The sequence below is a fragment of the Rhodococcus sp. PAMC28707 genome (genome assembly GCF_004795915.1).
Classification (GTDB): Bacteria; Actinomycetota; Actinomycetes; order Mycobacteriales; family Mycobacteriaceae; genus Rhodococcoides.
This window is the reverse complement of record NZ_CP039253.1, coordinates 864215-921885: the sequence shown is the minus strand read 5'-3', so window position 1 is coordinate 921885 and position 57671 is coordinate 864215. Positions and strand designations below refer to the sequence as shown.

Below are 57671 nucleotides of genomic sequence, written 5' to 3'. Positions count from 1 at the left end.
TCCAATTGGCGCGCGGCTACACCTCACGAACGGCACTGACCGCGGAGCGTTTCGTTGCCGATCCGTTCGGACCGAACGGGTCTCGAATGTACCGAACCGGTGATCTCGCCCGATGGAATCGCGATGGTGAGCTCGAGTACCTCGGTCGATCGGACGAGCAGGTGAAGGTGCACGGCTACCGCATCGAGCTGGGCGAGATCGAATCGGTTCTTCGCACTCACCCGGACGTGACCGACGCCGCCGTCGTCGCACGTGAGGACGGAAACTCGGGTCACCGGCTGGTGGCATACGTCGTTGAGCGTCCAGATCGGTCGATCGATCGAGATTCGCTGCAGGCGCTGGCAGCCGAAGAGTTGCCGTCGTACATGAAGCCCGCAGCCATTGTGGTTCTCGATCGACTTCCGTTGAATCCGAGCGGCAAGGTGGATCGTCGGGCCCTTCCCGATCCCGTATTCGACAAGGTGCACTACAAGGCACCGAGCAGTGAGACCGAAGCTCTGGTTGCACGGGTGTTCGCCGATACTCTGGGCACCGAGGACGTCGGCGTGGACGACGACTTCTTCGATCTCGGTGGCAACTCGATGGTGGCCGTCCGAATGGTGGGCGCGCTGAGTTCGGCGGTCGGTCGCGATGTACCTCTTCCCTGGGTTTTCGGAAGTTCGACACCCGCAGAGCTGGCCGCACGCATCGACCGCGAACCGGCGACGTCGAGTGCTGGAGGCGTTACCGGTGGACCACTCGACATTCTCGTCACACTCCGTGAGGGAAGCGCGGACCACGCGCTCTTCTGTTTCCATCCGATCACCGGTACCGCGTGGGCGTTCGCAGGATTGGCACCGCATCTCGATGCCGATCGGCCGGTCTTTGGTCTGCAATCTCCCGCGCTGTCCGGTGCCGCACTCCCGACCTCGATCGAGGACTGGGCCGAGCTGTACGTGCACGAGATTCGCGCCGTTCAGCCGGTCGGGCCCTACCACCTGCTCGGATGGTCGATGGGTGGTGTGATCGCGCACGCAGTTGCGGTTCGGCTTCGTACTCTGGGGGAGAGCGTCGAGACGCTCGCCGTGATGGATGCGACCCTCGGTACGGCCGAGGGTCGTACGACGGCGATGCCGACAATGGTCGATCTCGTCGGTGAGTTCGGTGGCGATACAGACCGCGATGTCTCCGATTTCGACGTACAGGACGCAGTCGATCTGGTTGCGACCCTGCCGCCGCCTTTCGACTCGTTGACCAGAGAACGGATCGAGATCATTTTCGACGGGATTCGGCACTCCGCCGGACTCCTGGAGGAGTATCGACCGAGGAGGTTCGACGGGGATCTGCTGTACTTCACCGCCGAGCTCGACGACCCCTCGGGCGAGTCGGGCGCGTCTACCTGGAAATCGGCTGTCGACCCCGAACGCACGGTCAACTATCCAGTGGAGACGACACACTGGAAGATGGCCTCGCCCGCATCGTTGGGATTGATCGGACCGATTCTGAACAAGTGGATCCTCGGCGGTCGCTGATCGAACAGGTGACGTTATCCACGACCTCGTGGAGACAGCACGCACCTCGGCGAATCATCCGAGTGAATGATTTACCCGGCCATAACGGTCCTCGCGCCCGGTACGACCCTCGGTAACATCTGCCTGCCGTGAACGATGGGGTATACATGGACGACAATTTGTCGTTATATACCTGTTCGAGGCGACTGCAGGAACTCGGTCTTTTCGAGTACTCGGCCTGTCCTCGGATCGAGATCAAAGGGTGAGTCTTGTTCAAGTCTGAGTTGTCGGTTTCCGTGCACGTCGAAGTCGAGCTTCGATGAGTGGCGACGGCCAGAACAGCTCGGCCAGTACTACCGCTCCAGGAACATCCCGCGCGACGGCACGACCACGGCGAACTCCGCGCGTCCGACGACCGCGCATCCCACTTCTGCCCGACATCTTGCTCGCTGCGGTCGAGTCCGATCCATCAGCTTCGGCACTGTCTTTCGAAGGAACAGACCTCTCGTATGCCGAAGTGGACGCGTGGTCGAGCCGACTGGCACGTTCTCTGATCGGGCGCGGCCTCGGCGCCGACGACGTCGTTGCAGTTGCGATGACGAGGTCGGCATCGTCCGTTCGATCCGTGTGGGGTATCGCCAAATCGGGCGCCACCTTCCTGCCCGTGGATCCGAACTATCCTGCTGATCGCATCGAACACATGCTGACCGATTCGGGCGCTCGCTTCGGTGTGACCGTGTCCGAATTCGTCGATGCTCTGCCAACGACGGTGGATTGGCTTGTCCTCGACGACCAGGCTTCCGTGGTCGAGTTGGCCGGCAACGACGACTCGCCAGTGATGGCAGCCGACCGCGTGCGGCCACTGCACGCGAGACATGGCTGCTACATGATCTACACCTCGGGCTCGACCGGAGTACCGAAGGGGGTGGTCGTGACCCATGCGGGCCTGAGCGATCTCGCCGTCGAGTTGCGCGAACTGTATTCCCTCACGAGCGCGTCGCGAACCCTGCACTTCGCCTCACCCAGTTTCGACGCATCGGTATTCGAACTGCTCATGGCAGTGACCGCATCGTCGACGATGGTTGTCGCGCCTCCTTCGGTGTACGGAGGAATGGAGCTTGCCGAGCTGCTGCGAGAGGAGCGAGTAACTCACGCGGTCATCACGCCCGCAGCCCTGGCGTCGGTCGATCCTGCAGGCTTGGTCGATCTCGAGATGGTTCTCTCGGCGGGTGAGGCGTGTCCGCCGGAACTCGTGAGCAAGTGGGCCGTGGATCGGCCGGCCGGCCGGCGAAGGTTCTTCAACGGCTACGGTCCGACCGAAGCCACAATCATGGCCACGTGCAGCAGTGCATTGGACCCAGGTGCGACAGTGTCGATCGGTGGCCCCATCCGTGGAATGTCGGCGGCTGTTCTCGACGACCGGTTACGACCGGCGATTGCAGGTTCCAAGGGTGAGCTGTATCTGTGGGGTGCAGCACTCGCCCGCGGTTACCACGGCAAGGAAGCGCTGACAGCCGACCGCTTCGTCGCAAACCCGTTCGCAACCGATGGTTCGCGGATGTATCGCACCGGAGACATCGTCAGATGGCGTCACTCTTCCAACGTCCTCGAATACTCCGGACGCAGTGACTTTCAGGTCAAGATCCGCGGATTCCGTATCGAACTCGGGGAGATCGATTCTGCACTGACGGCACACAGCGGAGTCGATTTCGCGGTAACCGTGGCACGCGAGGGCGTCGGCGGTGCAGCAGGCGCAGGAACAGAGTCCGGCGGCGGTGCGGGTTCGGCGATGCTCGTGTCCTACGTCCTCGCGGTAGAGGGAGTGGCGTTGAGCACGGCGGACCTGACGCAGTTCGTCGCCGACAAACTCCCGCGGCATATGGTCCCGAAGGCGATAGTGTTGATCGACGAGCTTCCGCTGACACCGGTGGGCAAGCTGGACCGAGCTGCATTGCCGGACCCGGTTCTCCTCGCACGCGAGTTCCGCGCACCCGAGAGTCCGACACAACGCGTAGTAGCCGGCGTCTTCTCCGAGTTGCTGGACCTACCCCGTGTCGGTCTGGACGACGACTTCTTCGAGCTCGGTGGAAACTCGCTGATCGCGACCCAAGTTGTCGCGCGTATCGGCGCGGCTCTCGACACCAACGTCTCGGTTCGCTCGCTGTTCGACCATTCGTCGGTAGTTCGCTTCGCCGAATCGGTCGATGCGCAGAACAATGTCGGACACCGAATCCCCTTGACCGCACGCTCACGACCGGAGCCCATCCCTCTCTCACTTGCGCAACGGCGAATGTGGTTCATGAACCGGTTGGAGCCGGAATCGGCGATCAACAACCTCCCCCTCGCGGTGAGATTGACGGGCGAGCTGAACGCGGCGGCCATGTCGCAGGCGGTGTTCGACGTCGTGGACCGACACGAGACACTGCGAACGTACTACCCAGAGAACAACGGTGACGGCCATCAGGTCGTACTCGATGCCGAGGATGTAGCTCCCCGTCTCATGCCTGTTCCTGTGGCAGACTCCGAGATCGTCGGTGTACTGCAGGCCATGACCCTGTCTCCGTTCGACCTCACCACCGAAGTTCCCTTGCGTGCGCGGTTGCTGGAAATCGGCCACGGGGATTACGTGCTAGCGCTCGTCACCCATCACATCACCGCCGACGGTGCGTCGTTGGCTCCGCTGACACGAGACCTGATGACGGCGTACGTCTCTCGTGCTGCAGGCATCGAACCCGCGTGGGTGCCGCTGCCGGTTCAGTACGTGGACTACACGCTGTGGCAGCACGAAGTCCTCGGGGCCTCCGACGATCCGGCGTCGCAGATCGCCGTACAAGAGTCGTTCTGGAAGTCCGAGCTGGAAGGAATCCCGTCACAGCTGGACCTACCGACCGACCGACCGCGCCCGTCGGTGCAATCCAGCGCAGGTGGCACCGTAGATTTCGAGATTTCCGGTACCACTCATCGAGCACTTCTCGAACTTGCCAAGTCCAAGAACGCCACGTTCTTCATGGTTGCCCACGCGGCGCTGGCTGTTCTGCTTGCTCGGTTGTCCAACGTCGACGACGTCGTCATCGGGGCGCCGATCGCGGGTCGCGGGGACGAGCAACTCGACGATCTCGTCGGAATGTTCGTCAACACCCTTCCGCTGCGAACTCGATTGGATCCGACCGAGTCCTTCGTGGATCTATTGGGGCGGGTGCAGGAGTCGGATCTGCAAGCATTCGGCCACGACGCGGTTCCTTTCGAACGGCTCGTGGAGGTGCTCGACCCTGAGCGCTCGCCTTCCCGACATCCGATCTTCCAGGTCGCGATCTTCCTGCAGAACATGGCACAAGAAGGTCTTGAACTTCCGTCCCTCGCGGTCACCCCGGTGCCCGTGAACGGCGCCTTGGCGAAATTCGATCTGCAGTTCACTCTCGCCGGTGCCGATACCAGGCACGGTGAAGTCGGTCCTATCGCTGCCCAGATCACCTACGCCACAGCGCTTTTCGACAAGAACACGATACAGTCCCTTGCTCGTCGGTACGGTCGGATTCTGGACTCCATCGCAACCGATCCGGTCGAACTGGTCGGTGAACTCGATCTCCTCGGCGACGCTGAACGCCGAATGTTGCTGCGCGACTGGAACGACACCCACCATGAACTCACCGGCGAGTCGAACTTGCTGTCGGAGTTCGACGATCGGGTAGTCAGCCACCCAGGCCAAGTTGCGGTCATCTTCGAAGGTCGATCCCTGACCTACCGGGAGTTCGACAGTCGTGTCGATTCGCTGGCACGAGCGCTGATCGCTCGCGGAATCGGACCCGAGGCGCGCGTGGCTGTCGCGATCCGGCGATCGCTGGATCTGGTCGTCGGTATCTACGCTGTACTGCGCGCCGGGGCAGCGTTCGTTCCGGTCGATCCGGACCACCCCGAAAGTCGCGTTCGGTACATCGTGAAGGCGGCCGGTCCCGCCTGTGTGCTCGTGTCCGGCGACCACGATCGTGAACTCTTCGGCGATGTCGCGATCCTCGACGTCACCGAAGGCGACATTTTTTCCGGAGAGCACAGCGCGACTGTCACCGACTCGGACCGCGTCGCCACATCGACGCCCGACAACACTGCCTATGTCATTTTCACCTCGGGATCGACCGGCAAGCCCAAGGGTGTTGCCGTCTCGCACCGTGCCGTCGTCAACCAAATGGCATGGATGCGAGCGGAATACGGCCTCACCGAGGCGGATGTGTACCTGCAGAAGACCGCAACCACATTCGACGTGTCGCTATGGGGATTCTTCCTCCCCCTCCAGGTAGGTGCGTCGCTCGTGCTCGCGACCCCGGACGGACACCGCGACCCCGCATACATCGCAGATACCATCGCGGAGCATTCCGTCACGCTCACCGACTTCGTGCCCTCCATGCTGACAACGTTCACGGCACATGCCTCGGTACTTTCTTGCAGGAGCCTCAGACACGTCTTCGTCATCGGCGAGGCATTCCCGCTCGAAACTGCGAACGCATTCCGTGCGATCTCCTCGGCCGGTCTACACAACTTGTACGGCCCGACCGAGGCTGCAGTATCGGTGACGTACTGGGAGTCGACCACGTCCGACATCGGCACCGTTCCTATCGGCCGACCCGAGTGGAACACGGCAGCACTCGTTCTCGACTCCCGGTTGCGCATCGTTCCGGCGGGCACGGCAGGCGAACTGTATCTCTCCGGAGTTCAACTGGCCCGTGGGTACCTAGGTCGACCCGATCTGACATTCGACCGATTCGTCGCAGACCCAACCGGAACTCCGGGGACGCGTATGTATCGGACGGGGGACCTTGCTCGGTGGCGCCTGAGCAAGAATGGTGAGCCGGGAATTTTGGAATACATCGGACGCACCGACTTCCAGGTGAAATTTCGCGGCCAAAGAATAGAACTCGGCGAAATCGAAACGGCACTGCTCGCGCATCCCGCCATCAACCAAGCCGTCGTACTCGTCGCCACCGTGGCCTCGAGCGATCACCTCGTCGCACACGTCGTTCCGAGACCGGGTATGTCGGTGGACATCGTCGAGGTTCGGAGCGATCTCGGCAGACTCCTCCCCACCTACATGATCCCGGCGGCAGTCGTCGTCCTGGATGCGTTCCCGCTGAACTCGAGTGGAAAACTCGACCGGAGGGCGCTTCCCGCGCCCACCTTCGAGACTCGGGAATTTCGGGCGCCGACCACGCCGGTCGAAGAGATCGTCGCCTCGACCTTCGCGGAAGTACTCCGTATCGATCGTGTCGGGCTCGACGACGACTTCTTCAGCCTCGGTGGCAACTCACTGATCGCTACCCGGGTAGTTGCCAGACTCGGCGAGGCTCTCGACTCCCGAGTGCCGGTGCGATCGCTGTTCGAGGCGTCGGGGGTCGAGACACTGGCTGCACGCTTGGAAAGTTCGGTCGGTAGCGGCGCCCGCGCCCAGCTCGCACGACAGGTGCGGCCTGAACGCATTCCATTGTCGCTTGCGCAGCAACGCATGTGGTTTCTCAATCAGCTCGACTCCTCCTCTGCCGCCTACAATTTGCCGGTTGCCATTCGGCTACGAGGCGATCTCGATGTGATGGCGTTGTGCATGGCCCTCGAAGATGTGGTCGATCGCCATGAAGCGCTGCGCACCGTCTATCCGTCGATAGACGGACACCCGTACCAGAACATTCTTTCGGGTGCAGACTCGACCGTAGGACTCGCGCCGGAGACCGTGTCGGAATCCGACCTCGGTGACCGCTTGATCGGGCTCTTCGGACGAGGTTTCGACGTGTCGATCGAGATACCGCTCCGCGCAAAACTTTTCGTGGTAGGTGAAGGCGACCACGTACTCGCTGTGGTGGTTCACCACATCAGTTCCGATGGATACTCGATGGGGCCACTCGCCCGCGACGTGATGTCCGCTTATGTTGCGCGAGCATCAGGGGAGTCACCGAACTGGGCACCGCTTGCGGTTCAGTATGCCGACTATGCGCTGTGGCAGCGTGCGTCATTGGGGACAGAGACAGATCCCGGGTCCCTCGCCGAAGTCCAACTGTCGTACTGGGCCGAAAAGCTTTCCGGCATCGCGACCGAAATCGAATTGCCGAAGGATCGGGCACGCCCGACAGTGGCAAGCAATACCGGTCGGACCGTGACCACCACCATCGACGCCCAGAGTATCGAAGCTCTCGACGTGCTTGCCCGAGAGAATAATTCGTCGCGCTTCATGGCAGTGCACACGATTCTCGCTGTCCTTCTCGCACGATTGTCGGGAACCGACGACATCGCAATCGGTACACCGGTTGCAGGCCGGGGCGACGCGTCTCTCGACAATGTGATCGGCATGTTCGTCAACACCCTGGTGCTTCGTACCGAGCTCGATCTCGGAGCGGACTTTCCGACGCTGCTCGCTGCGACTCGCGAGGTCGACCTCGAAGCGTTCGCCCACGCAGACATACCGTTCGAGCGTGTGGTCGACGTGGTGGCCCCGGAGCGCTCGCAGGCGCGTCATCCGCTTTTCCAAGTGATGTTGGCGTTCCAGAACATGGAGCGTCGAACATTCGAGCTACCCCAACTAGAGGTCAGTCCTGTCGATCTCGATTTCGAAATCGCCAAATTCGATCTTCAGGTAACGGTGCTCGAGGCAGGTGGCGCGGGCGACTCCCCACAGGGGATGACTGTGCAGTTCGCCTATGCCGTGGACTTGTTCGACCATCAGACCGTCGTCTCCTTCGCAGATCGGTTTCTGCGCCTGCTGAGCGGCATCCTCGCTCAGCCGAAGAGTGCAGTCGGAGACGTCGACGTGTTCGGTCCAGGAGAACGAGATCTGGTGCTGCGGCAGTGGTCCGGTTCCTCGGTTGCGCCGATTCCCCAGCCCGAGCACCGGACCCTGGCTGCTCGATTCGACGATCAGGTAGCGGCAGCTCCGAGAGCTCGGGCACTCGTGTACGAGAACGAGCGACTGAGCTATGAGGAACTCGCAATGCGAGCAAATCGGCTGGCTCGACTTCTGATCGCTCACGGGGTCGGCCCGGAAACTCTAGTAGCGATAGTCATGCCTCGGTCGGTCGATCTCGTAGTCGCCGTTCTCGCCGTCATTGCCTCGGGCGCTGGCTACGTGCCGATCGACCCTTCGTACCCACAGGAGAGAATCGATTACGTCCTCGAGGACTCCGCGCCGGCCGTTGTTCTCACCTGGTCCGGTCGTGAGGCACGGCTCGGAGATTGCGCTGCTGTTCTCGATGTCGACACCCTGGATCTGAATGCGATGTCGGGTAGACCGGTCGATGACCACGACCGCACGGCAACGCTTCGGCCTTCGGATGTGGCATACGTGATCTACACGTCCGGATCGACTGGCCTGCCGAAGGGCGTTGCTGTACCACATGACGCCGTCGGTCGGCTGCTCGATGGAACAGATAGCTTGTTCTCTTTCGATTCCGCCGACACCTGGACGCTGTTTCACTCATACGCCTTCGACTTCTCGGTGTGGGAACTGTGGGGTCCATTGTTACACGGTGGAACTCTCGTCGTGGTCGACTACTTCACCTCGCGCTCTCCGGATCTCTTCCGCCAGATGCTCATCCGGGAAAACGTGACGGTTCTGAATCAGACACCCTCGGCATTCCACCAATTGGCGGAGATCGACCGTATGGAAGGCGGGACGGCACTCTCCGCTTTGCGCTACATCGTATTCGGCGGCGAGCCCCTGGAACTCCGTCGTCTGACACCATGGTTCGACCGCTACGGTGATCGCGCGCCGCGCCTGGTGAACATGTACGGCATCACCGAGACGACAGTTCACGTCTCGCACCGTGAACTGGACTCGGCACTGGTCGCGTCGGCATCGGGTTCCGTTGTCGGCGGGGCTATTCCAGGATTGCGAATCCACATCCTCGACACCCGTCTTGCCCCGGTTCCACCCGGGGTCGCAGGCGAGTTGTACATCGGTGGCGATCAGGTGGCGCGGGGCTATCTCGGAAGGCACTCGCTCACGGCGACACGTTTCATCGCAGACCCGTTCTCCGCCAGTGGAGTGCGCCTGTACCGATCTGGCGATGTTGCCAGATGGAACGGTGCCGGCGAACTGGAGTTCGTCGGCCGTGCCGACGACCAAGTGAAGATTCGTGGCTTTCGGATCGAACTCGGCGAAATCGAATCGGTGATTCTCGAACTGGATCGAGTCGCACAGGTCGCGGTCGTGGCACGCGAGGACATTCCGGGCACCACTCGACTGGTGGCGTACGTAGTGCCCGGGAACGGAGTGGTGATCGACGACGAAGATCTGCGTAGTCACGTCTCCGCCGCAGTGCCCGAATACATGGTGCCTGCTGCATTCGTGATACTCGAGTCGATTCCGTTGACTGTCAACGGCAAGCTCGATCGTCGTGCTTTGCCGGCTCCGATGGTGCGCCGCAACGACTTTCAGGCGCCTCGGACCGATGCCGAGCGAATCGTCGGTGAAGTCTTCGCGGATGTTCTCGGCGTCGAGCGAGCGGGAGTCGACGACTCGTTCTTCGCACTCGGTGGCGACAGCATCATGTCGATTCAAGTCGTGTCACGGGTGAAGAGTCGTGGACTGTCGATAACCGCCCGAAACATATTCGAACACAAGACAGTAGCTGCGATCGCGGAGAACGCCACGGCCGTGGACGGGGTGGACACACCCGGGGTTCTCGACGAGATGCCGGGCGGTGGAGTCGGTCCGATCCCGGCCACTCCGATTGTGGCGCAGATGCTCGAGCGCGGCACAGACCTAGGTCGATACACCCAAAATCTAGTCCTCGAGCTCCCGTTGGGCATAGACACAGATGGGGTGACAGCCACGATTCAGGCCGTCGTCGATCATCATGACGTCCTGCGATCCTCACTGGTCGCGACTGCTGAGCTCGGATCGGTCCATTACGTCGCAGAACGTGGCTCAGTCGACGCGGCCACCTTGCTCCACCGGGTCGAAGTCGATGAGGCAGTGGGTCCGGACGACCTACGAGAATTGGCGCTGATCGAGACGAATCGGGCCATGGACAGGCTGGATCCGTGGAACGGTGCCGTACTGCAGTTCGTGTGGCTCGATCCGGTATCCGTCGAATGCCGAGCTTCCAGAACGGGTCGGCTCGTGGTCGTCGCACATCACCTCGTGGTCGACGGAGTCTCGTGGCGAATTTTCGTCCCCGACCTGGTAAAGGCGTGGATCGCAGTGTCTAGTGGTCAGGCCCCAGCCTTGGAGCCGGTCGGAACATCATTCCGTCGTTGGGCACATGGGCTACGTGACGCGGCGGCATCGGACAAGCGTCGGAACGAACTCGACTACTGGGAATCGGTACTGTCCGGACCTGATGCAATGCTCGGATCCCGGCCGTTCGATTCCACGGTGGATGTCGCCTCGAGCGTCGACCGGGTCGAATTCGAGGTACCGGCCAGCGTCACCGATGCAGTGCTCACGACAATCCCCAGACTGTTCCACGGAAGCGTGAACGACGGGCTGCTCGCCACGTTCATGGTGGCTTTGAATCAGTGGCGGCGGGAGCGCGGTGGAGCAGAGGATCGATCTGCGCTGATTCGGTTCGAGGGACATGGCCGTGAAGAAGAAGCTGTGCCCGGCGCCGATCTCTCGCGCACCGTGGGATGGTTCACGAGCATCTATCCCGTGCGATTCGATCTCGACGAGATCGACCTCGACGATGCATTGGCCGGTGGACCACACCTCGGCAGAGCTATCAAGCTCGTCAAGGAGGCTTTGCGCGCAGTACCCGATCGCGGAATCGGTTTCGGTCAACTTCGATATCTGAATCCCGAGTCGGCCGCGCGATTGGCATCCCAGAGTGTGGGCCAGATCGTCTTCAACTATCTGGGACGGGTCGGACAGGAAACCGTACCGACCGAGTTCAATGGAATCGGGTGGCTCCCGGCCGGTGACCTCGGCGATCTCGCGGGGGATCCGGAGCCGACTATGCCCGCGATGGCGACGCTGGACATCAACTCGGTCGTGATCGGGGATCGTCTCAGTGGATCGATCGCCTTCCCCTCCGGATTGCTCGCTGCCGACGATGTTCGACACCTCACTGATCTATGGGTCGGCGCACTCGGATTGCTCGACGACTACTCCCGGTCGGACGCCGTCGGTGGACATACCCCATCCGACTTCGACCTCGTCCGAACTTCGAGTGCAGACATTGCGCGCTGGGAGGCGGGGTACAGAACGGTCACCGACGTCTGGCCGTTGACCCCGCTGCAGGCCGGGATGTACTTCCTCGGGGGGCTCGACGACAGCATCAGTGCAGACGCCTACACGGTCCAGATCTCGCTGGATCTAGGTGGACACGTCGACGCCGAGCGCCTTCATTCGGCCGCACGGACCCTACTCGAGCGACATCCGAACCTGCGAACCGCTTTCGTCGACGACGAATCAGGGACCCCGGTTCAGATCGTCGTCGACGGGCTCGCTCCGGAATGGACAGAGATCGACCTCACCGCCGAGCCGCTGGACGCGGTAGCCGCGCGTGCGGACCGCATCATGGCGGATGACAAGCTCCGACGTTTCGACCTGGCCGCCCCGCCGCTACTGCGATTCACTCTGATACGCCGCCACAGTGAGCCGGAGGGCACCACCGCAACGCTTGTTGTGACCAATCATCATGTACTGCTGGATGGTTGGTCTATGCCACTACTCATGCAGGAGTTGATCGTTCTTTACGCCATGGGCGCCGAGTCCGAACACCTTCCGCGAGCCAGGCCATACCGAAACTACCTCTCATGGCTGGTTCAGCGTGATCGTGCGGCGTCTGTCGAAGCCTGGAAGCAGGCACTTGTCGGAGTCTCGGAACCGACTCTGTTGTTTGCCGGTGCAAGTGAAGGCGACGGCGTCGGTATGGGCGAGTATGCGTTGACCCTCTCGGAGGAGAGCACGACGCGCTTGTCGAGTGCTGCGTCCGAAATCGGTGTCACGTTGAATACTATGGTTCAAGCATCTTGGGGACTTGTCTCAAGCCGCTTGCTTGCTCGTCGTGACGTCGTGTTCGGCGCAACCGTGTCGGGTCGACCCGCGGAGTTGCCCGGAGTCGAAACGATGGTCGGCTTGTTCATCAACACCGTCCCGGCGCGGGTGTCTGTCGATCCGAAAACCACTGTACTGCAGCATTTGTCGACGTTGCAGGCTGAGCAGGCAGACCTACTCGATCATCACTACACAGGTCTGACCGAGATCGTGGAGGCTGCAGGTGACGGCGCCAAGTTCGACACGCTGGTCGTATTCGAGTCGTACCCGATCGACCGCGAGGCAATTGCCGAGAGCGGCTCCATCGATGGGCTCCGCTTACGCGGAGTACACACTTCCGATGGAAGTCACTACCCGTTGACACTGGTGACGACCGTGGACACTCAGATGCAGGTGCGATTCAAATATCGACGTGACGTAATCGACGAAGAGTCCGTGGAGGCTCTGGCGCAACGCTTCTCGCGGGTCATGGAACGAATGGACGAAGTCGACACGAAGATAGGTTCGATCGATATTCTGGAGACATCCGAACGAGCCCGCTTGACGACCATGTCGAGTGGGCCGGGTGTGTCACCGATTCTGCTACCGGATTTGTTGGCGGCGGCGGTGGAGCGGAGTCCTGATTCGTCTGCGTTGGTGTGTGGGTCTGCTGATGTGTCGTATCGGGTGTTGGATTCGTTGTCTTCGCGGTTGGCTCGGGTGTTGGTGGGTTCGGGTGTGGTGGTGGATGGGTTTGTGGGGGTGGCGTTGCCGCGGTCGGTGGATTCGGTGGTGTCGGTGTGGGGTGTGGCGAAGTCCGGTGGTGCTGTGGTGCCGTTCGATCCGGGGTATCCGGTGGAGCGGTTGGAGCGGATGGTGGTGGATTCGGGTGTGCGGGTGGGTGTGACGGTGCGGGAGTTCGTGGGGTTGTTGCCGTCGAGTGTGGAGTGGATCGTGTTGGATGATCCGGCGGTGGAGGCGGTGTTGGCGTCGGTGTCGGATGAGCCGGTGTCGGCGGTGGATCGGGTGGGTCGTTTGCGGGCGGAGTCGGCGGCGTATGTGGTGTATACGTCGGGGTCTACGGGTGTGCCGAAGGGTGTGGTGGTGACGCAGGCGGGGTTGGCGAATTTTGCGGTGGAGCAGCGTGATCGGTATGGGTTGACGGGGGAGTCTCGGACGTTGCATTTTGCGTCGCCGAGTTTCGATGCGTCGATGTTGGAGTTGTTGTTGGCGGTGGGTGCGTCGTCGACGATGGTGGTGGCGGGGGCGTCGGTGTTCGGTGGGGTGGAGTTGTGGGAGTTGTTGGTTTCGGAGCGGGTGTCGCATGCGTTTGTGACTCCGGCTGCGTTGGCGTCGGTGGATCCGGTGGGGTTGGTCGATCTTCGGGTTGTGGTGGTCGGTGGTGAGGCGTGGTCGTCTGAGTTGTTGGGTCGGTGGGCGGTCGAGCGTGGTGTCGGTGGTGGTGTTCGTGAGTTTTTCAATGGGTATGGTCCGACGGAGACGACGATCATGTCCAATATTTCGGGTGCGTTGGTGGCGGGGGATGTGGTGTCGATCGGTGCTCCGATCCGAGGGATGTCAGCCTTGGTGTTGGACGGTGGACTCCAGCCGGTTCCGATCGGCGTCTCCGGTGAATTGTATTTGGCCGGTATGCAATTGGCGCGCGGTTACCACCGCCGATACGGCCTCACTTCGGAGCGATTCGTGGCGAATCCCTTCGGTGTCGATGGTTCCCGGATGTATCGCACCGGCGACGTGGTGAGGTGGATCGGTGACGACCGCGGTGCGCCCACCTCGATCGAGTATGTGGGGCGCAGTGATTTTCAGGTGAAGGTGCGTGGTTTCCGGATCGAGTTGGGTGAGATCGATGCTGTGGTGACCTCGTATCCGGGGGTCGAGTTCGCGGTGACGGTTGCGCGTTCGGGGGAGCAGGGTGTGGCGGGTGCGACGGTGTTGGTGTCGTATGTGTTGCCTGCTGCGGGTTCTGATCTGGATGTGTTGGAGATTCGGGGGTGGGTGAAGGAGCGGTTGCCGCGTCACATGGTGCCCTCGCAGGTGGTTGTTCTCGATGAGTTGCCGTTGACTCCGGTGGGTAAGTTGGATCGTGCTGCTTTGCCGGAGCCTGCGGTTGTGGTGCGTCGGTTCCGGGCGCCGGTGTCGGAGTCGGAGCGGGTGGTGGCGGGTGTGTTCGAGGATGTGCTCGAGGTGGATCGGGTGGGGCTCGATGACGATTTCTTCGAGTTGGGTGGCAACTCACTCATCGCAACGCAAGCGGTCGCTCGGCTTCGTCGGGTAGCTACGTCCGATGTTCGAGTGCAGTGGTTCTTCACCGATCGGACAGTCGAGGACTTGGCCAGGAGGATCGACGAATTCGATAGCGAAGCAATACGTTCCGCTGGCGATGCCCTCGATGTCCTTCTTCCGATTCGCGACCACGGAGATGCTGCACCTTTATTCTGCGTTCATCCGATGCTCGGATTCGCATGGCCGTACGCGGGGCTGATGGCCTTCGTGGACGAAGACCGCCCCCTCTACGGACTTCAATCTCCAGGGCTGTCGATGTCGGAGGAGGTGCCGACGTCGATTCACGAGTACGCGGCCCGATACGTCGTCGAAGTCCGCCGTGTGCGTCCGTCGGGGCCTTATCACCTTCTTGGATGGTCGCTCGGCGGTGTCATCGCGCATGCGATGGCAGCGCAGTTGCGTGCAGCAGGGGACACGGTGACGTTGACGATGATGGATTCGGTGTTGCACATCGAACGAAGCGAGTTCGAGGCGGAGCTGAAGTCCTTACTCGTTCCAGTGGGCGTGATCGAGGAAGGTGAGTCGATACCGACCGTACTGTCCACCGAACAGGCCACTCGGGCCGCCGCTGCCATCGTTCAAGGCCCGGTGGAACTATCTGTGGGACAAGTGCATTCGGTTTACAAGAGTGCAGTCGCGTCTCCCGGCCAGATAAACGACTACGAGCCTGCGCGTCTCGATGTGCCACTGCTCTACTTCACTGCGGGTAGAACGCATCCCAAAGATGTCGAGGTGGCCGCACAATGGACCGATCATGTAGTCGAGGTCAGGGAGGTCGTTGTCGATGCGGCTCACGAGGATATGACCGGCGCGGAGGCCCTCGCGCTGCTCGGGCCAATCCTGAACGAGTACTTGAATGCGACCGACGGGCGTAACGCGTGATGAGACAGGCACGATAAACTCTGCGGCTAGTGCAGTGCGCGGGGGGGATCGACTTGGATTCTGCGCGTCAGCAGATTGCACGACCGACAGCATTCCCACACGAGGGTATGTCCGACAAGTTAGGTGATCGATTTTATGCGGAGAGTCAATTCACGTCCCTCGGTGAGGGGTGCCAAGTTAGCAGCGGCAGCCGCGGCAATGGCTCTGCTGCCGCTCGCCGCAAGTGGTTTCACGGCTTCGGCCGATCCAGTCACCGACAACGGAGACCTCTACGCTTACCCGAGCGCACCCGACGGCTCGAAGATCACCCACACCAAGGTCATGGACGATCAGCATTTGATTGTCTATGTCTATTCCGCTGCGATGGACAAAGAAGTGCCGCTCGACGTATGGCGACCGGCCGACACGAGCGTTCCTCGCCCGACGCTCTACCTACTCAATGGAGCGGGCGGCGGTGAAGACAGTGCAACCTGGCGCTACCGCACGGATGCGATCGACTTCTTCGCCGATAAGAACGTCAACGTGGTCTCGCCAGTCGGTGGCAAGTGGAGCTACTACACCGATTGGAAGCAGGCCGACCCAGTTCTCGGTGTCAACAAGTGGACAACGTTCCTCACCGAAGAACTACCCCCGCTGATCGATGCAGGTCTCGGCACGAACGGCGTGAATTCGATTGCCGGTGTGTCCTCGTCGGGCACCTCGGTAATGCAATTGGCGATCAATGCGCCAGGGCTCTACAAGGGCGTAGCCGCTTACAGTGGTTGCGCTCAGACCAGCGATCCGATCGGCCAGCAGTTCGTGAAGCTCACCACCGAAACGTGGGGTGGAGGCGACACACTGAACATGTGGGGGCCGCCCACCGATCCGATGTGGGCCGACAACGATCCTTACGTACACGCGGAAGGCCTTCGCGGCCTCGAACTCTACATTTCCAATGGCAACGGGTTGCCCGGGCAATACGACAACTTGAATGGTCCCGAGATCAATGGAAAGCCTGGCACGCTGGCTAACCAGGTCATCGTCGGTGGAGTCATCGAAGCTGCCACGAACTACTGCACCCACAACATGGCCAACCGTTTGGGTGAACTCGGCATCCCGGCCACGTTCAATTTCCGTGATTCCGGTAGCCACTCGTGGGGTTACTGGCAGGACGACCTGAAGAACTCGTGGCCCGTCCTCGCACGATCGCTTGGAGTCTGAAGGTAGAGATTCAGAGAACGAGCAAGGCCCCATCCGCGAAAGCTACGGATGGGGCCTTCTTCATGTCGACGGGAAATGTATCGCTACGGTCCTGTCAGGAACACGGGGCGGCGTTCTTGGTCGAAAAGGTCGGATCGAGCGCGGATTGGACGATATAGGTAACGCGGTCATCGAAGGTCAACCCCTGATGCGGAACCACGTTGGACTCACAGCCGTCCTGAACCCACATATTCCGGACCTCGGCTGAACCGCTCGGATCGAGAAAAGTTCTCTCCGGAGGTGTGACGACTTTGTCGAACTTGGTGCCCACTACCGTGTACCGCACGCCAGGCTCGACTTCGCCGCCTGCATTGAGTCGTTGCAGGGTGGGGGATCCGATCAATTGCTGACGACCGGCAGTACCAAGCCCGGTCAGGCCGAAAAGTATTTCCGAGATGATCGTCTGATCCAGTCCAGCGGCGGCGAGGACCAGGTACATCTGCTCGATACCACCGAAGTTGGTCCCATGATTGGTGCCACCCAGCGTCACGAGGTTCTCCACCTTGCTGCTGGAAGGATCGACGTCGTCGACGCCGCCGTTGAACTTCAGATACTGGCGGGCGACTGTTCCACCCTGCGAATGACCGACGATGTCAACCTTCGGCGCGCCGGTTCGAGCAAGAACCGCATCGATGAACGTAGCCAATCGCGCTGCCGAAGTCGGAATGTCTCCGAGACCCCAAATTACTTTGTCAGGGTCGAGTAGCGTCCGAACGGCACCGTAGTCGAGTGCGTACACGCAGTACCCTTCCCCGGCCAGCGCAGGCGCCATCGTCTGCCACGTCGTAGCCATGTCGGAACCGGTGCCATGTACGAGAACCACCGGGCGAGGGTGAGCTTCGGATGGCACACACGACCAATCGTTCGCACCGGCCGGAGCCGGCCCCATGTCGGAGAACTCGGGTGGCAACGGAGATCCCGAGGTATCTGCGATTGCAGACGGAGTCGCCACTGCTGTACTGCCCAACGAGATCAAAGCCGCGGACGCGAGAGCTATGGCGACCCTGCCTCTGTGTTTCGGCACGTACAAACGACCCTTCTTTCGGTTCCACCACTCGGAAGTAGCGCTCAAAGCAAAAACCAGAGGCGAGGTTCGTCTCCGGTTCGTCTCTCACGATAACAGCGCCGGGTGCAGGTAAAACAACCCGAAAGCGCAGATAAGTGAACTTTTACCTACTATCCAGTCTCGGCGGCACGCTTGTATCCCCGGATTGCAGGGTACAAAAATACTGCCACCATGCCGACCGACCACGCGAGTGTCTGCAACACCGGGACCAGGACCGGCCCCCCCAACGACAGGCCACGCATGGCGTCGACCGCGCACGACATGGGCTGAGCGGCGACGACGGGCTGAAGCCACGGCGGGTAGGCGGCGACCGGGACGAATCCGGAATTGAAGAACATCAGCAATGTGCAGGCGATGGACACGACTTCCACGAGTGGTGATTCGCCGGCGACAGTAGCGAGGAAGGTCACCATGACCGCGAAGCCGATGCCGAACGCAATCGGTAGCAACAGAAGGGCAATTGCAGACGGAATGCCCTGATTGAAGCGGAAGCCGAGAATCATCCCCACCGCCACGATCACAATTGTCGTTGCCAACACCCGAATGGCCTCCGCCATCATTCGCCCGACCAGGCCGGATGCTCGGTGGGTAGGGGTGGTAGCGAACCGGCTGAGTAGCCCGCTCTTCCTTTCGCCCTTCAAACCCACAGCGCTGACGATCGATCCGAACATTGCGCCGACCAGCGCGATCATAGGAACCGTCCCGTACACGCTCGGTGAACCCGTCGCGGCGGAGATCGAGTTCCCGAGCACGATCCTGAACATGAGGAGCGTCAAGGCAGGGTAGAGCAGTGCCTGGATCATCGTCGAGGGATCGCGAGTCCATCGGATGAGAAGACGTTTGCACTGGATCAGACTGTGCGCCCACAGTGCGCGGGCAGAATTCTCGGCGTAATCGAGGGTCGGTTCCGGGAATGTCAGTCCGCTTACCGGCGGTGGACTACCAGCCGTAACGGGCAAGGCAGTCATGAGCGCCTCGAACTGGCCCACAGGGCCAACGGAATGAATACCGCCAGCAGGCTGAATATCCAGATGAGCGAGGGAAACAGCACATGAAAACTGACGCCGCCCTCGGCCATGTCACGCATCGAGAACGAGAATTGGGAAATCGGCTGATTTCGCACCCACGGTCGGATCCATTCAGGGAACCCCGACTCTGGAACGAATCCACACGAGGCCATTCCGAGGATCAACTGGGGGAGCGTCAGCATCTGGCTGGTCGACTCCGGGCTCTTCGAAAGAGTGCCGATAGCGTCCGCGCCGACGGAGAGCATCGTGCTGATCGCCAACGCGAACGCGCAGAACAGAACGGCCTGTCCCAGTCCCGCGCTGAACCGAAAGCCGATGACGTAACCGAATGAGAGGGCGGCCGTCAGCGACACCACGGATCGCACGACTCCGGAGGATATTCGTGACACCAGGGGCACTGCGCCGACCACCGGCATGGTCTGCAATCGTGTATTGAGCCCACTCAAGGATTCGGAAGAAGCACGTTGCGACGCTGAGATTGCAGTGAACGCCATCGCCTGCAGCACGATGATCGGCATCAAGAACTGGGCGTAATCGATACCTTGCAGTTGCATGACGAACTTGAGTGGCAGATAGAAGCCAACGGTGAAGATGAGCGGTGCAATGACCGCCACCACGAGCTCGCCGTGACGCACCATTGTCCAGATGGACCGAGCCGTCAGGACCTGCCACTGCACGAAGCCGGACGGCCGACCCTGTCTTCGGACCGAGGTAGATGACACCGACGAATCGCTGGTGAGTTCCGACCCGGATGCATGTGTGCGCGTACTAGTGGCTGTCATCGGTACTCGACTTCGGACTCGGTCCGGGCAGCCGGGGTCGTCGGCGGCCCGACCTCGGCTGTGACCGGTACCTCCTCATCGCTCGAATGCGAGTGTCCGGTCAGCGTGAGGAACACGTCGTCGAGCGAGGGGCGGCGAAGCGCGATGTCGGCGAGGCCGATTCCGGCGGCATCGATTCGACGCAGGATTTCGGACAATGTTGCAGCACCATCCGGTGCGGGGACCGAGAGCTGCACCGCCTCTGGACCGAGGTCGACGCGATGTGCGGGCGGAAGGAGTTCGCCGAGCGCGCTTGCTACATGCTGCAACTGTGACGGGTCGAGGGGGACCACTTCGCAGTAGCTGCCACCGGTTCGCGCTTTCAACTCGTCCGAGGTCCCCTCGGCAATGACGGTGCCCTTGTCGATGACGATGATGTTGTCACTCAATACATCGGCTTCTTCGAGATATTGAGTGGTGAGCAGGACTGTGATTCCCTGTGCTTTCAGCGCCTCCACGAGCGACCAGACACCTTGGCGGCTCCGGGGATCGAGGCCGGTAGTCGGCTCGTCCAGAAACACCACCTGGGGACGGACGACAAGGCCGCATGCGATGTCGATTCGACGACGCATGCCACCGGAGTAGCCACGAACCGGGCGCTTACCTGTGTCGGCCAGATCGAACTCTTCGAGAAGTGCAAGTGCCCGCGTCTTCGATGCCTTCTTGTCCAAGCCCATCAAGCGACCGAACAACTCGATGTTCTCGCGGCCGGACAAGGTGTCGTCGAGTGCTGCGTACTGGCCGGTCATCATGATCGATCGACGCACCGATGGGGCATCGGTGACAACGTCGTGGCCGGCAACGAGTGCCCTTCCCGTGTCGGGGGTGAGCAATGTCGAGAGGACCTTGACCACGGTGGTTTTACCGGCGCCGTTCGGGCCGAGAATTCCGAGAACCGTCCCTTTGGATGCCGAGAAACTGATCCCGCGGAGAGCATGAACGTCACCGAACGATTTGTGGACGTCCTCCACAAGTACAGCTACGTCCTCGGATAAGGGCATCGATACTCCGTGCGGTCGGTTCTGAGAGCGGGCAGAGGGGCGGTGGAGCAATTGTGAGGGGCATCCATCACGTCACTCATCGGGTGCACCCCGTCGAAACGTTACCTGCCGGTCGAGCCGACACAATTCTGCGTCTAAGCCCAAACGATACCGATTTCGTCTTCTACGTCGAGTTTCCTGCACAGAGATTGAATTCCGCCGTAGTCCTGAACCAATTGCTTGCGACTGCCGTCCGTCTCGACTTCGCGCAGCATACGATCCGCGCCGACGACGCCTTCTTGGTGGAGAATCGCAGACCAAGTCGAGAAATCGGTACTCGAAAATGCGTCCATTCCATCGGCAAGACCATCCAGAAATACCCGACGGTCGCCGGAATCAAGGGATTCGAAAACAATTGCAGCCATCTCGTCGGCGATCGACGCATGGCAATACTCGTCTCGATTGTGCAGCGCGACAGTTGCACGATTGACCGGTTGGATGAGTTCGTTGTCTTCGATCAGATTCAGGTAGGACGTAATCGATATCTCGGCTACCGTCATGAACGCCAGTGAGTTGAGTGCAGCGTCGTTGGAATCGACAGCCTTCGCCTGAGTGGCGTGCCTCCTGCGCACGGTGCCGCTGAGGGGAAGGCGCCGCTCGGAAAGCGACCAGCCCCTCTTGCGGCGCGTCAACGCGCTCGCGTTGAGGTGCATGAGTGTGTGGTATTGCTCATCGACCATCGCCTGCGTGACGGCGATAGCCAGCACGTCGCCCATTCCGATATCGAACGCATCCTGAGCCAGCAGGGCAAAGCCCGGATGTACGACGTGCTGTTCCACGTCCATGACGTTCTTGTTGAAGGCGATCCAGCCCCAAGCTCGCAACTTTGCCCGGGTCGTGTCCGGCAGAGCGCGGTAAACGTCGTGGTCGACGAACGGAATCAAAGCCTCGGGGTAGTCGTGCTTCGAGGTGTCGAAAAGATCGTCCAGGTCCGGTTCGCTCTTCTTGACAGTGGCACGCTTGCTCCAGTTGCCTGCCAGTCGTGACACGACGGCACTTTCGACGACATCGTCTGCGTCGAAAACCGGTAGTGACGGCTTCTCGATCATGATCGATCCCCCTCGGGTGCGGTACCACGAACGATACCGAAAAGCTGGGCGCACAGAGCCTGGTACTGAGCGTGGTTCGGGACCGCAGCGCCGGCCCGCGTCATGAAAGAGGTGAAAGCGGTCTCGGACTCGGACTCGGAGGCGACGATCTCGTTCAATTCGCGAAGGGATTCGGTGAGAGCGCTTCTGGCACGCCCGGCGTAGGGGTTGCCCGACTGGACATCCCAGTACACCTCCGGCTCGCCGCCGGCGACGCGATCGACAAGAGCGAGCAGCGTGGTTGCCGGCGGTGGGGCGAGGGAAGCGATCAGTTTCGGGTCCACTTCGAGCTTTGCCAGGGCCGATCCGAATGCCAGGACAGTGGCGTGGGTCAGTGCCTGTGTCGCCGCGGCCAGTCGATCGTGCTGTTCGGCGTCGACGTGCACGACTCGGCCGCCCCAGTCGGAGATCCGTCCGAGGAAGCCTTCGACAGCGCCCCCATCGCGGTGGACCACGGCGGCCACTGGGCGGCCGTCCATACCCAGAGAGGGAGCGAACATGGGGTTGATGCCCAGAATCGAACCGGACGAGTCGGCGTCGTCTACTTTCTGGGCGAATGCGGACTTGACCGACAGTGTCTCCACCAGAAGTGACTGCTCGTGGAGGAAGCTCAATTCGGTCGCGAGCGCCACCGATTCCGGCACCGCCAGTACGACCAGTGGGGTGGCGCGCAGCACGGCTCGTACTTCGAGGTCGGGGCAGACGATGTCACCGACGAGGTGTTCGATTCCCGGCCTCACCGCACTCGGCGCCGCCGGGTCGACGGTGAGTACCGAGTCGCCGTCGGCGGCCAGTAGAGATGCGATCATTCGCCCCACTTCACCGCTGCCGCCGATGACCACCGCGTCGAACCTTGTCATACGAGCAGTATCGCCTCTTCCAGTGACCGACATCGGTCAACGGTTGCGGGAGACCCAGACCGTGATGTCGGCGTGCACCACTTCGAGTCCGTGGGCATCGGTCACGGAGACGGGTACGAGGAGATCGAACCCGTCGCCGATCGAGTCGTCGAAGTCGGGAAGTTCGGCCAACTCGGCGATGGCAGTCAACGATGTGGTCGCTTTTGCCAGATAGCGGACGTTCATCTCCTTGGGAATCCAACGATGGGTCGTCGGTACCGTCGCCTCGGCGAGCATTCCCATGGGAACTTCGGCGAGATTGCATGCGGCGATCGCATGGAAGGTCCCGAGGTGGTTTCGGATTCCCCACCATCTAGGAGCCGTCACGGTGCATTCGCCCGGTGACATCGAGCGCACGCGAGGAAAAATCGAGCCGAAATATGGCACGCGTACACACATCGCGAGCGAGAACAGGGTCGATCCCATGGTGTTCTGAGGCAGCCGTAACCAGGCGCGATAGGTGGCTCCGGTAGTGGGTAACGTCGCATCCATGGATCTACCTTACTGCTGGGTAAGTTCGACTGCGAAGCTGATCGTGAGTGTGAAGGGGGCCGGATTTGTGCTTGAGCCATGTCTGCGGCATACTGGTCGGGTTGCCTGGACACGGGGCGCGGTCTTTCGCGGCCGCTCCTGGGTGAGTAATACCAAGCAGTTGGATCAAGTGTTACAAAAATGCAGCACGAAGAACCAGCACTCCGAGTGAGTGCGTCCGGTTCTACGGCTTCGAAAGCGAAGACCTCAGGGTCGGCGAAGACGGAGCAGCGGTCGAAGTGTCAGTAGAAATGCGACACGCCCGACCGCGTGGACCGGAGAACCATGACAGATGAACAGCGGCAACGGATCGGGTAACGCCTGATCGCCAACGTTCGGTTCGTCGTGTGAGCACGAAGGCAGTTCGAGTTCGACGGCTCCCGAGTCGGCCGGACTCGGGGACTGTGCATACGAGGTGGAGCAGGCCGAACGGCCGGTTCTACGACAAGCGGCAAGAAAAGGACACTAAGCGTGGCGGGACAAAAGATCCGCATCAGGCTCAAGGCCTACGACCATGAGGCGATCGATGCGTCAGCACGCAAGATCGTCGAGACGGTCACCCGTACGGGTGCCCGCGTCGTCGGACCGGTGCCGTTGCCGACCGAAAAGAACGTGTACTGCGTCATCCGTTCGCCCCACAAGTACAAGGATTCGCGCGAACACTTCGAGATGCGCACTCACAAGCGGCTCATTGACATCCTCGACCCGACGCCGAAGACGGTCGACGCGCTCATGCGCATCGATTTGCCTGCCAGTGTCGATGTCAACATCCAGTGAGCGCGGAGACAACGATGACTGATAACAAGAATCGGCCTGCAACAGGAATTCTGGGCACCAAGCTCGGAATGACCCAGGTCTTCGACGAGAACAACCGCGTCGTTCCGGTGACTGTGATCAAGGCAGGCCCTAACGTGGTCACCCAGATCCGCACCATGGAGCGCGACGGCTACAGCGCCGTCCAGGTCGCATTCGGTGCAATTGACCCGCGCAAGGTCAACAAGCCGATCACCGGCCAGTTCGACAAGGCAGGCGTTACGCCCCGTCGTCACGTCGTGGAGTTCCGCGTTGCCGACGCCTCCAAGTTCGAGGTAGGCCAGGAGCTCACCGCGGCAGTGTTCGAGGACGGCGCATACGTCGACGTCACCGGCACCAGCAAGGGCAAAGGCTTCGCCGGAACCATGAAGCGTCACGGCTTCAAGGGTCAGGGAGCAAGCCACGGTACACAGGCTGTGCACCGTCGCCCAGGATCCATCGGAGCCTGCGCTACTCCCGGCCGCGTGTTCAAGGGAAAGAACATGGCCGGCCGTATGGGCGGCGATCGCGTAACCACGCAGAACCTCTCGGTCCACAAGGTGGACAGCGAGAACGGGCTTCTGCTGATCAAGGGAGCAATCCCGGGCCGTCGCGGCAACGTCGTGATCGTCAAGTCTGCATTGAAGGGTGGTGCACGGGCATGACCAGCCTCGACAAGAAGACCGAAACCAACCTGACGCTGAACGTCAAGGAGCTCGGCGGCAAGACCAACGGAACCGTTGATCTGCCTGCCGCTATCTTCGACGCGCCTGCCAACATCGCGCTCCTGCATCAGGTCGTCGTTGCGCAGCTCGCAGCAGCTCGCCAGGGAACCCACTCCACGAAGACTCGTGGCGAGGTTCGCGGTGGCGGCAAGAAGCCATACCGTCAGAAGGGAACCGGTCGCGCCCGTCAGGGCTCGACGCGTGCACCTCAGTTCGTCGGCGGTGGCACGGTCCACGGACCGAAGCCGCGTGACTACAGCCAGCGCACACCCAAGAAGATGAAGGCGGCCGCTCTGCGCGGTGCCCTCTCCGATCGGGCTCGCAGCGAGCGCATTCACGTCATCACCGAACTGGTTGCCGGGCAGGTTCCTTCCACAAAGGGTGCCATGGCGTTCCTCGCCGAGCTGTCGGACCGTAAGAAGGTCCTGCTGGTCGTCGTCCGCGAAGACACCGCAGCATGGAAGAGCGTCCAGAATCTGGACGGCGTGCATCCCATCGCACCCGACCAGCTCAACACGTACGACGTGCTCGAAGCTGATGACGTCATCTTCAGCGTGGAAGCGCTGAATACGTTCATCGCAGGTCCTGCGAAGAACGAGGAGGATAGCAAGTGACCACCATCGCCGATCCCCGCGACATCTTGCTGGCGCCGGTCATCTCCGAGAAGTCCTATGGGCTGATCGAAGAAGGAACGTACACCTTCCTGGTGCACCCGGACTCGAACAAGACGCAGATCAAGATCGCCGTCGAGAAGATTTTCGACGTCACCGTGACCAGCGTCAATACGATGAACCGTCAGGGCAAGCGAAAGCGGACCCGATTCGGTTACGGCAAGCGCAAGGACACCAAGCGCGCGCTCGTAACGCTCTCCGCCGACAGCAAGCCCATCGAGATCTTCGGAGGTCCGGTCGCGTAAGCGACTGGGACTCTTCGGATATAGAGGACGAGAAGACTCATGGCAATCCGTAAGTACAAGCCGACCACTCCGGGCCGTCGTGGTTCGAGCGTCTCCGATTTCGCGGAGATCACTCGCAGCACACCCGAGAAGTCGCTGGTTCGCCCCCTGCACGGTCGCGGTGGACGTAACGCACACGGTCGTATCACCACCCGGCACAAGGGTGGCGGACACAAGCGCGCGTACCGTCTGATCGATTTCCGTCGCAACGACAAAGACGGCGTGCCGGCCAAGGTCGCTCACATCGAGTACGACCCGAACCGCACAGCCAACATCGCACTGCTGCACTTCGCAGACGGCGAGAAGCGCTACATCGTCGCACCCAAGGGCATCGTCCAGGGGTCACCGATCGAATCGGGCGCCAACGCCGACATCAAGCCGGGCAACAACCTGCCTATGCGCAACATCCCGACGGGTACGACCATTCACGCGGTCGAGCTTCGTCCGGGCGGCGGCGCGAAGATGGCACGTTCTGCCGGCGCGAGCATCCAGCTCCTCGGTAAGGAAGGCGCCTACGCCACGTTGCGTATGCCTTCCGGTGAAATCCGTCGCGTCGACGTGCGCTGCCGCGCAACTGTCGGCGAGGTCGGCAACGCCGAGCAGTCGAACATCAACTGGGGCAAGGCCGGCCGCATGCGTTGGAAGGGCAAGCGCCCCTCCGTCCGTGGTGTCGTCATGAACCCGGTAGACCACCCGCACGGTGGTGGTGAGGGTAAGACCTCCGGTGGCCGCCACCCGGTCAGCCCGTGGGGACAGGCCGAAGGCCGTACCCGCAGTAGGAAGAAGGCGAGCGACAAGCTCATCGTCCGTCGTCGCCGTACCGGCAAGAACAAGCGCTAGGAGGGAGTTCAGAATGCCACGCAGCCTGAAGAAAGGCCCGTTCGTAGACGATCACCTCCTCGCGAAGGTCGACGTCCAGAACGATAAGGGAACCAAGCAGGTCATCAAGACCTGGTCCCGTCGCTCGACAATTCTCCCCGACTTCATCGGACACACGTTCGCGGTGCACGACGGCCGCAAGCACGTGCCGGTGTTCGTATCCGACTCGATGGTCGGACACAAGCTCGGAGAGTTCGCACCGACCCGTACGTTCAAGGGTCATATCAAGGACGACCGGAAGGCGAAGAGGCGATGAGTAAGACCGAAACCGCCAATCCGACTGCCAACCCGACCGCAAAGGCAATCGCGAAGCATGTTCGCGTGACGCCGATGAAGGCTCGTCGTGTCGTGGACATGGTTCGCGGGCGCTCCGTCGAGGACGCGCTCAACATCCTGAAGTTCGCGCCACAGGCAGCCAGCGAGCCGGTCGCCAAGGTGATCGCTTCAGCAGCGGCAAACGCAGAGAACAACCTCGATCTCGATCCCAGCACGCTGATCGTGGCGACTGCATTCGTGGACGAGGGTGCAACCCTCAAGCGATTCCAGCCGCGCGCTCAGGGCCGGGCATTCCGGATCCGTAAGCGCACGAGTCACATCACGGTGATCGTCGAGAGCCTGCCCAAGACCGGCGGAACGAGTCGTAACCGTCGTAAGGGCCAGGCGTCCAAGGAAGGGGCTCAGTAGTGGGTCAGAAAATCAACCCGCACGGCTTCCGCTTGGGTATCACCACTGACTGGAAGTCGCGTTGGTACGCAGACAAGCAGTACTCGGAGTACGTCAAGGAAGACGTCGCCATCCGCAAGCTTCTTGCCACCGGCATGGAGCGCGCGGGTATCGCGAAGGTCGAAATCGAGCGCACCCGTGATCGTGTCCGCGTGGACATCCACACGGCTCGTCCGGGAATCGTCATCGGCCGTCGTGGCGCCGAGGCGGACCGCATCCGCGGAGCTCTCGAGAAGCTGACCGGCAAGCAGGTTCAGCTCAACATCCTCGAGGTCAAGAACGCCGAGTCCGAGGCTCAGCTCGTGGCACAGGGTGTTGCTGAGCAGCTCAGCAACCGCGTCGCTTTCCGTCGCGCAATGCGTAAGGCCATCCAGTCGGCCATGCGTCAGCCGAATGTCAAGGGCATCCGTGTCCAGTGCTCCGGCCGTCTCGGCGGCGCCGAGATGTCCCGGTCGGAGTTCTACCGCGAAGGCCGTGTGCCGCTGCACACTCTTCGTGCGGATATCGACTACGGGCTGTACGAGGCCAAGACCACCTTCGGTCGTATCGGCGTGAAGGTCTGGATCTACAAGGGCGACATTGTCGGTGGCAAGCGCGAGCTCGCCGCTGCAGCTCCGGCTGCCGGCGGACCCGAGCGCCCGCGTCGCGAACGTCCATCACGTCCGCGTCGCTCCGGTGCCTCGGGCACTACCGCGACCAGCACTGAGGCCGGTCGCGCAGCATCCGCCGAGGCTCCGGCCTCGTCCGAGCCGAAACAGGAGGGCTGACGATGTTGATCCCACGGCGGGTCAAACACCGCAAGCAGCACCACCCGCGACGTTCGGGTGCCGCCAAGGGCGGAACCGCTGTGACGTTCGGTGACTACGGCATTCAGGCTCTCGAGCCCGCCTACATCACGAACCGTCAGATCGAGGCTGCTCGTATCGCGATCACTCGCCACATCAAGCGTGGTGGCAAGGTCTGGATCAACATCTTCCCGGACCGCCCCCTCACCAAGAAGCCTGCCGAGACCCGCATGGGTTCCGGTAAGGGTTCGCCCGAGTGGTGGATTGCGAACGTCAAGCCGGGTCGCGTGCTCTTCGAGCTCTCGTACCCGGACGACACCGTTGCGCGTGAGGCACTTACTCGCGCCATCCACAAGCTGCCTATCAAGGCACGCATTATCACCCGGGAGGAGCAGTTCTGATGGCTACCGGAACCCCAGCCGCAGAGCTCCGTGAGCTCACCGGTGAAGAATTGGTCAACAAGCTGCGCGAGTCGAAGGAAGAACTTTTCAACCTTCGCTTCCAGATGGCGACCGGACAGTTGGACAACAACCGTCGCCTGCGCGTAGTACGCCACGAGATTGCTCGTATCTACACGGTGCTGCGTGAGCGCGAGCTCGGTCTGGCCACCGGTCCTGCCGAGGACACTGCAGGTGACGCGGCATGAGCGAGGAAAAGACAGTGACTGAAACACGCAACAACCGCAAGATTCGGATCGGCTATGTCGTCTCCGACAAGATGGAGAAGACGATCGTCGTCGAGCTCGAAGACAGGGTCAAGCACCCTCTCTACAGCAAGATCATCCGTCGTACCACGAAGGTCAAGGCTCATGACGAGAACGGTGTCGCCGGTGTAGGCGACCGCGTTCAGCTCATGGAGACCCGTCCGCTGTCCGCCACGAAGCACTGGCGTCTGGTAGAGGTTCTCGAAAAGGCCAAGTAAGTAGCAGCAAACAACAAAGCCCCCGTTCGCTATCGTGGACGGGGGCTTTGCTGTGTTCAAGCAAGCGCACTGGATTCACGGTAGGCCGCGCACAGCAGCGCTGTTCTTTTCGTGGGCGGATGTTTCCAGTGCAACCAGTCCGGTTACCTCATCCTTGCGCCAATTGGATGACCTCTTCCTCGGTCGGTGGACTCTTCGGGTGATACGACAGGCAGAGCCTGGTTCTGGTTCGTACGAACGAGGACTCCTCGACCGCTGCGTAGAACTCGCCGGCGGGGAGCTTGCCGATGTCGGGGATCGTTCCGCCCTTGACCCGCGCAACTTCCTTGGCAGCCTCGATTTGTACCGGTGCGTTGAGTCGACCGTAGAACTGTGTGCCACAGTTTCCCGGGATCTTGTTGTTGAGACCCTTCGGTGCCTGTGTCGCGAAGACCATCCCCAGTCCGTACTTCCTGGCCTGTGACACCAGCGCAAGAGTGCTGTGGAGGCATATCGTCGTACGGTCCGATGGGGCGAAGTTCTGAGCCTCGTCGAGCACGAACAATCCACCGAGCGGCCGATCGCCTGCCGGGTTCTTCTTGATCCATGCGAACAGTGCCATCTGAAGCTGGTTGACGAAGTTCTCCTTTTGCGATGCTGTCGTCAGTCCTGACATGTTGATGACCGAGATTCGTGCGCCCTTTCCTGCGTTGGGAGTGAGCAGCATGCCTGGATCTGCCGATGATCCAGCACCGCCGAACAGGGGATCGGTAGTGGTGGACGCTTTCAAGTTTTCTGCGAGGTCGGCAGCAATCTTCACACCGTTCTTGAGGGTGCTGGCGCCGTCCGGAAAGTTCTCGAGGAGGTCGATGAAATCGTCCAGGTTTCCCTGCGAACGATGGCCGAAGTCGACCAGCGCTTGGCGAAGCACCGCCATCATCTGTCGACTCTTGGCCGTCCCGCCCACTGCCATTGCCTGTGGAGCCAACGACGACAAGGCACTCTCCACAGCGGAGTCGAATTCGTCGGGATCGTCGATGACCTCCGCGAAATTCGGCAGAGGCTGGAAGCTCAACGCTCGACCGGCACTACGACGAGGTGTCCACACGACTACCTCGCTGTTGGAGAAATAGTCCGATGCTTTGGCTTCGTCGTCGCCCGTCCAAGTGCGAGCACCGCTGGGCCACTCGACGCCCAGCCTCGACAGATCGTTGTTGGGATCGAGCACGATTGCCGAGACGCCTTTGAGTGCGCACTCCTCGAGAAGGCGACGGATGAGAACCGTTTTGCCGGAACCGGACCCGGCGAAGATTGCGGTGTGCTTGCGCAGTGTCTCCAGTTCGACACTGACCTCGGGCCCACCTTCTGTCGGTGTTCCCAGCGGAATCGCCGTGTCCGAGAGCGGCTGTGCTGGAGGCCCCGGCACAGCCGGTACCGGAGCCTGTTCTCCGGTACGCGCGTCGGTAGCAGGAAACAGGCCGGGATCGGTAGCCGATGGGCGAACGACGGTAGTCGCTCTCGCGCCTTCGTCGAGAACCGGCGTCTTCGGAAGGACGTCGCGGAACAGGGCAATCTTGTGCGCGGGCTGTCTGGCAACCAGCCACGACTGCAGGTTTTCGTCCTTCTCGGCGGCAAGGGTTTTCAAGGCGGACAGCGCGAGGACATCGCTTTCGGTGAACGAGACGACGATCCCGCCCGCATCCTCGAAGGCTTGCACCGTCTTTGCGGTCTTGGGCCCACTCGGCCAGGGCGAAGAGCGCAGGATCACCAGACGTCGCTTGTCGGTTCCCTGCGTCAATCCAGCAGCAGTACAGGCCTTTTGGATCCTGTTCTGGACGGAGATCGGATGGGTGGCGGCAATCGCGCGAAAGCCCCAGTGCTCTTGGTCGTCCGTGACGTCGTCCAGGATTCTCCGTATCCGCCCGTGAAGGGACGGTTTACGCCCGGGTTCGGCATCGCGGGTGAATTTGTGCTCGACGGTGCCGGTTTCGGTGATCCAGGCATCGAGTCCAGCGCCGAGTAAAGAGGGCACCGTGTCGTCCTCGGCGTCGGCGTCGAGTGCTGAGAGATCTTCCACTGCAAGCAGTTCGGCGAATCGGGCATCGAGGTTTGCGAAATCGCCTGGGGGAGGAGACGACGTCATCGGCGGCGGGACGGCTGGATTAAGGGTTGCAAGTTCGGTGATGTCGTTGTTGCGTAGGCAATGTTGGATGTGATCGTCCACGGTGCGCAGCAAGGTGCGCGGATTGTAGAGATTCACATCGTCGAATGCTTCGGGCGCGATGGGCCACGTCGGATGTGGAGGAGTGAATCCGGCCTCCTCGTATCGGGCTGCGAAGCGCTTGGCGACGATCTCGACGCCGATCTCTCTCGTCGGAATCTGATGCAGTGACTCGGCCACGTGAAAGCGGTCTTTGACCGACTCGACCGTGTTGTCGGCAATGAAAGTCCATGCACTGGGTAGGAGTGAAATAACGGCGACGGTACGAACAAGGTTCTGCCGCAGCCCCATCAGGCCATGAGCGATATTGTCGAGCTGGGTGCCCTGTTCGGCAGTAAATACTCCTTTCGGATCGCTCTGCATCCGCGACTGTGCTATCAGGGTGTCGATCTGATCGACAGCAACGACAGTGGGCGCGCTCAGCGAAAGCAGCCATGAAATATCGACGGCCACTTGTTGTGAGGTCAGCACGGCATTGGGGAGACCCCAGTACGTCCGCTGCTCGTGGTCGAGTGCATCGTTCGACCGCAGGAACGCGTCGCCCAGATCCTGCAGGTCGAAGTCAGCGCTCGCTGCCAATACCAGCGCCCGCAGTGTGTGACGTGCTTGTTTGAGGTCCGGGTACTTGCGACGCAGTCGATCGATGAACTGCGATATCAAATCGGGGCTGACGGTGCGCTCGCCCTGCAGAGCCCGGCATTCCATGCGACCGAGTCCGACGTCGGTGCCGAGATCCCAGAGAAGCTTCTCGAGTTGGCTGTCGAAACCTGGTGTCGGTCTCTCGATGTCGGTGAGTATTCCGTGCAGGACGGAGTCCCAGAAAACTTTCTCGTCGAGCAATTCGATCAAGAAGAAGTATCCGCCGGCGCTTTGAACCTTGTCACGAACTTGGCCCAGCATATGAGTCTTTCCCGACCCGGCGGCTCCCTGGATAACCACTCCCAACGGTTTCGAGGTCGAGCGTGTATCAGCTTCGTCGAACGACCGCATGACGCTGCTCAGTGAGTTTTCGTTCATTCCATCGACGTGAAGTTCGTTGGTGCGCCAGACATCGTCGGGGGTGGGGGCCCAGGTCAGTTGAATGGAGGAGAGTGCTGCGTACTGCTCGGCGTCCATGGACATCAGCGGTCGATCTTCATCATGTGACGCGACTGACCACCGATATGGAGTGCTGCGGTGCGGTCGGTCTCGGTCAAGGTCGCCTGGTTCGCTTCGGGGATCAGGTTGATTTCCTGGGCGCGGTAGAGCGAACTCAGAGCCGCGTCCAGCACCGATCGATCCATGGTCTGCAGAGACTCGCGAAGTCGCGTCAGCGAGACCCATGCACGCGGCTCACTGGCAAGGCGCTGATAACTGTCTCGAACCAGGTTTTCAGGGTCCGCGCCGTCCTGTGCTGTGTCCGCTGTTGCGGGCAAGAACACCTCATTGGGTTCGATCCCGACGCGATCGAAATATCGGCGCATTGCACGCAGCAGGGTGTACAAAGTCTTGCCGCCGCTGCGGCTGGCCTGCGACGGGGCCGGAGCACCGAATTCCTGGCTTCCGCGTGCCCATCCCTTGTCCGTGAGGTCGAGAACCATTCCGCGGCCGACCTTCTCGACCTCGATCAGTTCGTCCCCGAGCAGCTTGTCCCGTGACTTGGCGCTCAGTTCGGAGCCGAGAGTCCTCAACTCCGTGAGCTTCAGTGGCCGAGATTCCGCCATCAGTACGAGCAGTGTGGTTCGTTCGACGAATGTCAGCTCGGTTGTCACTGGAGTGATCCTTCTTTCGTGGCAGTAAGTGTGTTCGGATCGGAGTCACGGAAGATGCGGTGTCGGTAGAGCGCAGCCTGTATCTCGTCGACAACCTGCCATACGTCCGCATGCACACGCTCGTTGGGAATACGCAGAATCTCGAAGCCCACGCCACGAAGAATTTCGTCACGCCTGTCGTCCTTGGCCTTACTCCAGGCGGACCGATGTTCGTGACCGTCCAACTCGACGGCGAACAGGTCTTCGAGCCACACGATGTCGAGGAAGTACTTCTGCGCGATGTCGTTGTACTGGAAAAGGTGATTGAGTCGCCGGTTCGTGGCCCACGAATGCTTGGAAAGCTCCCGGTCGACGCTTTTTTCGACGTTGCTGCCCGGGTGAGGCCTTCCAGCGACGGCCCAATACTCGACTGGGGGCCTCGTTCGAGAGCGCTGGCCGGTGTCGTCCACGTCGAGTAGTTCTCGTGGCAACGTCACGAACACGCTGGACAGGCGATCGACGGTGGGCACTGGATTGTCGACGAGCCATACGGCGAACCCGCGGGCGGCCAGCCACTCCGATGCGGCCGCGAAAGCATGCTGCTGCATCGGTGACAGCTCGTCCGAACCCACCAGAAGCGCGACCTGTTCACGTTGCCAACTGGCACCGAGGATGCCGGCCAAGCCTTCCGCGACCTCGGCGTCGGAGAACGGACGTCCCGTTGCCTTGTTGCCGAGGGATCGTTCGGCGAGATTCGCCAGGAACGGGCCGTAGTGATCGCTGTTCGAGGCCAAGTGACGTGCGTGGATCCGAACCGCGACGAAATCCAGCGAGCTGCGACCGGTGATCGACGATGCGTCAGGCAACCATGCAGGAAACAGTTCGATCGCGATCCCAGTCAAGGCCGAAAGCACCTGCTCGATAACCTCGGACGGACGATCCCTCGGCTCGACATGAACTCGAATCAAGGCGGGAGCCGTGTCCGACAGATCCTCGAGTGCGACGGCGATCGCATCTCCGGGTGCGCCCACGAGGCAGACGGCTCGATCGAGGGGGAGACCCCAAGTGTCGACGTGCCCAGTCGTCATGCCAAAGTCACCGGTTTGCTCTTGCGATGCGCATACACATCGCGAAACCATACCGGTGGTCCGTTTCTCTTCGTGCAACGAGTTGTCTCCCTCGGACTCGCCGATTTGGACTCTGTCGGCTGTCTCCCCTACACTTGACCGGTTGCCTGAGGCAGCGGTGTGTCTTTGTGCCACTGCCGCCCTGGCAGCCGACCGCGCGCGTCGGGACGGAAATCCGCCGCGTAAGCAAATCCAGGTCTAGGAGAAGTTAGTGATTCAGCAGGAGTCGCGAGTACGCGTCGCTGACAACACGGGCGCGAAGGAAATCCTTTGCATCCGCGTTCTCGGTGGCTCGTCACGTCGCTACGCCGGAATCGGCGACATCATCGTAGCTACGGTGAAAGATGCCATTCCCGGTGGAAACATCAAAAAGGGCGAGATCGTCAAGGCCGTCATCGTCCGCACCGTCAAGGAGCGTCGCCGTCCGGATGGCTCGTACATCCGTTTCGACGAGAACGCTGCCGTGCTGATCAAGCCGGACAACGATCCTCGTGGAACCCGCATCTTCGGCCCAGTCGGCCGTGAGCTGCGCGAGAAGAAGTTCATGAAGATCGTTTCGCTCGCCCCGGAGGTGCTGTAAATGAAGGTGCACAAGGGCGACACTGTTCTCGTGATCGCAGGCAAAGACAAGGGCGCGAAGGGCAAGGTCATTCAGTCCTACCCGGACAATGACAAGGTTCTCGTCGAGGGTGTCAACCGCATCAAGAAGCACACTGCGGTCTCTTCCAACCAGCGAGGCGCGTCTTCGGGCGGCATCGTCACGCAGGAAGCCCCGATCCACGTATCGAACGTTGCAGTAGTCGATTCGGACGGAAACCCGACGCGTGTGGGTTACCGGACCGACGAGGAGACCGGCAAGCGCGTTCGGATTTCCCGGAAAAACGGGAAGGACATCTGAGATGACTACCACTGAGAACACCGCGGGCGTACAGCCTCGCCTCAAGGCGCGCTACCGCGCCGAGATCAAAGACGCACTGAACACCGAGTTTGCATACGAGAACGTCATGCAGATCCCCGGCGTCGTCAAGGTCGTCGTCAACATGGGTGTCGGCGACGCCGCCCGTGATGCCAAGCTGATCAACGGTGCAGTTGCCGACCTCGCAGCGATCACCGGTCAGAAGCCGGAGATCCGCAAGGCTCGCAAGTCCATCGCTCAGTTCAAGCTCCGTGAAGGCATGCCCATCGGCGCCCGCGTCACACTTCGTGGCGACCGCATGTGGGAATTCCTGGACCGGCTGACCTCCATTGCCCTTCCCCGAATCAGGGACTTCCGCGGCCTCTCCGGCACGCAGTTCGACGGCAACGGAAACTACACGTTCGGCCTCAACGAGCAGTCGATGTTCCATGAGATCGACGTGGACCAGATCGATCGTCCGCGCGGCATGGACATCACCGTGGTGACCACCGCAACCAACAACGAAGAAGGCCGTGCGTTGCTCAAGCACCTCGGCTTCCCGTTCAAGGAGAACTGAGTCCATGGCGAAGAAGGCATTGGTCAACAAGGCCAACAAGAAGCCGAAGTTCGCGGTGCAAGGTTACACACGTTGCAACCGCTGCGGCCGTCCCCGCGCAGTATTCCGCAAGTTCGGCCTGTGCCGAATCTGTGTTCGCGAGATGGCACACGCTGGAGAACTTCCCGGCGTTCGCAAGAGTTCCTGGTGATCTGAGGCCCTCGGGCCTCATCGCACCACGTTGACGAGCGTGGGTCCCTGAACTGGGACCCACGCTCGTTTTGTTGTATGCGAGTCCGGACACGACGGTACCGACACCTCGGGCTCCGGCGAAGACGCCGCATGGAACCGATGAACTCGCCGTGCCTTCCGGATCGATCTCGCCTGGTGTCCTCGAGTCCCGTACCACGACCGATTTTGAGAATGGCGACCGGTTCCCTACACTAGAGCGGTTGCCCGGGCTTCGTCGTGCCTGCACGCGAGTTCTTGCAATATCGAACGCAAACCTCGAGTTCTCCTACACGGAAGCTCGTAACACCAGGCAGTGCAGTGATGCATTGCCAGGAGCGCAACCCCTGACCGGCAACAGTCGGTCAGGACATGTTCACTTCGCTGTAGGCCCACGATGTGACGAGTCAGGCCCTGTACGGGGCACCAGCTCGCGCGTGCTGCATGGGAACCGCTACGAGAAAGGTGCACAGGTCACACCATGACGATGACCGATCCAATTGCAGACTTCTTGACCCGTCTGCGTAACGCCAATTCGGCGTACCACGACGAGGTGAAGCTTCCCCACTCGAAGTTGAAGGCGAATATCGCCGACATCCTCAAGCGTGAGGGCTACATCGCAGATTTCCGCACCGAGGACGCCGAGGTGGGCAAGACCCTCATCGTCGACCTCAAATACGGACCCAGCCGCGAGCGCAGCCTCGCAGGCATCCGTCGTATCTCGAAGCCCGGTCTTCGCGTATACGCAAAATCCACCAATCTGCCCAAGGTTCTCGGCGGCCTGGGCGTGGCGATCATCTCCACGTCCACAGGCTTGCTCACGGAGCGTCAGGCGGCCAAGCAGGGTGTGGGCGGAGAAGTCCTCGCCTACGTCTGGTAGGGGAGGCCACCACCATGTCACGTATTGGAAAATTGCCGGTCACGGTCCCCGCGGGCGTTGACATCACGATCGACGGGCAGAACATCGCGGTCAAGGGCCCCAAGGGTGCCCTCGAGTTGACGATCGCCGAACCCATTCAGATTGCTCGGTCGGAAGATGGCACTCTCGCTGTCACCCGTCCGGACGACGATCGTCGTAGTCGCTCGCTGCATGGCCTTTCGCGCACGCTGGTAGCAAACCTCATCACCGGTGTCACCAACGGTTACACCACCAAGATGGAGATCCACGGCGTCGGTTACCGCGTTGTGGTGAAGGGCAAGGACCTCGAGTTCGCGCTCGGTTACAGCCACCCCGTGCTGATCGAAGCACCTGAGGGCATCACGTTCACGGTCGAGTCGCCCACGCGATTCACCATCATCGGCATCGATAAGCAGAAGGTCGGCCAGATCGCGGCCAACGTCCGTCGTCTGCGGCGCCCCGACCCGTACAAGGGTAAGGGCATCCGCTACGAGGGTGAAGTTATCCGCCGCAAGGTCGGGAAGACGGGTAAGTGATATGAGCCAGCAAACAGCAGACAAAGCGAACGTCGTGAAGCGCACTCCGCGCGGCACGGACGTATCGACGAAGCGTCGCCTGTCGAAGGCACGCCGTCATTTCCGCCTTCGGAAGAAGATCTCCGGAACGCCCGAGCGTCCTCGCTTGGTCGTCAACCGTTCTTCGCGTCACATTCACGTCCAGCTGGTCGACGATCTTGCGGGCCGTACGCTCGCGAGCGCCTCGAGCATCGAAGCCGACGTGCGTGCACTCGATGGCGACAAGAAGGCCGTCAGCGCCAAGGTGGGCGAGCTCATCGCCAGCCGTGCGAAGGCTGCCGGAATCGACGCTGTCGTATTCGACCGCGGCGGAAACAGCTACAGCGGCCGCATCGCGGCTCTGGCAGACGCAGCTCGCGAAGGCGGGTTGACGTTCTGATGATGACAATGACCGAAAACGGAAGGACAGCCTGATGCCGGGACGTCAACGGCGTGACGGCGGAAGCGGCCCCGCCGGACAGAACAGTGGCCCGAACGCAGCCGGCGGTGACAACAGCCAGCGCGGTGACAACCGCGGTGGTCGTGACCGTCGCGACAACTCGCGTGGCGGAAACGCTGCCGACAAGTCGAACTTCATCGAGCGCGTGGTTGCCATCAACCGCGTCTCCAAGGTGGTCAAGGGTGGTCGTCGCTTCAGCTTCACCGCCCTCGTCATCGTCGGAGACGGCAACGGTTTGGTCGGCGTCGGCTACGGCAAGGCCAAGGAAGTTCCTGCAGCAATCCAGAAGGGTGTCGAGGAAGCTCGTAAGAGTTTCTTCCGCGTTCCGATGATCGCCGGCACCATCACGCACCCGATCCAGGGTGAAGCAGCAGCGGGCGTTGTCATGTTGCGTCCGGCCAGCCCCGGTACCGGCGTCATCGCCGGTGGTGCTGTCCGTGCCGTGCTGGAGTGCGCTGGGATCCGCGACGTTCTGTCGAAGTCGCTCGGTAGCGACAACGCCATCAACGTCGTGCATGCCACCGTCGCAGCACTCAAGGGTCTGCAGCGTCCCGAGGAAGTCGCGGCTCGTCGCGGTCTGACCCTCGAAGAGGTTGCACCAGCCGGAATGCTGCGTGCACGTGCACAGGCAGGAGCGGTCAAGTAATGGCGCAGCTCAAGGTCACCCAGATCAGAAGCACCATCGGCCAGCGCGCAACACAGCGTGATACCTTGCGGACTCTCGGACTCAAAGGCATTCGCCAGACGGTCCTCCGCGAGGACAACTCGCAAAATCGCGGTCTGGTCAACAAGGTGCGCCACCTCGTAACAGTTGAGGAGGTCTAACCATGACCATCAAACTCCATCATCTTCGCCCAGCGCCCGGATCCAAGTCGACGAAGATTCGCGTCGGCCGTGGTGAAGGCGGCAAGCGCGGTAAGACCGCAGGTCGCGGTACCAAGGGAACCGGCGCTCGCAAGAACGTGCCGGCACGCTTCGAGGGTGGGCAGATGCCTCTCCAGATGCGGCTTCCGAAGCTCAAGGGGTTCACCAACCCCAACCGCGTCGTGTTTCAGGTTGTGAACCTTCGCGACATCGAGCGGCTCTTCCCCGAAGGTGGCCAGGTCAGCCTTGCTGACTTGATCGCCAAGGGTGCAGTCCGCAAGAACGAGCCCGTCAAGGTGCTCGGCGACGGCAAGATATCGGTCAAGGTCGATATCTCCGCCAACAAGTTCACTGGTTCTGCCAAGGAAAAGATCGCCGCAGCCGGCGGTTCTGTAACCGAGGTCTAGCCACATTCGACTTTGGTCGAGTGAGCTCATCGTGTGTCGATGGCCGCAGCGACAAGCCTTAACGGGCCAACGCTGCGGCCATCGCTGCCTCACCGGCATCTCTTGCATCGCCCGGCCGGGTAGGGGGCGACTGACCGACAGGTCGACTGCTGCACACTGTTAGAGTTCTAGAGTTCATGGAAGTGCTTTTCGATGCGGACGATACATATCGTTCGCAGTCCATGGTCGAGTGTCGCCGAGGCCGGTAACGGCTCCGCAGACACCGACCACCAACGCAGTCGTGCCAGGAGGATCTTTGCTTTCCGCCTTCGTGTCGGCCCTCAGGACTCCTGACCTGAGACGGAAGATCCTTTTCACCCTCGGGTTGGTTGCCCTGTATCGCTTCGGCGCTACGCTCCCATCCCCAGGCGTGGATTACGCCAACGTCAAGGCGTGCATCGATGAGGTATCAGGCGGCGATCAAGCCGGTATCTACTCGCTGATCAACCTGTTCTCCGGTGGCGCGCTGCTACAGCTGTCCGTGTTTGCGATCGGCATCATGCCGTACATCACGGCGAGCATCATCGTGCAGTTGTTGACCGTCGTCATCCCCAAGTTCGAGGAACTCCGCAAGGAGGGCCAGTCGGGCCAGGCGAAGATGACCCAGTACACGCGTTACCTGTCGATCGCTTTGGCGATCCTGCAGGCGACCGGTCTGGTGGCACTCGCGTCCCGCGGCCAACTACTCCAGGGCTGTCAGCAGGACATCATTGCCGACAAGAGCATTTTCGGTCTGATGATCATCGTCCTCGTCATGACCGCAGGTGCTGCAGTGGTGATGTGGTTCGGCGAGGTCATCACCGAGCGCGGAGTCGGAAACGGCATGTCGCTCCTGATCTTCGCAGGCATCGCCTCGCGCATCCCGTCCGAAGGCAAGTCCATCCTTGACAGCCGCGGAGGGCTCGTATTCGGTCTGGTGTGCGTTGCTGCACTACTCATAATCGCCGGCGTTGTGTTCGTCGAGCAGGGGCAGCGTCGAATTCCGGTGCAATACGCCAAGCGGATGGTCGGCCGAAAGATGTACGGCGGATCGTCGACGTATCTTCCACTGAAGGTCAACCAGGCTGGTGTCATCCCGGTGATCTTCGCGTCCTCGCTGCTGTACCTGCCCAATCTGATTGCACAGCTCACCTCCGCCAGTACGGCGACGGATCCGAGCTGGTGGCAGCGGATCATCAACGAGTATCTGGTCAACCCGGCGAATCCGGTCTACATCGCCATCTACTTCGGACTCATCGTCTTCTTCACTTACTTCTACGTCGCGATCACGTTCAATCCAGAGGAACGTGCGGATGAGATGAAGAAGTTCGGTGGTTTCATCCCGGGTATTCGACCGGGTAAGCCGACCGCCGACTATCTGAACTATGTGCTCAGCCGCATCACGTTGCCGGGCGCTATCTACTTGGGCACCATTGCCGTTCTGCCCAACCTGTTCCTCGACATCGGGAGCTCCGGCGGCGCACAGAACCTGCCGTTCGGTGGCACCGCTGTGCTGATCATGGTCAGCGTCGGCCTCGATACCGTGAAGCAGATCGAAAGTCAGCTGATGCAGCGCAACTACGAAGGGTTCCTCAAGTGAGACTTGTTCTTCTTGGTCCTCCCGGTGCCGGCAAGGGCACCCAAGCCGAGATCCTGTCCGAGAAGCTGGGTGTACCTCACATCTCGACCGGCGATCTCTTTCGCGCGAACATCGGCGAGAAGACCGCCCTCGGGATCGAGGCGAAGAAATACCTCGATGCCGGAGATCTCGTACCGAGTGAACTCACCGTCGATATGGTTCGTAGTCGCTTGGCGGAACCGGATGCCGTCAACGGTTTTCTCCTCGACGGATTTCCGCGCTCGGTGGGTCAAGCAGAGTCACTCGTGGCCATCCTTGCCGATATGGGTGCAAAGCTCGATGGTGTGTTGTCGTTCATCGTCGACGAAGACGTCGTGGTTGCTCGCATGCTTTCCCGTGGGCGCGCCGACGACAAAGAGGACGTCATTCGTAACCGGCTGAAGGTCTACCGCGATGAGACGGCGCCGCTGCTCGACTACTACAAGGACCGGATCCTCACCGTCGATGCAATCGGTGAGGTCGAAGAAGTCAGCGCACGCGCGTTGAAGGCGATCGAGGATCTCGACAACTGATGGCTTTCGGTCGTAAACGTAAGGTAGTGCCGTTCCGCACCGCGGGCGAGTTGGACGCGATGGCTGCAGCAGGCGCGATCGTCGGTTCAGCGTTGGTAGCCGTGCGGAATGCGGCCAAGCCCGGAGTATCGACCCTCGAATTGGACAGGGTGGCCGAGGCTGTCATTCGTGACGCTGGTGCGGTCCCTTCCTTCCTGGGGTATCACGGGTTTACCGGAAGTATCTGCTCGTCCGTCAACGACCGAGTCGTGCACGGAATCCCGTCGGCCGAGGACATCCTCGTTGTCGGAGATCTGATCTCGATCGACTGCGGTGCAGTTCTCGATGGTTGGCACGGCGATTCGGCGTGGACGTTCGGAATCGGAGACCTCATCGAGGCCGACGCTTTGCTCAGCGAAGCGACGCGGTTGTCGATGGAAGCTGGAATCGCAGCGATGCTCCCAGGAAATCGGCTCACCGACATTTCGCACGCCATCGAAAGCGGAACACGCGCGGCAGAAAAGGCTCACGGTCGCGCTTACGGAATTGTCGACGGTTACGGCGGTCACGGCATCGGACGTGAAATGCATATGGACCCGTTCCTTGCGAACGAGGGCGCTCCGGGCAAGGGGCCTGAACTGGTGGTGGGATCGACATTGGCAATCGAGCCGATGCTCACACTCGGTACCTACGAGACCGAGATCCTGTCCGATGACTGGACCGTGGTGACAACTGACGGCTCGCGAGCGGCACATTGGGAGCACACCGTTGCGGTCACGGACGACGGCCCCCGGATCCTGACTCTGCGCCCCTGAATTTTTTCGGCCGCCGCATCGCAGTGTGTTCGTCGACGTTTGCAGACCTGATCTCGGGTGACAGGCGTCTCGATTCTGCGGCGCTTCGGGCGCGGCCTATCAAGGCCGATTCGGACGATTCTCCGCTTCTTTCGCTCACTTACGGATGGCCTCATTTGGCCTGGTGAGGGTTTGCCGGTAACATAGGTCGACGGTGCGCCATGCGCGCCGGTTGCTCGCATGCCTGCGTAAGTTGACTAGCGGCCGACCGGCCGAAACTGCCAGCTCAGACAATTGAAATTGCTGCTCGTGCAATGGATGTTGCCGGTTCTGAAAGTTGAAGTCGCCAGCCTCGGCTTAGCGGCGGCGTGAGCATCACGGTAAACGAATCACATATGCAATCAACCAGGTGTACAAAGCCAGGATCGCGGAGGATATGGCAAAGAAAGACGGCGCCATCGAGGTAGAGGGCCGAGTTGTCGAACCCTTGCCCAATGCGATGTTTCGCATCGAGCTCGAAAACGGCCACAAGGTACTCGCTCACATCAGTGGGAAGATGCGGCAGCACTACATCCGTATCCTTCCCGAGGATCGCGTCGTAGTGGAGCTCTCTCCATATGACCTCACGCGTGGGCGCATCGTTTACCGATACAAGTAAGAGCTTCTTCGGCCAGGTCCGGTCGAAGAGAACCATGCTCGAACGTGTCGATTCGTTCTTTCTGAACGGGCCGATGCGCACGAGCTACACACAGGAGATCAACGACGTGAAGGTTCATCCGAGCGTCAAGAAGATCTGCGAAAAATGCAAGGTGATCCGCCGTAACGGGCGAGTCATGGTGATCTGCGACAACCTGCGTCACAAGCAGCGTCAGGGATAACCACCGAGCATTTCGCTTTCTGCTTGGCACATAGCTAGAAGATGACCTCCCAGCACCAACCGCGACATACGCGTCGCGGCATACCCCCGGCACGGAGGCCGGGGCCCCACTGAGTTTTAGAAGACGGTTGCTTCGAGAAGGATCCGTCTTCAGCAGTACAGAGGCACAGGGGACGGACTGGGAGCAGACCTCCGGACACGAAAAGGATTGCCACATGGCACGTCTCGCAGGTGTGGATCTTCCGCGCGAAAAGCGCATGGAGATCGCACTGACATACATTTACGGCGTTGGCCGTACCCGTTCCAAGGAAATCCTGGTTGCGACAGGGGTCAATCCCGACCTGCGCAGCAAGGACCTGTCCGATGAAGATCTGGGCAAGCTCCGCGAGTACATCGAGGAGTCCCTCAAGGTCGAGGGCGACCTGCGCCGCGAGGTTCAGGCCGACATTCGTCGCAAGATCGAAATCGGCTGCTACCAGGGCCTTCGCCACCGTCGCGGTCTGCCCGTCCGAGGACAGCGCACCAAGACCAATGCGCGCACCCGCAAGGGCCCCAAGCGCACCATTGCCGGCAAGAAGAAGGCGAAGTAATGCCACCTAAAGCACGCGGTACAGGTCCTAAGAAGACACAGAAGACGCGTCGCAGGGACAAGAAGAACGTCCCGCACGGATCTGCTCACATCAAGAGCACGTTCAACAACACGATCGTCTCGATCACCGACCCCGCAGGCAACGTCATCTCCTGGGCGTCCTCGGGCCACGTGGGCTTCAAGGGCTCGCGTAAGTCGACTCCGTTCGCGGCCCAGCTTGCAGCCGAGAGTGCTGCTCGCAAGGCGCAGGAACACGGTGTCAAGAAGGTCGACGTGTTCGTCAAGGGTCCCGGCTCCGGCCGTGAGACCGCTATTCGTTCGCTTCAGGCCGCAGGCCTGGAGGTCGGCACCATCTCCGATGTCACCCCCCAGCCGCACAACGGTTGCCGTCCGCCGAAGCGGCGTCGGGTCTAGCGGGAAGGAAAGGTTTAGAAAATGGCACGTTATACCGGTCCTATCACCCGCAAGTCTCGTCGTCTGCGCGTTGACCTTGTTGGAGGCGACCAGGCATTCGAGCGTCGTCCCTACCCGCCCGGCCAGCATGGCCGCGCGCGGATCAAGGAGAGCGAGTACCTGCTCCAGCTGCAGGAGAAGCAGAAGGCTCGCTTCACTTACGGCGTCATGGAGAAGCAGTTCCGTCTCTACTACAAGGAAGCCAACCGTCGCCCCGGCAAGACCGGTGAGAACTTGTTGACAATCCTGGAGACGCGTCTCGACAACGTTGTGTACCGCGCTGGTCTGGCACGCACACGCCGTCAGGCACGCCAGCTGGTCACCCACGGTCACTTCCTTGTGAACAACAAGCGAGTGGACATCCCTAGCTACCGTGTCTCGCAGTACGACATCATCGATGTCCGCGAGAAGTCCGTGCAGACACTGCCGATTCAGATCGCTCGTGAGAGCTACGGGGATCGTCCGGTGGCCGCATGGTTGCAGGTAGTTCCGAACCGTCTTCGCATCCTCGTTCACCGGGTGCCGGAGCGCGCACAGATCGATGTGCCGCTCCAGGAGCAGCTCATCGTCGAGTTCTACTCGAAGTAAGACGCACCACGCATGTGAGCTTTCGAGAAGTTCACATGCGTATGCGTCTCCATACCTGGACGTCAAATAGCGGACGTCCGTACAGGAGGAACACACAATGCTCATTTCACAGCGCCCGACGCTGACCGAAGAGGTCATCGCCGACAATCGCTCGAAATTCGTCATCGAGCCGCTCGAGCCTGGCTTCGGTTACACACTCGGCAACTCGCTCCGCCGTACCCTGCTGTCGTCGATCCCCGGCGCTGCTGTCACCAGCATCCGTATCGACGGCGTTCTCCACGAGTTCACCACTGTTCCGGGAGTCAAGGAAGATGTCACCGACATCATCCTGAACCTCAAGGGCCTCGTCGTGAGCTCCGAAGAGGACGAGCCGGTCACCATGTACGTCCGCAAACAGGGCCCAGGCGCTGTCACCGCAGGCGACATCGTTCCTCCGGCCGGCGTCACGGTGAACAACCCAGATCTGCATATCGCGACTTTGAACGACAAAGGCAAGCTGGAGATCGAACTCGTAGTCGAGCGCGGTCGTGGCTATGTCCCTGCCGTCCAGAACAAGGCATCAGGCGCCGAAATCGGCCGTATCCCGGTCGACTCGATCTACTCGCCCGTGCTCAAGGTCACGTACAAGGTGGAGGCCACTCGCGTCGAACAGCGCACCGACTTCGATCGGCTCGTTCTCGACGTGGAGACCAAGAACTCCATCACCGCGCGGGACGCGCTCGCTTCGGCGGGCAAGACCCTGGTTGAGCTCTTCGGCCTCGCCCGTGAGCTGAACGTCGAAGCAGAAGGAATCGAGATCGGACCCTCGCCCGCCGAGGCCGATCACATTGCTTCCTTCGGACTCCCTATCGAGGATCTGGACCTCACAGTCCGTTCCTACAACTGCCTCAAGCGCGAGGGTGTTCACACCGTCGGCGAGCTGGTTGGTCGTACCGAGTCCGATCTGCTGGACATTCGTAACTTCGGACAGAAGTCCATCGACGAGGTGAAGGTCAAGCTGCACTCGCTTGGTCTTTCACTCAAGGACAGCCCCGCGTCCTTCGATCCGACGACCGTGCCCGGATACGACGCCACCACGGGTACGTGGAGCGACACCGACGCCGGATCCTTCGCTGAAAGCGAAGGCGCCGAGCAGGACTACGCCGAGACAGAACAGCTGTAACCAGCTCGCTGGAGCTCTTACTAGGAGATTCAACATGCCCAAGCCCACCAAGGGCCGCCGTCTCGGCGGGTCGGCGTCGCACCAGAAGGCCATTTTGGCCAACCTCGCGACGGCACTCTTCGAGCACGGCCGCATCACCACCACCGAGTCGAAGGCCAAGCGCCTTCGTCCCCACGCCGAGAAGCTCGTGACCCATGCAAAGCATGGCGATCTTGCTCATCGTCGTGAGGTTCTCAAGATCATCAACAACAAAGATGTCGTACATAAGCTCTTCGCCGAGATCGGGCCGTTTTTCGCCGATCGCGACGGTGGCTACACGCGCATCATCAAGACAGTTCCCCGCAAGGGTGACAACTCGCCGATGGCCATCATCGAGCTCGTCAACGAGCAGACGGTGTCCAACGAAGCAGATCGCGCTCGCCGCGTGAAGGCTTCGCAGGCTGCGCCAGCTGCCGAGGCACCTGCCGCGGACAACGTCGTCGAGGCTGTCGAGGCCGACGCGACCGAGGCCGAGGTCGAGAACGCCGAAGCTGTAGTCGATGGTATCGAGGACAACGACGCTCACGCGTCGGACGCCGCCGATGCCGAGGCCGTGTCGACTGAAACACAGGGCAAGAAGGACTAGTTCCCTTGACCTCATCGCACGACCGAAGCGGGCCCGCCATTCCTTCCGAGGATGGCGGGTCCGCTTCTTTGCGGTCCGCCACCCGTCTTCGCTTGGACATTGCGTACGACGGTACGGATTTCTCCGGCTGGGCACGACAGCCCGGCATCAGGACTGTGTGCGGAGTACTGGAGGACGCATTTTCGACCGTGCTGAGGCAGCGCATCGAGCTGACGGTCGCAGGCCGAACCGACGCCGGTGTGCACGCTTTCGGGCAAGTTGCACACTTCGATGTCGTCGGTGGTATCGACGAGCCGGAGCGTTTGGTACGCCGGATGGCGAGGTTCTTGCCCACCGATGTTCGGGTGAAGGCGATCTCGGTCGTGTCGGAAGATTTCGATGCGCGCTTTTCCGCGCTTCGCAGGCACTACGAATACAGGTTCAGTACCGCTCGCTACGGAGTCGACCCACTCGAAGTGCGAGGCGTGGTGGGATGGGCGCGAGAGATAGACCTCGGTGCGATCCGCGACGCGTCGTCGAGGTTGTTGGGCCTGCACGATTTCGCGGCATTCTGTAAGCGCAGAGACGGTGCGACCACCGTACGCGAGCTCCAACGATTCGACTGGGAACGCACTGGCGACCGCGTCAGTGCCCACGTCAGCGCCGACGCGTTCTGCTGGTCCATGGTTCGCAGTCTCGTGGGAGCGATGCAGGCAGTGGGTGAAGGTCGTCGGACTCCGGAGTGGACCGAAGCGCTACTGAATACGCGATCGCGGTCGAGTGAAGTAACCGTCGCGCCGGCGCACGGACTGTCGCTGATGGCTGTCGACTATCCGGCCGAGGGTGACCTCGTAGCGCGGAACGAGGCGACACGCGAAGTGCGCTCGGCCATCACCCAGCCTGGCGGGTGCTGTTAGCCGATCGGTCGGTCGATGGTGGAACCGGGCTACTAGACTTTCACCGTGACCATGGATCCGATCGGACTTGCCGTCGTCCTAGCCAGCGTCCGTCCAGGACGGGTCGGGCCCGTCGTTGCCGATTGGTTCCTGCGGACCGTTTCCGAGCGCAGCGACGTCGTGGCTACGAAGATCGACCTGATGGATGCCGCGCTCCCCGTGGACTTGTCGCCGTCTCCTGCAGGGGAGGCGTTCGCAGCGGCGATCGGCGCGGTCGATGCGGTGGTGGTGGTTACGCCCGAATACAACCATGGATATCCTGGGGCACTCAAGACAGCACTCGATACTGTGAAATATCAGTGGCGGGGCAAGCCGATCGGATTCGTGTCGTACGGCGGACTGGGTGGAGGACTGCGCGCAACGGAGCAACTGCGTCAGGTGGCTGCAGAGTTGCACATGGTGGCGGTCCGCGACAGTGTCGGCTTTCACCGGGTACGCACCGCGTTCGATGAGAACGGTCGTGCCGACGACGGTGCGGCGGTCGACGCTGCCGGCCGTATGTTGAGCCAATTGCATTGGTGGGCAACGGCATCGAAAGTTCAGTCGAGAGCGTTTCCGTATCCTGGCTGAGTGAGATCGACGGCGCTCCGCACGCTGCGGGGCCTGCCGATGAACGCGGTTTCCTGGGAAATCGTCACGAGCATGAGCTCGGTTTCGTTTCGACCGGCGCGAACCGTGATGCGGTCACCTGCGGCGCCGGGTTGGACGATGGAGAGGTCGGGATCCGACATCGGTTCGCGAGGTGGTCGTTCGGTCACGGTCATCACCGTGGTGCCGTCTGGTCGCGAGCGCGCGGGCACCACGACGGCGTCGGCGAAATCCTGCACGAGTACATCGAATCCTCGTGTGCCTCGGTGTGGGCCGCCGTCGATGAGTAGCCTGTCCGGTGTCGCGATCGAGTCGACGAGGGGTCCCCATGCGTGTGGTCGATCGGATCTGATCAGAACGTGTGCACCGGTCGAGAGTGCGCGAAATACGAGTTGCTGAGCCAAATACAGTTCGCCTGCCACCAACACGGTGTCGACGCCTCTTCCGTATACCCGTGCTGCGACGCCATGGCCTGCAGTGTCCGACCCGAGAAGCTGGCCGCACCCGGAGATCGGAATGTCCAGGCGCTCGACGATGTCGTAGGGAAGGTCTCGGACAGGTTCTGCATGGTCACGAGGGATGATTGCGAGGGGGAGGGAGGCAATCAATGCTTCACGGTGGCGCCCGTTCATCGATACAGCGCCGGGTATGTCGGGTCGGGGAGTGGCCCCACGATTCACGAAACGGCATGCGCCACTGATGCGCACACGGCTGTAGCTCGAACCCGGGGTCAGGCGAAACGCGATCGTTGTCGACAGCGACGGAATTGCCCACAACTCGGTGAGGACAGCGGTATCGATTCGGCGACAGTCGAACCCGAATCCGGTGTCGATCACACCGGGAAGTGGTGCAGATCCCCAGTTCTCGGTCAGACGGTTGGCGGCGACACCCCGACACATGTGGGAAGCCGTGGACTGAATCTCGCTGCGCACCAGCATCCGCGAACTGATTCCCCTCGCCTCGAGGGCGCGGGCGACCCGTTCGGTTGCGACCCACACAGCACGCGATGCCCCCAATCGGCCGCCTCCGCGCGCGTCGATCGCAGCACGATTGCACGAGATCTCCAGCGTGACGGTGACCCACACCGTGCGCGTGGCGACTGCTGGAAGCGGCCCGATCAATCGTTCGTATACGTCGGTTGCCGGTGTACCCGACGCTGTGCGCATACCGTGAGCGACGATGTCGATGCTGCTCACGAAAATATCGTGCTGAGAAAGACACTCGGCCAGTGCAGAGAGGTCGAGGCCGGTATCGGTGGATGCTTCCGCACGGCCGAGCCTTGTCATCGCCGAACTGGGAGGGTGTAGTTCGAGAACACACGATAGGGTTCCACCTCGCCAGTGAATTCCGGCTGCTCGACCATCGTCTTCTGAGTAGTCCTGTGTGACTCCGGGATTCGATGTCGTGCGCGATGCGTACCGAGACGCTGTGGTGGCCCAGTCGAGGACCGGCCGCCCGGCGATCACCAGAAATGGAACTGCCGTTGCGGGTGCGGCGACCGACACGATGACGGCAAGCGAGGCGTCGAACGCCACCGCGATTGCCACGCCGAGCGCAAGGACCGTCTCGAGTGCAACCAATCTGGCGATCCTGGGAATGCGCAGCGAAACGAAGTACATCGAGGAACGCGCGGACATCTGGCGGTTGTCACCCGACCCCGATCTTTCACGCGAACGTGTTGGCGCAGACAAAATTAACTTTTCCTCCCCCCGAAGGCCACGTAGTCGAGCAGCAGAGCATCTCGTCGACTCGTGTCCGAGACTGTACCGGGTCTTCCCGCGCACTGCGCTCGTCAGGTGCCACAGGCGTGGGAGACCTTCTCCCTCCGGAGGCTGTAGTCTTTCGCGCGGGAAGGGCTCGTATGGGGATCGAGCCCGCAGCGCAGCAGGGGGGCCTAGTGGCGGCAACGCCTACAACCAAGTGGCAGGTCGGCGGGTATCGATTTCTAGTCCGACGGATGGAACACGCCTTGGTGCGTCGCGACGTGCGCATGCTGCACGATCCGATGCGCTCACAATCGAGAGCTTTGGCAGTAGGCCTCGTGGTGGCGTGTCTGGGTCTCGCTGGATGCGCCGCGTTGGCATTGCTTCGGCCCCAGGACAAGATCGGCGACGCGACGATCGCGGTGGGGAAGGACTCGGGTGCAATGTTCGTCCGAGTGGAGGAAGCATTTCATCCAGTGTTGAATCTGGCCTCGGCGCGGTTGATCGTCGGTAGCCCGGACAGCCCTGTCATCGTCAAGGAATCCGAGCTGGCCAAACTTGATCGGGGTTCGCTGGTGGGGATACCCGGAGCGCCGTCGAGCCTGCCGCATGAGGAGTCCGGCTCGCCGGAGTCTTGGACCGTGTGCGACACACTCGACTCCACGGGTGCCGTCGCCGGTACGACCGTAGTGGTGGGGGACCCGCGCTACGACGACAGAATCGGTCCACTCGACGACGGCAAAGCCTTCCTCTGGAGTACGACGGACGGAACGTACCTGGTGTACGACGGTGTCCGGGCACGAATCGATCTGGGCGATCGCTCGGTCGTGCGCGCACTCGGACTCGAGGGCGTGCGGCCGTCGAGTGTCAGTGACGGACTTGCGAACGCTGTTCCTGTGGTTCCGGCGATCGTGCCACCGGCGATCGTGCATGCAGGCGAGATTCCGACCTACCCGATTGCGGGGAAGACGATCGGTTCGGTCGTGAAGGTATCGGGTGTCGACGTTCGGTACTACGTCGTGTTGGAAAACGGTATCCAGGCGATCACGGAGTCGACGGCGCAGCTGATCAAGTTTGCCGATTCACAGGGCAGTCCCGAGATCGATTCCCTCAACCCCGACGTGTTGCCTTCGGCGCCGACGGTGACAGGGTTGCCGGTCGAGATGTATCCGCGGGTGGCCCCGAAGATCGTGGATACTGCCGCCGAGCCGGTCGGATGCTTGACGTGGGTTGCTCAGGCTGCCCCCGACGGTGGTCCTACTGCGCAGTTGGTCATGTCGGCGGGGCGCACTCTTCCTCTAGTCGATTCGGCGCGTCCGGTGCGTCTTGCGCAGGCAGACGGGGGAGGAGCGGCTGCCGATGAGGTCTATCTCGAGCCTGGCAGCGGTGGTTTCGTGCAGACCACCGGCATCGAAACGACGAGTGTGCGACAGGACGCGTCGTTCTTCGTTGCCGATACCGGAGTTCGGTTCGGCGTGCCGGACGCTGATGCCGTCGATGCGCTGGGTCTCGGTGTTCCTGCCCCTGCGCCGTGGCAGATCGTTCAATTATTGGGCACTGGGCCCACATTGAGTCGTGCCGCAGCACTGACTGCTCACGACGGGGTCGGACCCGATCCCGAGGCGGCGCGACTTCCGGCTGGGTGACCGCGGAGGTTTCGGCGCCGAAGTGGCATCGCGACTCCCAGCCCCACTACGAGTACGACCCCTACGAGGATGGATCCAGTGGTGGCGATCGACCGTGGCCGAAGGTCCGGTGGGTCGGGTACGACGGGCGCCTGCATCGATACCGGGTTCACTGCGGCTGCCGAAGCGATTCCCGCCACTTGTGCGGTCACGGCCGCGAGTGGATCGACGATTCCGTGACCGATGAGCGGATTCCAGCCATCAGCGGGCTTGTGCGCTGTGGCCTCGATACGTTCGATCACTTGCATTGCGGTCAGTTCGGGTCGGTGAGCGCGAATCAGCGCCGCTACTGCGGAGACCAGGGGAGCGGCGAAGCTGGTGCCCTGAACCGGCACAATATTGCCCTGACCGTCGACCGTGCCGTTGGTCAACCCACTGCCCGTCGGGGACAGCGAGGTCATCGAGGTACCCGGCGCTGCGACGTCCACCCAGGGGCCACCGAGGGTGAAGGCTGAGGGTTGCCCGTCCGGGTCTACCGAGCCGACGGTCAATACCTGCTCGTCGAACCACGCGGGGGTGGCGATGGTCGCGATTCGATCCCATTGCTCAGCATCGGGATCGGCTGGATCGGGTGGAGGGTTTTGGCTGCGACATTGGGCTTCACCGTTACCGCCGGTGTTGCCGGCGGCCGCGACGACAACCACGTTGCGGATGCGAGCGGCATAGTCGATCGCCGCGCCGAGGGGCCCGTCGGCGATCCCCCTACCGCTCGGGACACACGCGACCTCGGAGATATTGATGACGGAAGCGCCGGAATCTGCGGCGGTGCGCACGGCCTGCGCCATCGTCATGACGTTGCCGTATCCGGACGCGTTGTCTGCTGGTGTCTCCGCCTCCTCGTCCTCTGGGGTTCTCGCACGTTGAAATGCGTTGCTGGACTGACGTATCGATAGAATTTGGGCGTCGGGAGCTCCGCCGGCGAAACCGCTGCCGGGGACACTCTGTGCAGCGATGAGTCCCGCAACCAAAGTTCCGTGCGCATCGCAGTCCGACAACCCGTCGCCGGCAAATACATAATCCCCTCCCGGCCGTAGGCCTGGTAGTCGAGGGTGTGGTGAGACCCCGGTATCGATGACAGCGACTATTTGACCGGCACCACGCGTGATCGGCCACACGGCACGGAAATCGAGTACGCCCTGTGCATCGGGTACGGCGGGCCCGTCCGGGGTGGGCGAAGCGGGCACACAGAGATTACGTTGTTCGGTGGGCTCCGGTGGAGCAGGCGGAGCCGGTTCGGGGAGCAGTGCGGGGTCGACGAACGGTCTGTCCGCGGACGCTGCTCCGCCACCGAGAAAGGACGCAGCTACGACGACCGCGGCGCCGATCGCACCCATCGACCGTGGTGTCAGAGCTTTCACAGCCCGCGCATCGCCGCGTACAGGCCACAGACCCAGCAGACGATGGGAACTATCGCAGCGATCACTGCGTACTCGACGAGTTCTCCGGCGCGTCGGAGCACTGGTGAGTATTCGCGTTGGGGAACGAACGATCCGAAGAGGAGTGCGATGACGGAGACACCGATGGCAGCCGCGAAGGGTGTGCTCGGTCGATCGGGAATGGCAAACACCGATGCCGTCGACACCGCCAGAACGATGAGCGATCCGGCAGCAACAACAGGTACAGCATGGTCGAGTTCTGCGAACGTGCGACCGCGAAGGATGAGTACGAACGCAGTCAGCAACGCCAGTACGACTCCTGGCCAATAGATCTCGGAAATCGGGTGGCCGGAAAATGCGGCACAGAGCGTCCCGACGGCAGCGGCAGCCGAGCAAGCGCAGACAAAACCGGTGAGGTAGCTACGCGCTGTGCGTGACACGTCCTCCAGGTCGTGGAAGGAATTCGAGTCTGTTTCGCCCTCTCCATCGAGCGATGCACCAGCGGTCGGCACCGGAGGCAGTGGCATTCGCGCCTGCATCATCGACATCCTCGGTGCGGCGGCAAGCCCCAACAACGCCACAGCGGTAGCGCCGGCGCCGACTGCGGACGGTGACAGTGAGCCGAACAGCATTACCGCAGAAGCTGAAACAGCAATGCCCGAAAGCGCAGCGATACCGGTGAACAATGCCTCGCCGTGTCCACCGAGGCGGAGGGCAAGTATCGCGACAGCTCCCGCGACCGCGGCGCCGAGCATCAGATGCGCACCGCCCAGCGCACCTGGCACGAAAAGCACCCCCGAGGTGAACACCAGTGGCAGAGCGCATCCCGACAAGAAGATTCCAGTTCGCTCGTCCGAGTAGGCACGTCCGACTATCGAGCCGGCGACCAAGAACAGCAATCCGACGAATGCAGCTGCGACACCGAGGAAGATGTCCGCGGTGTAACGCGGACCTTGCGACAACGGCTCTCGAAGAAGACCGAAACAGGCAACCAGCAGTGCGACGGCGGCGATACCGAACCCGACCGACTGGGCCGTCCGAGGTGTCCACAGTCGACTCTCGGTAGCTCCCGACATCGCAACGGCATGCATCAGGTCGTCGAACAGCGGTGGCGGGGCGGGAGATTCGGCATCACCGAGGACGAGGAGTTCACCGTCGCGGACAATCGCGTCGCTCAGCGTCTGAGTTGCCTCCAGCGGCGGTTGACCGACTCTGGAAAGAACCCATGACGCCGGCCGAGGGCTCTCGGTGTCTGCCGCCTCGCCGCGCACCGCCCGGCTCCGGGCGAGATCGACTATCCCCGGGATCAGCAGCGCGATCGGCACATCGGTGGGAAGCGCCATATCCACTTGCACCGACCGGGCAAGAATTGTCAGTCGGCACAGCTCCATCGCCGCTATCGGCGCGGACGTGCCGACCGAGCGGCGACGCTCCCCACCCGTGACGCGAAGACCGGTGTGGTCGACGGGCTCGACAAGGTTCCCTGTCATCAAGTTCCCCCCGGAATTGATTACGGCAAATCACCGCCGCATTCAGCACGAATGCCGGCAGCGAGAGACTGTACCGTCCCGGTGTCGTCGAGGGTGTATCAGCTACCGCGAACGAAGCTCAGGCCGCATCCGAGATCAGACGGGGGCCAGATTGCTGACATCGGCGAGGAGCTCGAACGAGCGCAACCACGACTGGCGATCGACGACGCCGGAGGCAACGATCAGCTCGTCGGCGTTCGCGTGGCGCGCGAACCCGTCCAAGTACTCGTGAACCACCTCGGGCGTGCCGACGGCGGAATACGTCGTCATTTGGTTGATCTGGCGTCCCTGGGGCGAATCGAGCAACATATCGGCTTCTTCGTCGGTGAACTTGCGTCCGCGACCGAGAAGTAGGCTCACTCGGCTTCGCTTGGTGGCGAGGAATTGTCGCTGGGCGTCCTCGTCGGTATCGGCGGCGATGACGTTGACGCCGGCGATCACGTGTGGTGCTTCCAGCTGCGCCGACGGCTTGAAATCACGTCGATAGATTTCGACGGCCTGCTCGAGTGCGTCGGGTGCGAAGTGCGATGCAAACGCGAACGGGAGTCCGAGTGCGGCGGCCAACTGGGCGCCGAAAAGCGAGGAACCGAGAATGTAGAGGGGCACGTGCGTCCCCTCTCCTGGAGTGGCGCGTACTCCGGGAATCAAAGATTTGTCCGAGAGGTATGCCTGCAGCTCTTGCACATCCTGCGGGAATCGCTCGGCCGACGACGGGTCGCGGCGCATCGCACGCATGGTGGCTTGGTCGCTGCCCGGTGCGCGTCCGAGACCGAGATCGATCCGGTCCGGGTGCAGAGTGGCCAGCGTGCCGAACTGTTCTGCGATGGTCAGCGGGGCGTGGTTGGGCAGCATCACGCCACCGGAGCCCAACCGAATACGGCTGGTGTTCGCAGCCACGTGCCCGATCAGAACGCTGGTCGCCGAGGAGGCGATCGTGGTCATGTTGTGGTGCTCGGCATACCAAATACGTTGGTAGCCCCATTCTTCGGCTCGCTGCGCGAGCTCCACGCTGGCGTCGAAACTGTCTTTGACGCTCTCGCCTTCGCCGATGAAGGCCAAATCGAGAATCGAGAGTGGAACGGACACGGTGTACGCCTGCCTTTCGCGGAGGAGCTCGAGTGCGAAGTGACACACCGGTAAGAGTGTGAGTACTCACTTCCTCCGGTAGTCAACCGTGCGAGAGGTAGTCCTATTCCGCCTCGGCGAGCAGCGGGTGGTCGGTGGCAGTGGAGCACCGAATGGGTTAGCCTTTCGCGAAACATACTGCTCGTTGGGGAAACGTGAAGTGTGCGCGGTAATGGGGATACCGACCGGTGGGGGCATCGAGGCGTGAATACTGTTCGGTTCGTTCGTGGTGCGCGGCGTGAAGTTCCACGCACTCCAGGTGGAGAGGTGACGCTTCAGACGCCACCGGAGATACCGCGGGTAGTCCCGGGAAACTTGCTGATGAAGCTCATGCCCCTGGTCATGGTGGCAGCAATGGTCGGCATGGTCGCGTTGATGTTCACCTCCGGCATGGCAGCCAACCCGATGATGCTGATGTTTCCGGCGATGATGCTGGTATCGATGCTGGGCATGGTTGCCGGTGGTGGTCGCGGTGGTGGCGCCAGAACGGCGGAGTCGAACGAAGACCGCAAGGATTATCTGCGCTACCTCGACCAACTGCGCAGGGATGTGGCGACAACCGCGACCAGTCAGCGTGAGGCGCTCGAGTGGTCGCACCCTGACCCGGCGATTCTGTGGTCATATGCGGGCACCCCGCGGATGTGGGAGCGCCGAACCTCCGATCCGGACTTCTGTCATGTTCGGATCGGTAGGGGAGACCAGCGTCTGGCGACGCGTCTCGTTCCCCCGGAGACCGGGCCCGTCGAGGAACTCGAACCAGTCTCTGCGGTGTCACTGCGGCGGTTCGTGCGGGCACATTCCGTTGTGGGTAGTCTCCCCACCGCGGTGTCGCTTCGCGGATTCGCTGCCATTTCCGTGTCCGGCGATCGTGATTCCTCACGGGCCATGGTGCGTTCGATGGTGGCGGCGCTCTGTATGTTCCACGATCCCGACCAGTTGCGGCTCGCGGTGGTCTGCGGGCCCGACACGGTTGCGTTCTGGGACTGGACCAAATGGCTTCCCCACACTCAGCACGATGTCTCCAGGGACGGTGTCGGCACTGCACGAATGATCTATGGATCGTTCCTCGAACTCGAATCCTCGCTCGGCGAACACCTCTCGCTGAGAAACAGATTCGTCCGTGGTGGCTCGCCGGCCGCGGGAGTCCCGCAGCTCGTGATCATCGTCGACGGCGGCCTACTCGACAACAGTGGGACCGATCTTTCGCGAACAGGGCTCGATTCGGTGACGATCGTCGATCTTTCCGACTTCTGCACCGGACTTGCGGCCAGTCGAGGCATTCGTCTGTTCGCCGAGAACGGTTCGATCGGCGCTGTCAGCGGCTCACGCGTCGAGGTATTCGGCATCTCGGACGCGATGAGCGTCGCACAGGCGGAAACCGTGGCTCGAAGACTGTCTCCGTACCGAACCGCAGTCGATATCGGTATCGATTCCGGGGGAGAGGACACCGAGTCGATCTCGAGCTGGAACTATCTTGTCGGAATCGCCGACGTCGGTCTCCTCGACCCGAATCGCGCGTGGGTGACCCGTCGTGGCCGTGATCGCCTTCGTGTACCCATCGGAATTGCACCCGACGGAAGCTCGGTGGAGATCGACCTGAAGGAGTCGGCCGAGAATGGTATGGGCCCGCACGGATTGTGCATCGGTGCAACCGGTTCGGGAAAATCGGAGTTTCTCAGAACACTCGTCCTGGGTCTCATTGCCACACACGACCCGGACCAGCTCAATCTGGTACTCGTCGACTTCAAAGGTGGTGCGACGTTCGCCGGGCTCGAAGGAGCGCCGCACGTTGCTGCGGTGATCACCAACCTCTCCGAAGACCTGTCGCTGGTCGATCGGATGAAGGACGCCATTGCGGGCGAGATGAATCGCCGTCAGGAGCTACTCCGCGATTCGGGCAACTACGCCAATGTGTCCGACTACGAGAAGGCGAGGGCCGCCGGTGCCGCGCTCGCGCCATTGCCTGCGTTGTTCATCGTCGTCGACGAGTTCTCGGAGTTGCTGAGCCAACAGCCCGAGTTCGCGGACCTCTTCGTCGCCGTCGGACGGTTGGGGCGGTCACTGCACATGCACCTCTTGCTGGCGAGTCAGCGACTGGAGGAAGGGAAGCTGCGCGGGCTGGACAGTCATCTGTCGTATCGGATCGGGTTGAAGACGTTCTCTGCCAACGAGTCTCGTTCGGTTCTCGGTGTTCCGGATGCGTATCATCTACCGGCGCAACCCGGAGCCGGGTATCTCAAATGCGATTCTGCCGAGATCGTCCGCTTCGCGGCGGCATACGTGTCCGGGCCCTACGTTCGCCCTCGAGATGCAGTACGGGGGAGCAGTCATAGTTCGGTGACCGCTCGACCGCGGATCTTCAGCGCTTATCCGGTGCAGATGGATGCGGTCGAACCGTCGGTCGACGATATCGGCGCCCCGTACGACGAGCACCTACCGGAGGACGAAGCCAG

At 61.6% G+C, this 57671-nt stretch carries 52 protein-coding genes (2 of these 52 running past the window's edge); 38 read left to right on the top strand and 14 right to left on the bottom strand.

Features of this window, described 5'->3' with window-relative positions; genetic code table 11:
• The 3 genes from E5720_RS04270 to E5720_RS04260 all read left to right on the top strand — a co-directional run.
• On the top strand, positions 1–1511 hold the 3' end of the coding sequence (locus tag E5720_RS04270) for a non-ribosomal peptide synthetase (protein ID WP_247596160.1). It extends 4405 nt beyond the left edge of the window; only the last 1511 of its 5916 coding nucleotides appear in the window; its start codon lies beyond the left edge, outside the window; it ends in the stop codon at positions 1509–1511.
• 298 nt (positions 1512–1809) lie between these two features.
• Positions 1810–15630 (top strand): non-ribosomal peptide synthetase, encoded by a 13821-nt coding sequence (locus E5720_RS04265; RefSeq protein ID WP_136169595.1) that lies wholly within the window; start codon positions 1810–1812, stop codon positions 15628–15630.
• 198 nt (positions 15631–15828) lie between these two features.
• On the top strand, positions 15829–16830 hold the full coding sequence (locus E5720_RS04260; protein ID WP_247596287.1) for an alpha/beta hydrolase family protein: 1002 nt from the start codon (positions 15829–15831) through the stop codon (positions 16828–16830).
• A gap of 94 nt (positions 16831–16924) precedes the next feature.
• Here the strand turns inward: E5720_RS04260 and E5720_RS04255 are convergent, their stop codons facing one another.
• The 7 genes from E5720_RS04255 to E5720_RS04225 all read right to left on the bottom strand — a co-directional run bounded on the left by E5720_RS04255 (position 16925) and on the right by E5720_RS04225 (position 23303).
• Entirely contained in the window at positions 16925–17692 is a 768-nt protein-coding gene (locus tag E5720_RS04255; RefSeq protein WP_247596159.1) for an alpha/beta fold hydrolase, read from the bottom strand.
• A 353-nt stretch (positions 17693–18045) separates the two neighbouring features.
• A complete protein-coding gene (locus E5720_RS04250) occupies positions 18046–18903 on the bottom strand; it encodes an ABC transporter permease (RefSeq protein ID WP_136169592.1) in 858 nt (285 codons plus the stop codon).
• Positions 18900–19745 carry an ABC transporter permease gene (locus tag E5720_RS04245; protein WP_136169591.1) on the bottom strand — a complete coding sequence of 282 codons (846 nt, stop codon included), beginning with the start codon at positions 19743–19745 and terminating at the stop codon, positions 18900–18902. Before E5720_RS04245 ends, E5720_RS04250 begins: the two co-directional genes overlap by 4 nt.
• A complete protein-coding gene (locus E5720_RS04240; RefSeq protein WP_136169590.1) occupies positions 19742–20785 on the bottom strand; it encodes an ATP-binding cassette domain-containing protein in 1044 nt (347 codons plus the stop codon). Before E5720_RS04240 ends, E5720_RS04245 begins: the two co-directional genes overlap by 4 nt.
• A 134-nt stretch (positions 20786–20919) precedes the next feature.
• The gene (locus E5720_RS04235) at positions 20920–21873 is read right to left on the bottom strand and encodes a diiron oxygenase (protein ID WP_136169589.1); all 954 of its coding nucleotides are present in this window, start codon (positions 21871–21873) and stop codon (positions 20920–20922) included.
• Positions 21870–22772, bottom strand: coding sequence for a prephenate dehydrogenase dimerization domain-containing protein (locus E5720_RS04230; protein WP_136169588.1), 903 nt, complete (start codon positions 22770–22772; stop codon positions 21870–21872). Before E5720_RS04230 ends, E5720_RS04235 begins: the two co-directional genes overlap by 4 nt.
• Before the next feature lie 36 nt (positions 22773–22808).
• Entirely contained in the window at positions 22809–23303 is a 495-nt protein-coding gene (locus E5720_RS04225; RefSeq protein ID WP_136169587.1) for a hotdog fold domain-containing protein, read from the bottom strand.
• Positions 23304–23813: 510 nt separating this feature from the next.
• On the opposite strand from E5720_RS04225, the gene rpsJ reads away from it, so the two are divergent.
• Genes rpsJ through rpsQ form a run of 11 tightly spaced genes read left to right on the top strand, consistent with a single transcriptional unit; the run spans position 23814 to position 29122 of the window.
• Positions 23814–24119, top strand: coding sequence for a 30S ribosomal protein S10 (gene rpsJ, locus E5720_RS04220; RefSeq protein WP_003938093.1), 306 nt, complete (start codon positions 23814–23816; stop codon positions 24117–24119).
• A 14-nt stretch (positions 24120–24133) separates the two neighbouring features.
• Positions 24134–24799, top strand: a complete 666-nt coding sequence (gene rplC / locus E5720_RS04215; protein WP_136169586.1) for a 50S ribosomal protein L3 — start codon at positions 24134–24136, stop codon at positions 24797–24799.
• Positions 24796–25473: a 50S ribosomal protein L4 gene (gene rplD / locus E5720_RS04210; RefSeq protein ID WP_136169585.1), complete on the top strand. Its 678-nt coding sequence runs from the start codon at positions 24796–24798 to the stop codon at positions 25471–25473. The genes rplC and rplD overlap by 4 nt, the downstream gene beginning before the upstream one ends.
• A complete protein-coding gene (gene rplW / locus E5720_RS04205) occupies positions 25470–25775 on the top strand; it encodes a 50S ribosomal protein L23 (RefSeq protein ID WP_027496310.1) in 306 nt (101 codons plus the stop codon). Before rplD ends, rplW begins: the two co-directional genes overlap by 4 nt.
• Before the next feature lie 39 nt (positions 25776–25814).
• On the top strand, positions 25815–26654 hold the full coding sequence (gene rplB / locus E5720_RS04200) for a 50S ribosomal protein L2 (protein ID WP_136169584.1): 840 nt from the start codon (positions 25815–25817) through the stop codon (positions 26652–26654).
• A gap of 13 nt (positions 26655–26667) precedes the next feature.
• A complete protein-coding gene (rpsS, locus tag E5720_RS04195; RefSeq protein ID WP_008718309.1) occupies positions 26668–26949 on the top strand; it encodes a 30S ribosomal protein S19 in 282 nt (93 codons plus the stop codon).
• Positions 26946–27377 (top strand): 50S ribosomal protein L22, encoded by a 432-nt coding sequence (gene rplV, locus E5720_RS04190; RefSeq protein ID WP_084348485.1) that lies wholly within the window; start codon positions 26946–26948, stop codon positions 27375–27377. The genes rpsS and rplV overlap by 4 nt, the downstream gene beginning before the upstream one ends.
• On the top strand, positions 27377–28183 hold the full coding sequence (gene rpsC / locus E5720_RS04185) for a 30S ribosomal protein S3 (protein WP_088943003.1): 807 nt from the start codon (positions 27377–27379) through the stop codon (positions 28181–28183). Before rplV ends, rpsC begins: the two co-directional genes overlap by 1 nt.
• 2 nt (positions 28184–28185) lie before the next feature.
• Positions 28186–28602 carry a 50S ribosomal protein L16 gene (rplP, locus tag E5720_RS04180; protein ID WP_084348483.1) on the top strand — a complete coding sequence of 139 codons (417 nt, stop codon included), beginning with the start codon at positions 28186–28188 and terminating at the stop codon, positions 28600–28602.
• A complete protein-coding gene (gene rpmC / locus E5720_RS04175; protein ID WP_072806568.1) occupies positions 28602–28847 on the top strand; it encodes a 50S ribosomal protein L29 in 246 nt (81 codons plus the stop codon). Before rplP ends, rpmC begins: the two co-directional genes overlap by 1 nt.
• The gene (rpsQ, locus tag E5720_RS04170; RefSeq protein WP_084348482.1) at positions 28844–29122 is read left to right on the top strand and encodes a 30S ribosomal protein S17; all 279 of its coding nucleotides are present in this window, start codon (positions 28844–28846) and stop codon (positions 29120–29122) included. The genes rpmC and rpsQ overlap by 4 nt, the downstream gene beginning before the upstream one ends.
• 148 nt (positions 29123–29270) lie before the next feature.
• Here the strand turns inward: rpsQ and E5720_RS04165 are convergent, their stop codons facing one another.
• From E5720_RS04165 to E5720_RS04155, 3 genes are read right to left on the bottom strand one after another with little or no spacing between them, the layout of a single operon-like run.
• Complete coding sequence (locus E5720_RS04165; RefSeq protein WP_168708276.1) at positions 29271–32444, bottom strand: DUF87 domain-containing protein; 3174 nt, start codon at positions 32442–32444, stop codon at positions 29271–29273.
• Positions 32444–33073, bottom strand: a complete 630-nt coding sequence (locus tag E5720_RS04160) for a hypothetical protein (protein WP_136169583.1) — start codon at positions 33071–33073, stop codon at positions 32444–32446. Before E5720_RS04160 ends, E5720_RS04165 begins: the two co-directional genes overlap by 1 nt.
• Positions 33070–34140, bottom strand: coding sequence for a DUF559 domain-containing protein (locus tag E5720_RS04155; protein ID WP_168708275.1), 1071 nt, complete (start codon positions 34138–34140; stop codon positions 33070–33072). Before E5720_RS04155 ends, E5720_RS04160 begins: the two co-directional genes overlap by 4 nt.
• Positions 34141–34390: 250 nt before the next feature.
• On the opposite strand from E5720_RS04155, the gene rplN reads away from it, so the two are divergent.
• From rplN to E5720_RS04045, 22 genes are all read left to right on the top strand, one after another.
• Positions 34391–34759 carry a 50S ribosomal protein L14 gene (rplN, locus tag E5720_RS04150; RefSeq protein ID WP_084348479.1) on the top strand — a complete coding sequence of 123 codons (369 nt, stop codon included), beginning with the start codon at positions 34391–34393 and terminating at the stop codon, positions 34757–34759.
• Positions 34760–35077 (top strand): 50S ribosomal protein L24, encoded by a 318-nt coding sequence (rplX, locus tag E5720_RS04145; RefSeq protein ID WP_084348478.1) that lies wholly within the window; start codon positions 34760–34762, stop codon positions 35075–35077. It abuts the gene before it with no gap.
• A gap of 1 nt (position 35078) precedes the next feature.
• Entirely contained in the window at positions 35079–35651 is a 573-nt protein-coding gene (gene rplE / locus E5720_RS04140; RefSeq protein WP_084348477.1) for a 50S ribosomal protein L5, read from the top strand.
• Between the two features lie 4 nt (positions 35652–35655).
• Positions 35656–35841: a type Z 30S ribosomal protein S14 gene (locus tag E5720_RS04135; protein WP_084348476.1), complete on the top strand. Its 186-nt coding sequence runs from the start codon at positions 35656–35658 to the stop codon at positions 35839–35841.
• A gap of 498 nt (positions 35842–36339) precedes the next feature.
• Positions 36340–36738 (top strand): 30S ribosomal protein S8, encoded by a 399-nt coding sequence (rpsH, locus tag E5720_RS04130; RefSeq protein WP_084348475.1) that lies wholly within the window; start codon positions 36340–36342, stop codon positions 36736–36738.
• Between the two features lie 14 nt (positions 36739–36752).
• Positions 36753–37292, top strand: coding sequence for a 50S ribosomal protein L6 (gene rplF, locus E5720_RS04125; RefSeq protein ID WP_084348474.1), 540 nt, complete (start codon positions 36753–36755; stop codon positions 37290–37292).
• 1 nt (position 37293) lies between these two features.
• Positions 37294–37710: a 50S ribosomal protein L18 gene (gene rplR, locus E5720_RS04120; protein WP_136169581.1), complete on the top strand. Its 417-nt coding sequence runs from the start codon at positions 37294–37296 to the stop codon at positions 37708–37710.
• Between the two features lie 34 nt (positions 37711–37744).
• Positions 37745–38416: a 30S ribosomal protein S5 gene (gene rpsE / locus E5720_RS04115; protein WP_088943009.1), complete on the top strand. Its 672-nt coding sequence runs from the start codon at positions 37745–37747 to the stop codon at positions 38414–38416.
• A complete protein-coding gene (gene rpmD, locus E5720_RS04110; protein WP_084348471.1) occupies positions 38416–38595 on the top strand; it encodes a 50S ribosomal protein L30 in 180 nt (59 codons plus the stop codon). Before rpsE ends, rpmD begins: the two co-directional genes overlap by 1 nt.
• A 2-nt stretch (positions 38596–38597) precedes the next feature.
• Entirely contained in the window at positions 38598–39041 is a 444-nt protein-coding gene (gene rplO / locus E5720_RS04105) for a 50S ribosomal protein L15 (protein WP_084348470.1), read from the top strand.
• Positions 39042–39336: 295 nt separating this feature from the next.
• Complete coding sequence (gene secY, locus E5720_RS04100; RefSeq protein WP_136172439.1) at positions 39337–40659, top strand: preprotein translocase subunit SecY; 1323 nt, start codon at positions 39337–39339, stop codon at positions 40657–40659.
• On the top strand, positions 40656–41210 hold the full coding sequence (locus E5720_RS04095; RefSeq protein WP_136169580.1) for an adenylate kinase: 555 nt from the start codon (positions 40656–40658) through the stop codon (positions 41208–41210). The genes secY and E5720_RS04095 overlap by 4 nt, the downstream gene beginning before the upstream one ends.
• Positions 41210–42004, top strand: coding sequence for a type I methionyl aminopeptidase (gene map, locus E5720_RS04090; protein WP_136169579.1), 795 nt, complete (start codon positions 41210–41212; stop codon positions 42002–42004). The genes E5720_RS04095 and map overlap by 1 nt, the downstream gene beginning before the upstream one ends.
• Positions 42005–42419: 415 nt before the next feature.
• A complete protein-coding gene (gene infA / locus E5720_RS04085) occupies positions 42420–42641 on the top strand; it encodes a translation initiation factor IF-1 (protein ID WP_005140011.1) in 222 nt (73 codons plus the stop codon).
• 106 nt (positions 42642–42747) lie between these two features.
• Complete coding sequence (gene rpmJ, locus E5720_RS04080) at positions 42748–42861, top strand: 50S ribosomal protein L36 (protein ID WP_136172438.1); 114 nt, start codon at positions 42748–42750, stop codon at positions 42859–42861.
• A 214-nt stretch (positions 42862–43075) separates the two neighbouring features.
• A complete protein-coding gene (gene rpsM, locus E5720_RS04075; RefSeq protein WP_084348466.1) occupies positions 43076–43450 on the top strand; it encodes a 30S ribosomal protein S13 in 375 nt (124 codons plus the stop codon).
• Positions 43450–43863 carry a 30S ribosomal protein S11 gene (gene rpsK, locus E5720_RS04070; protein ID WP_084348465.1) on the top strand — a complete coding sequence of 138 codons (414 nt, stop codon included), beginning with the start codon at positions 43450–43452 and terminating at the stop codon, positions 43861–43863. The genes rpsM and rpsK overlap by 1 nt, the downstream gene beginning before the upstream one ends.
• A gap of 21 nt (positions 43864–43884) precedes the next feature.
• Positions 43885–44490, top strand: coding sequence for a 30S ribosomal protein S4 (gene rpsD / locus E5720_RS04065; RefSeq protein ID WP_136169578.1), 606 nt, complete (start codon positions 43885–43887; stop codon positions 44488–44490).
• 97 nt (positions 44491–44587) lie between these two features.
• On the top strand, positions 44588–45652 hold the full coding sequence (locus E5720_RS04060) for a DNA-directed RNA polymerase subunit alpha (protein WP_084348463.1): 1065 nt from the start codon (positions 44588–44590) through the stop codon (positions 45650–45652).
• A 34-nt stretch (positions 45653–45686) separates the two neighbouring features.
• Entirely contained in the window at positions 45687–46277 is a 591-nt protein-coding gene (gene rplQ / locus E5720_RS04055) for a 50S ribosomal protein L17 (protein WP_136169577.1), read from the top strand.
• A 5-nt stretch (positions 46278–46282) separates the two neighbouring features.
• Entirely contained in the window at positions 46283–47173 is an 891-nt protein-coding gene (gene truA / locus E5720_RS04050) for a tRNA pseudouridine(38-40) synthase TruA (protein ID WP_136169576.1), read from the top strand.
• Between the two features lie 51 nt (positions 47174–47224).
• Positions 47225–47782: an NAD(P)H-dependent oxidoreductase gene (locus E5720_RS04045; RefSeq protein WP_136172437.1), complete on the top strand. Its 558-nt coding sequence runs from the start codon at positions 47225–47227 to the stop codon at positions 47780–47782.
• On the opposite strand, the gene eccE is transcribed toward E5720_RS04045, so the two are convergent.
• The gene (gene eccE, locus E5720_RS04040; RefSeq protein ID WP_247596158.1) at positions 47752–49437 is read right to left on the bottom strand and encodes a type VII secretion protein EccE; all 1686 of its coding nucleotides are present in this window, start codon (positions 49435–49437) and stop codon (positions 47752–47754) included. The genes E5720_RS04045 and eccE overlap by 31 nt on opposite strands.
• 260 nt (positions 49438–49697) lie before the next feature.
• Between eccE and eccB the strand changes: the two genes are divergently transcribed.
• The gene (gene eccB / locus E5720_RS04035; RefSeq protein ID WP_136172435.1) at positions 49698–51149 is read left to right on the top strand and encodes a type VII secretion protein EccB; all 1452 of its coding nucleotides are present in this window, start codon (positions 49698–49700) and stop codon (positions 51147–51149) included.
• On the opposite strand, the gene mycP is transcribed toward eccB, so the two are convergent.
• From mycP to E5720_RS04020, 3 genes are all read right to left on the bottom strand, one after another.
• Positions 51098–52585 carry a type VII secretion-associated serine protease mycosin gene (gene mycP, locus E5720_RS04030; RefSeq protein ID WP_136172434.1) on the bottom strand — a complete coding sequence of 496 codons (1488 nt, stop codon included), beginning with the start codon at positions 52583–52585 and terminating at the stop codon, positions 51098–51100. The genes eccB and mycP overlap by 52 nt on opposite strands.
• Positions 52543–54054: a type VII secretion integral membrane protein EccD gene (gene eccD, locus E5720_RS04025; protein ID WP_136169575.1), complete on the bottom strand. Its 1512-nt coding sequence runs from the start codon at positions 54052–54054 to the stop codon at positions 52543–52545. The genes mycP and eccD overlap by 43 nt, the downstream gene beginning before the upstream one ends.
• Before the next feature lie 135 nt (positions 54055–54189).
• Positions 54190–55179, bottom strand: coding sequence for an LLM class flavin-dependent oxidoreductase (locus tag E5720_RS04020; RefSeq protein WP_136169574.1), 990 nt, complete (start codon positions 55177–55179; stop codon positions 54190–54192).
• A gap of 243 nt (positions 55180–55422) precedes the next feature.
• Between E5720_RS04020 and eccCa the strand changes: the two genes are divergently transcribed.
• Positions 55423–57671, top strand: partial view of a type VII secretion protein EccCa gene (gene eccCa / locus E5720_RS04015; RefSeq protein WP_136169573.1) — the 5' portion only. Its footprint extends 1750 nt past the window's final position; only the first 2249 of its 3999 coding nucleotides appear in the window; its start codon is at positions 55423–55425; its stop codon lies off the right edge, out of view.

Bases quoted from the DNA above. Each gene is read 5' to 3' on its own strand.
- E5720_RS04265 (WP_136169595.1), top strand. From the start codon at position 1,810: ATGAGTGGCGACGGCCAGAACAGCTCGGCCAGTACTACCGCTCCAGGA.
- E5720_RS04260 (WP_247596287.1), top strand. From the start codon at position 15,829: ATGGCTCTGCTGCCGCTCGCCGCAAGTGGTTTCACGGCTTCGGCCGAT.
- E5720_RS04250 (WP_136169592.1), bottom strand. From the start codon at position 18,903: ATGACTGCCTTGCCCGTTACGGCTGGTAGTCCACCGCCGGTAAGCGGA.
- E5720_RS04245 (WP_136169591.1), bottom strand. From the start codon at position 19,745: ATGACAGCCACTAGTACGCGCACACATGCATCCGGGTCGGAACTCACC.
- E5720_RS04240 (WP_136169590.1), bottom strand. From the start codon at position 20,785: ATGCCCTTATCCGAGGACGTAGCTGTACTTGTGGAGGACGTCCACAAA.
- E5720_RS04235 (WP_136169589.1), bottom strand. From the start codon at position 21,873: ATGATCGAGAAGCCGTCACTACCGGTTTTCGACGCAGACGATGTCGTC.
- E5720_RS04230 (WP_136169588.1), bottom strand. From the start codon at position 22,772: ATGACAAGGTTCGACGCGGTGGTCATCGGCGGCAGCGGTGAAGTGGGG.
- E5720_RS04225 (WP_136169587.1), bottom strand. From the start codon at position 23,303: ATGGATGCGACGTTACCCACTACCGGAGCCACCTATCGCGCCTGGTTA.
- rplC (WP_136169586.1), top strand. From the start codon at position 24,134: ATGACTGATAACAAGAATCGGCCTGCAACAGGAATTCTGGGCACCAAG.
- rplD (WP_136169585.1), top strand. From the start codon at position 24,796: ATGACCAGCCTCGACAAGAAGACCGAAACCAACCTGACGCTGAACGTC.
- rplB (WP_136169584.1), top strand. From the start codon at position 25,815: ATGGCAATCCGTAAGTACAAGCCGACCACTCCGGGCCGTCGTGGTTCG.
- rpsS (WP_008718309.1), top strand. From the start codon at position 26,668: ATGCCACGCAGCCTGAAGAAAGGCCCGTTCGTAGACGATCACCTCCTC.
- rplV (WP_084348485.1), top strand. From the start codon at position 26,946: ATGAGTAAGACCGAAACCGCCAATCCGACTGCCAACCCGACCGCAAAG.
- rplP (WP_084348483.1), top strand. From the start codon at position 28,186: ATGTTGATCCCACGGCGGGTCAAACACCGCAAGCAGCACCACCCGCGA.
- rpmC (WP_072806568.1), top strand. From the start codon at position 28,602: ATGGCTACCGGAACCCCAGCCGCAGAGCTCCGTGAGCTCACCGGTGAA.
- rpsQ (WP_084348482.1), top strand. From the start codon at position 28,844: ATGAGCGAGGAAAAGACAGTGACTGAAACACGCAACAACCGCAAGATT.
- E5720_RS04165 (WP_168708276.1), bottom strand. From the start codon at position 32,444: ATGTCCATGGACGCCGAGCAGTACGCAGCACTCTCCTCCATTCAACTG.
- E5720_RS04155 (WP_168708275.1), bottom strand. From the start codon at position 34,140: ATGACGACTGGGCACGTCGACACTTGGGGTCTCCCCCTCGATCGAGCC.
- rplX (WP_084348478.1), top strand. From the start codon at position 34,760: ATGAAGGTGCACAAGGGCGACACTGTTCTCGTGATCGCAGGCAAAGAC.
- rplE (WP_084348477.1), top strand. From the start codon at position 35,079: ATGACTACCACTGAGAACACCGCGGGCGTACAGCCTCGCCTCAAGGCG.
- E5720_RS04135 (WP_084348476.1), top strand. From the start codon at position 35,656: ATGGCGAAGAAGGCATTGGTCAACAAGGCCAACAAGAAGCCGAAGTTC.
- rpsH (WP_084348475.1), top strand. From the start codon at position 36,340: ATGACGATGACCGATCCAATTGCAGACTTCTTGACCCGTCTGCGTAAC.
- rplF (WP_084348474.1), top strand. From the start codon at position 36,753: ATGTCACGTATTGGAAAATTGCCGGTCACGGTCCCCGCGGGCGTTGAC.
- rplR (WP_136169581.1), top strand. From the start codon at position 37,294: ATGAGCCAGCAAACAGCAGACAAAGCGAACGTCGTGAAGCGCACTCCG.
- rpsE (WP_088943009.1), top strand. From the start codon at position 37,745: ATGCCGGGACGTCAACGGCGTGACGGCGGAAGCGGCCCCGCCGGACAG.
- rpmD (WP_084348471.1), top strand. From the start codon at position 38,416: ATGGCGCAGCTCAAGGTCACCCAGATCAGAAGCACCATCGGCCAGCGC.
- rplO (WP_084348470.1), top strand. From the start codon at position 38,598: ATGACCATCAAACTCCATCATCTTCGCCCAGCGCCCGGATCCAAGTCG.
- map (WP_136169579.1), top strand. From the start codon at position 41,210: ATGGCTTTCGGTCGTAAACGTAAGGTAGTGCCGTTCCGCACCGCGGGC.
- infA (WP_005140011.1), top strand. From the start codon at position 42,420: ATGGCAAAGAAAGACGGCGCCATCGAGGTAGAGGGCCGAGTTGTCGAA.
- rpsM (WP_084348466.1), top strand. From the start codon at position 43,076: ATGGCACGTCTCGCAGGTGTGGATCTTCCGCGCGAAAAGCGCATGGAG.
- rpsK (WP_084348465.1), top strand. From the start codon at position 43,450: ATGCCACCTAAAGCACGCGGTACAGGTCCTAAGAAGACACAGAAGACG.
- rpsD (WP_136169578.1), top strand. From the start codon at position 43,885: ATGGCACGTTATACCGGTCCTATCACCCGCAAGTCTCGTCGTCTGCGC.
- E5720_RS04060 (WP_084348463.1), top strand. From the start codon at position 44,588: ATGCTCATTTCACAGCGCCCGACGCTGACCGAAGAGGTCATCGCCGAC.
- rplQ (WP_136169577.1), top strand. From the start codon at position 45,687: ATGCCCAAGCCCACCAAGGGCCGCCGTCTCGGCGGGTCGGCGTCGCAC.
- E5720_RS04045 (WP_136172437.1), top strand. From the start codon at position 47,225: ATGGATCCGATCGGACTTGCCGTCGTCCTAGCCAGCGTCCGTCCAGGA.
- eccE (WP_247596158.1), bottom strand. From the start codon at position 49,437: ATGTCCGCGCGTTCCTCGATGTACTTCGTTTCGCTGCGCATTCCCAGG.
- eccD (WP_136169575.1), bottom strand. From the start codon at position 54,054: ATGACAGGGAACCTTGTCGAGCCCGTCGACCACACCGGTCTTCGCGTC.